This is a genomic window from Agrococcus sp. GCM10030265, assembly GCF_042666675.1.
GTDB lineage: Bacteria > Actinomycetota > Actinomycetes > Actinomycetales > Microbacteriaceae > Agrococcus.
Window position 1 is genome coordinate 1,341,186 of sequence record NZ_JBHTCZ010000002.1, and the last position, 54,779, is coordinate 1,395,964.

The 54,779-nt window shown below is 73.6% G+C and carries 56 protein-coding genes and 1 pseudogene (2 of these 57 cut by a window edge); 20 read left to right on the plus strand and 37 right to left on the minus strand.

Annotated elements, in window-relative coordinates; translation table 11 throughout:
* The 3 genes in view from ACFQPP_RS10830 to ACFQPP_RS10840 are tightly spaced (at most 29 nt apart) and all read left to right on the plus strand, a layout consistent with a single transcriptional unit that may run on beyond the window.
* Nucleotides 1-357: the 3' portion of a YajQ family cyclic di-GMP-binding protein gene (locus ACFQPP_RS10830; protein ID WP_376916595.1), read on the plus strand. It extends 132 nt beyond the left edge of the window; only the last 357 of its 489 coding nucleotides appear in the window; its start codon lies off the left edge, out of view; it ends in the stop codon at nt 355-357.
* Nucleotides 357-1,823, plus strand: coding sequence for a phospholipase D-like domain-containing protein (locus tag ACFQPP_RS10835; protein WP_376916596.1), 1,467 nt, complete (start codon nt 357-359; stop codon nt 1,821-1,823). Before ACFQPP_RS10830 ends, ACFQPP_RS10835 begins: the two co-directional genes overlap by 1 nt.
* Before the next feature lie 29 nt (nt 1,824-1,852).
* On the plus strand, nt 1,853-2,257 hold the full coding sequence (locus ACFQPP_RS10840; protein WP_376916597.1) for a DUF3151 domain-containing protein: 405 nt from the start codon (nt 1,853-1,855) through the stop codon (nt 2,255-2,257).
* 5 nt (nt 2,258-2,262) lie between these two features.
* Here the strand turns inward: ACFQPP_RS10840 and ACFQPP_RS10845 are convergent, their stop codons facing one another.
* Nucleotides 2,263-3,075, minus strand: a complete 813-nt coding sequence (locus tag ACFQPP_RS10845; RefSeq protein ID WP_376916598.1) for a DeoR/GlpR family DNA-binding transcription regulator — start codon at nt 3,073-3,075, stop codon at nt 2,263-2,265.
* A 113-nt stretch (nt 3,076-3,188) separates the two neighbouring features.
* Here ACFQPP_RS10845 and galT point away from each other — a divergent pair, with 113 nt between their 5' ends.
* The 3 genes from galT to galE are packed head-to-tail and all read left to right on the plus strand — an operon-like array spanning nt 3,189 to nt 6,413.
* Complete coding sequence (gene galT, locus ACFQPP_RS10850) at nt 3,189-4,298, plus strand: galactose-1-phosphate uridylyltransferase (RefSeq protein WP_376916599.1); 1,110 nt, start codon at nt 3,189-3,191, stop codon at nt 4,296-4,298.
* Nucleotides 4,291-5,436 carry a galactokinase gene (gene galK / locus ACFQPP_RS10855; protein WP_376916600.1) on the plus strand — a complete coding sequence of 382 codons (1,146 nt, stop codon included), beginning with the start codon at nt 4,291-4,293 and terminating at the stop codon, nt 5,434-5,436. The genes galT and galK overlap by 8 nt, the downstream gene beginning before the upstream one ends.
* Nucleotides 5,433-6,413: a UDP-glucose 4-epimerase GalE gene (gene galE / locus ACFQPP_RS10860; protein WP_376916601.1), complete on the plus strand. Its 981-nt coding sequence runs from the start codon at nt 5,433-5,435 to the stop codon at nt 6,411-6,413. The genes galK and galE overlap by 4 nt, the downstream gene beginning before the upstream one ends.
* A 243-nt stretch (nt 6,414-6,656) precedes the next feature.
* Here the strand turns inward: galE and ACFQPP_RS10865 are convergent, their stop codons facing one another.
* From ACFQPP_RS10865 to ACFQPP_RS10885, 5 genes are all read right to left on the minus strand, one after another.
* Nucleotides 6,657-10,568: an Ig-like domain-containing protein gene (locus tag ACFQPP_RS10865; RefSeq protein ID WP_376916602.1), complete on the minus strand. Its 3,912-nt coding sequence runs from the start codon at nt 10,566-10,568 to the stop codon at nt 6,657-6,659.
* A gap of 89 nt (nt 10,569-10,657) precedes the next feature.
* Nucleotides 10,658-12,682: a beta-galactosidase gene (locus ACFQPP_RS10870; RefSeq protein ID WP_376916603.1), complete on the minus strand. Its 2,025-nt coding sequence runs from the start codon at nt 12,680-12,682 to the stop codon at nt 10,658-10,660.
* Nucleotides 12,683-12,768: 86 nt separating this feature from the next.
* Nucleotides 12,769-14,070 carry an ABC transporter substrate-binding protein gene (locus tag ACFQPP_RS10875; protein WP_376916604.1) on the minus strand — a complete coding sequence of 434 codons (1,302 nt, stop codon included), beginning with the start codon at nt 14,068-14,070 and terminating at the stop codon, nt 12,769-12,771.
* 65 nt (nt 14,071-14,135) lie between these two features.
* Nucleotides 14,136-15,086 (minus strand): carbohydrate ABC transporter permease, encoded by a 951-nt coding sequence (locus ACFQPP_RS10880; protein WP_376916605.1) that lies wholly within the window; start codon nt 15,084-15,086, stop codon nt 14,136-14,138.
* Nucleotides 15,083-15,979 (minus strand): carbohydrate ABC transporter permease, encoded by an 897-nt coding sequence (locus ACFQPP_RS10885; RefSeq protein WP_376916606.1) that lies wholly within the window; start codon nt 15,977-15,979, stop codon nt 15,083-15,085. The genes ACFQPP_RS10880 and ACFQPP_RS10885 overlap by 4 nt, the downstream gene beginning before the upstream one ends.
* 164 nt (nt 15,980-16,143) lie before the next feature.
* Here ACFQPP_RS10885 and ACFQPP_RS10890 point away from each other — a divergent pair, with 164 nt between their 5' ends.
* Nucleotides 16,144-18,288: an alpha-galactosidase gene (locus tag ACFQPP_RS10890; RefSeq protein ID WP_376916607.1), complete on the plus strand. Its 2,145-nt coding sequence runs from the start codon at nt 16,144-16,146 to the stop codon at nt 18,286-18,288.
* Nucleotides 18,289-18,366: 78 nt separating this feature from the next.
* Here ACFQPP_RS10890 and ACFQPP_RS10895 read toward each other — a convergent pair whose 3' ends face one another.
* The 3 genes from ACFQPP_RS10895 to ACFQPP_RS10905 are packed head-to-tail and all read right to left on the minus strand — an operon-like array spanning nt 18,367 to nt 21,538.
* Nucleotides 18,367-19,734: an FAD-dependent oxidoreductase gene (locus tag ACFQPP_RS10895; protein WP_376916609.1), complete on the minus strand. Its 1,368-nt coding sequence runs from the start codon at nt 19,732-19,734 to the stop codon at nt 18,367-18,369.
* Nucleotides 19,735-19,775: 41 nt separating this feature from the next.
* A complete protein-coding gene (locus ACFQPP_RS10900) occupies nt 19,776-20,783 on the minus strand; it encodes a polyprenyl synthetase family protein (RefSeq protein ID WP_376916610.1) in 1,008 nt (335 codons plus the stop codon).
* Nucleotides 20,780-21,538 carry a class I SAM-dependent methyltransferase gene (locus tag ACFQPP_RS10905; RefSeq protein WP_376916790.1) on the minus strand — a complete coding sequence of 253 codons (759 nt, stop codon included), beginning with the start codon at nt 21,536-21,538 and terminating at the stop codon, nt 20,780-20,782. Before ACFQPP_RS10905 ends, ACFQPP_RS10900 begins: the two co-directional genes overlap by 4 nt.
* A 70-nt stretch (nt 21,539-21,608) precedes the next feature.
* Here ACFQPP_RS10905 and ACFQPP_RS10910 point away from each other — a divergent pair, with 70 nt between their 5' ends.
* Nucleotides 21,609-22,856 (plus strand): isochorismate synthase MenF, encoded by a 1,248-nt coding sequence (locus tag ACFQPP_RS10910; RefSeq protein ID WP_376916611.1) that lies wholly within the window; start codon nt 21,609-21,611, stop codon nt 22,854-22,856.
* A 185-nt stretch (nt 22,857-23,041) separates the two neighbouring features.
* On the opposite strand, the gene ACFQPP_RS10915 is transcribed toward ACFQPP_RS10910, so the two are convergent.
* The 5 genes and pseudogenes from ACFQPP_RS10915 to ACFQPP_RS10935 form a co-directional block, all read right to left on the minus strand.
* The gene (locus ACFQPP_RS10915) at nt 23,042-23,620 is read right to left on the minus strand and encodes a hypothetical protein (RefSeq protein WP_376916612.1); all 579 of its coding nucleotides are present in this window, start codon (nt 23,618-23,620) and stop codon (nt 23,042-23,044) included.
* Entirely contained in the window at nt 23,617-23,874 is a 258-nt protein-coding gene (locus ACFQPP_RS10920) for a DUF1272 domain-containing protein (RefSeq protein WP_376916613.1), read from the minus strand. The genes ACFQPP_RS10915 and ACFQPP_RS10920 overlap by 4 nt, the downstream gene beginning before the upstream one ends.
* Before the next feature lie 245 nt (nt 23,875-24,119).
* Nucleotides 24,120-24,950, minus strand: a pseudogene (locus ACFQPP_RS10925) (PPK2 family polyphosphate kinase); the annotation flags it as partial.
* A 42-nt stretch (nt 24,951-24,992) separates the two neighbouring features.
* On the minus strand, nt 24,993-26,612 hold the full coding sequence (gene menD / locus ACFQPP_RS10930; protein ID WP_376916614.1) for a 2-succinyl-5-enolpyruvyl-6-hydroxy-3-cyclohexene-1-carboxylic-acid synthase: 1,620 nt from the start codon (nt 26,610-26,612) through the stop codon (nt 24,993-24,995).
* Nucleotides 26,605-27,075, minus strand: a complete 471-nt coding sequence (locus tag ACFQPP_RS10935; RefSeq protein ID WP_376916615.1) for a PLD nuclease N-terminal domain-containing protein — start codon at nt 27,073-27,075, stop codon at nt 26,605-26,607. Before ACFQPP_RS10935 ends, menD begins: the two co-directional genes overlap by 8 nt.
* A 65-nt stretch (nt 27,076-27,140) precedes the next feature.
* Between ACFQPP_RS10935 and ACFQPP_RS10940 the strand changes: the two genes are divergently transcribed.
* Entirely contained in the window at nt 27,141-27,542 is a 402-nt protein-coding gene (locus ACFQPP_RS10940; protein ID WP_376916616.1) for a DUF4229 domain-containing protein, read from the plus strand.
* Between the two features lie 12 nt (nt 27,543-27,554).
* On the opposite strand, the gene ACFQPP_RS10945 is transcribed toward ACFQPP_RS10940, so the two are convergent.
* The 8 genes from ACFQPP_RS10945 to ACFQPP_RS10980 all read right to left on the minus strand — a co-directional run bounded on the left by ACFQPP_RS10945 (nt 27,555) and on the right by ACFQPP_RS10980 (nt 34,935).
* Nucleotides 27,555-28,553, minus strand: coding sequence for a 1,4-dihydroxy-2-naphthoate polyprenyltransferase (locus ACFQPP_RS10945; RefSeq protein ID WP_376916617.1), 999 nt, complete (start codon nt 28,551-28,553; stop codon nt 27,555-27,557).
* A 69-nt stretch (nt 28,554-28,622) separates the two neighbouring features.
* Nucleotides 28,623-29,651 carry an AMP-binding protein gene (locus ACFQPP_RS10950; RefSeq protein WP_376916618.1) on the minus strand — a complete coding sequence of 343 codons (1,029 nt, stop codon included), beginning with the start codon at nt 29,649-29,651 and terminating at the stop codon, nt 28,623-28,625.
* Nucleotides 29,652-29,673: 22 nt separating this feature from the next.
* Nucleotides 29,674-30,579, minus strand: a complete 906-nt coding sequence (locus ACFQPP_RS10955) for a 1,4-dihydroxy-2-naphthoyl-CoA synthase (protein WP_376916619.1) — start codon at nt 30,577-30,579, stop codon at nt 29,674-29,676.
* Nucleotides 30,580-30,625: 46 nt separating this feature from the next.
* Nucleotides 30,626-31,726, minus strand: a complete 1,101-nt coding sequence (locus tag ACFQPP_RS10960) for a hypothetical protein (protein ID WP_376916620.1) — start codon at nt 31,724-31,726, stop codon at nt 30,626-30,628.
* Nucleotides 31,723-32,892, minus strand: coding sequence for a hypothetical protein (locus tag ACFQPP_RS10965; RefSeq protein ID WP_376916621.1), 1,170 nt, complete (start codon nt 32,890-32,892; stop codon nt 31,723-31,725). Before ACFQPP_RS10965 ends, ACFQPP_RS10960 begins: the two co-directional genes overlap by 4 nt.
* Nucleotides 32,889-34,037, minus strand: coding sequence for a hypothetical protein (locus ACFQPP_RS10970; RefSeq protein WP_376916622.1), 1,149 nt, complete (start codon nt 34,035-34,037; stop codon nt 32,889-32,891). Before ACFQPP_RS10970 ends, ACFQPP_RS10965 begins: the two co-directional genes overlap by 4 nt.
* A 221-nt stretch (nt 34,038-34,258) precedes the next feature.
* Nucleotides 34,259-34,591, minus strand: a complete 333-nt coding sequence (locus ACFQPP_RS10975; RefSeq protein WP_376916623.1) for a hypothetical protein — start codon at nt 34,589-34,591, stop codon at nt 34,259-34,261.
* Nucleotides 34,588-34,935 carry a hypothetical protein gene (locus ACFQPP_RS10980; protein ID WP_376916625.1) on the minus strand — a complete coding sequence of 116 codons (348 nt, stop codon included), beginning with the start codon at nt 34,933-34,935 and terminating at the stop codon, nt 34,588-34,590. The genes ACFQPP_RS10975 and ACFQPP_RS10980 overlap by 4 nt, the downstream gene beginning before the upstream one ends.
* 122 nt (nt 34,936-35,057) lie before the next feature.
* On the opposite strand from ACFQPP_RS10980, the gene ACFQPP_RS10985 reads away from it, so the two are divergent.
* Complete coding sequence (locus ACFQPP_RS10985; RefSeq protein ID WP_376916626.1) at nt 35,058-36,041, plus strand: o-succinylbenzoate synthase; 984 nt, start codon at nt 35,058-35,060, stop codon at nt 36,039-36,041.
* Nucleotides 36,042-36,071: 30 nt separating this feature from the next.
* Here the strand turns inward: ACFQPP_RS10985 and ccsB are convergent, their stop codons facing one another.
* From ccsB to ACFQPP_RS11020, 7 genes are all read right to left on the minus strand, one after another.
* Nucleotides 36,072-37,010, minus strand: a complete 939-nt coding sequence (gene ccsB, locus ACFQPP_RS10990) for a c-type cytochrome biogenesis protein CcsB (RefSeq protein ID WP_376916628.1) — start codon at nt 37,008-37,010, stop codon at nt 36,072-36,074.
* Between the two features lie 9 nt (nt 37,011-37,019).
* The gene (locus tag ACFQPP_RS10995) at nt 37,020-38,714 is read right to left on the minus strand and encodes a cytochrome c biogenesis protein ResB (protein ID WP_376916629.1); all 1,695 of its coding nucleotides are present in this window, start codon (nt 38,712-38,714) and stop codon (nt 37,020-37,022) included.
* On the minus strand, nt 38,695-39,420 hold the full coding sequence (locus tag ACFQPP_RS11000; protein ID WP_376916630.1) for a cytochrome c biogenesis CcdA family protein: 726 nt from the start codon (nt 39,418-39,420) through the stop codon (nt 38,695-38,697). The genes ACFQPP_RS10995 and ACFQPP_RS11000 overlap by 20 nt, the downstream gene beginning before the upstream one ends.
* Nucleotides 39,417-40,007: a TlpA family protein disulfide reductase gene (locus ACFQPP_RS11005; protein ID WP_376916631.1), complete on the minus strand. Its 591-nt coding sequence runs from the start codon at nt 40,005-40,007 to the stop codon at nt 39,417-39,419. Before ACFQPP_RS11005 ends, ACFQPP_RS11000 begins: the two co-directional genes overlap by 4 nt.
* On the minus strand, nt 40,007-40,642 hold the full coding sequence (locus ACFQPP_RS11010) for a histidine phosphatase family protein (protein ID WP_376916633.1): 636 nt from the start codon (nt 40,640-40,642) through the stop codon (nt 40,007-40,009). Before ACFQPP_RS11010 ends, ACFQPP_RS11005 begins: the two co-directional genes overlap by 1 nt.
* Before the next feature lie 54 nt (nt 40,643-40,696).
* Nucleotides 40,697-41,233, minus strand: a complete 537-nt coding sequence (locus ACFQPP_RS11015; protein WP_376916634.1) for a GIY-YIG nuclease family protein — start codon at nt 41,231-41,233, stop codon at nt 40,697-40,699.
* A 113-nt stretch (nt 41,234-41,346) separates the two neighbouring features.
* On the minus strand, nt 41,347-41,673 hold the full coding sequence (locus tag ACFQPP_RS11020; RefSeq protein ID WP_376916635.1) for a biopolymer transporter Tol: 327 nt from the start codon (nt 41,671-41,673) through the stop codon (nt 41,347-41,349).
* A gap of 87 nt (nt 41,674-41,760) precedes the next feature.
* On the opposite strand from ACFQPP_RS11020, the gene aspS reads away from it, so the two are divergent.
* Both aspS and ACFQPP_RS11030 read left to right on the plus strand, forming a co-directional pair.
* Nucleotides 41,761-43,062, plus strand: a complete 1,302-nt coding sequence (gene aspS, locus ACFQPP_RS11025; RefSeq protein WP_376916636.1) for an aspartate--tRNA(Asn) ligase — start codon at nt 41,761-41,763, stop codon at nt 43,060-43,062.
* Nucleotides 43,063-43,082: 20 nt separating this feature from the next.
* On the plus strand, nt 43,083-43,574 hold the full coding sequence (locus ACFQPP_RS11030; protein ID WP_376916637.1) for a hypothetical protein: 492 nt from the start codon (nt 43,083-43,085) through the stop codon (nt 43,572-43,574).
* Nucleotides 43,575-43,598: 24 nt separating this feature from the next.
* On the opposite strand, the gene ACFQPP_RS11035 is transcribed toward ACFQPP_RS11030, so the two are convergent.
* The 3 genes from ACFQPP_RS11035 to ACFQPP_RS11045 form a co-directional block, all read right to left on the minus strand.
* Entirely contained in the window at nt 43,599-43,847 is a 249-nt protein-coding gene (locus tag ACFQPP_RS11035) for a glutaredoxin family protein (protein ID WP_376916638.1), read from the minus strand.
* Between the two features lie 85 nt (nt 43,848-43,932).
* Nucleotides 43,933-44,031, minus strand: coding sequence for a 30S ribosomal protein bS22 (locus ACFQPP_RS11040; protein ID WP_021011861.1), 99 nt, complete (start codon nt 44,029-44,031; stop codon nt 43,933-43,935).
* 163 nt (nt 44,032-44,194) lie between these two features.
* Entirely contained in the window at nt 44,195-44,791 is a 597-nt protein-coding gene (locus ACFQPP_RS11045) for an ArsR/SmtB family transcription factor (RefSeq protein WP_376916639.1), read from the minus strand.
* Nucleotides 44,792-44,937: 146 nt separating this feature from the next.
* Between ACFQPP_RS11045 and ACFQPP_RS11050 the strand changes: the two genes are divergently transcribed.
* The 3 genes from ACFQPP_RS11050 to ACFQPP_RS11060 are packed head-to-tail and all read left to right on the plus strand — an operon-like array spanning nt 44,938 to nt 47,418.
* On the plus strand, nt 44,938-46,374 hold the full coding sequence (locus tag ACFQPP_RS11050) for a TrkH family potassium uptake protein (protein WP_376916641.1): 1,437 nt from the start codon (nt 44,938-44,940) through the stop codon (nt 46,372-46,374).
* Nucleotides 46,367-47,038 carry a potassium channel family protein gene (locus ACFQPP_RS11055; protein WP_376916642.1) on the plus strand — a complete coding sequence of 224 codons (672 nt, stop codon included), beginning with the start codon at nt 46,367-46,369 and terminating at the stop codon, nt 47,036-47,038. The genes ACFQPP_RS11050 and ACFQPP_RS11055 overlap by 8 nt, the downstream gene beginning before the upstream one ends.
* Entirely contained in the window at nt 47,035-47,418 is a 384-nt protein-coding gene (locus ACFQPP_RS11060; RefSeq protein WP_376916643.1) for a YchJ family protein, read from the plus strand. The genes ACFQPP_RS11055 and ACFQPP_RS11060 overlap by 4 nt, the downstream gene beginning before the upstream one ends.
* Before the next feature lie 53 nt (nt 47,419-47,471).
* Here ACFQPP_RS11060 and proC read toward each other — a convergent pair whose 3' ends face one another.
* Nucleotides 47,472-48,314, minus strand: coding sequence for a pyrroline-5-carboxylate reductase (proC, locus tag ACFQPP_RS11065; protein ID WP_376916644.1), 843 nt, complete (start codon nt 48,312-48,314; stop codon nt 47,472-47,474).
* A 23-nt stretch (nt 48,315-48,337) separates the two neighbouring features.
* Here proC and ACFQPP_RS11070 point away from each other — a divergent pair, with 23 nt between their 5' ends.
* The 3 genes from ACFQPP_RS11070 to ACFQPP_RS11080 are packed head-to-tail and all read left to right on the plus strand — an operon-like array spanning nt 48,338 to nt 50,064.
* Nucleotides 48,338-49,300 carry a cation diffusion facilitator family transporter gene (locus tag ACFQPP_RS11070; RefSeq protein WP_376916645.1) on the plus strand — a complete coding sequence of 321 codons (963 nt, stop codon included), beginning with the start codon at nt 48,338-48,340 and terminating at the stop codon, nt 49,298-49,300.
* 9 nt (nt 49,301-49,309) lie between these two features.
* Entirely contained in the window at nt 49,310-49,750 is a 441-nt protein-coding gene (locus tag ACFQPP_RS11075) for a hypothetical protein (protein ID WP_376916646.1), read from the plus strand.
* 23 nt (nt 49,751-49,773) lie between these two features.
* Nucleotides 49,774-50,064 (plus strand): hypothetical protein, encoded by a 291-nt coding sequence (locus ACFQPP_RS11080; protein ID WP_376916648.1) that lies wholly within the window; start codon nt 49,774-49,776, stop codon nt 50,062-50,064.
* Here the strand turns inward: ACFQPP_RS11080 and ACFQPP_RS11085 are convergent.
* The gene (locus ACFQPP_RS11085) at nt 50,061-50,519 is read right to left on the minus strand and encodes a nucleoside deaminase (protein WP_376916791.1); all 459 of its coding nucleotides are present in this window, start codon (nt 50,517-50,519) and stop codon (nt 50,061-50,063) included. The genes ACFQPP_RS11080 and ACFQPP_RS11085 overlap by 4 nt on opposite strands.
* Before the next feature lie 85 nt (nt 50,520-50,604).
* Here ACFQPP_RS11085 and upp point away from each other — a divergent pair, with 85 nt between their 5' ends.
* Together upp and ACFQPP_RS11095 are read left to right on the plus strand one after the other, a co-directional pair.
* Nucleotides 50,605-51,240 carry a uracil phosphoribosyltransferase gene (upp, locus tag ACFQPP_RS11090; RefSeq protein ID WP_376916649.1) on the plus strand — a complete coding sequence of 212 codons (636 nt, stop codon included), beginning with the start codon at nt 50,605-50,607 and terminating at the stop codon, nt 51,238-51,240.
* A 423-nt stretch (nt 51,241-51,663) separates the two neighbouring features.
* Complete coding sequence (locus ACFQPP_RS11095; protein WP_376916650.1) at nt 51,664-52,383, plus strand: winged helix-turn-helix domain-containing protein; 720 nt, start codon at nt 51,664-51,666, stop codon at nt 52,381-52,383.
* Nucleotides 52,384-52,423: 40 nt separating this feature from the next.
* On the opposite strand, the gene ACFQPP_RS11100 is transcribed toward ACFQPP_RS11095, so the two are convergent.
* The 3 genes from ACFQPP_RS11100 to ACFQPP_RS11110 form a co-directional block, all read right to left on the minus strand.
* A complete protein-coding gene (locus ACFQPP_RS11100; protein ID WP_376916651.1) occupies nt 52,424-53,632 on the minus strand; it encodes a heparan-alpha-glucosaminide N-acetyltransferase domain-containing protein in 1,209 nt (402 codons plus the stop codon).
* 157 nt (nt 53,633-53,789) lie between these two features.
* The gene (locus ACFQPP_RS11105; RefSeq protein WP_376916652.1) at nt 53,790-54,023 is read right to left on the minus strand and encodes a helix-turn-helix domain-containing protein; all 234 of its coding nucleotides are present in this window, start codon (nt 54,021-54,023) and stop codon (nt 53,790-53,792) included.
* Nucleotides 54,023-54,779, minus strand: partial view of an aldose 1-epimerase family protein gene (locus ACFQPP_RS11110; RefSeq protein WP_376916653.1) — the 3' portion only. The gene runs 167 nt beyond the window's last position; the window shows 757 of its 924 coding nt (coding positions 168-924); its start codon lies beyond the right edge, outside the window; the stop codon is at nt 54,023-54,025. Before ACFQPP_RS11110 ends, ACFQPP_RS11105 begins: the two co-directional genes overlap by 1 nt.

Sequence of the window (54,779 nt, forward strand, 5' to 3'; positions counted from 1 at the left end):
GGCGAGCGCATCCTGCTCAAGGCGTCCTCGAAGGAGCGCGTGGAGGCCGTGCTCGACGTCGTGCAGTCGAAGTTCGTGAAGCGCGGCATCGAGCTGAAGCAGCTCGACGTCGGCGACGCCTACCCCTCCGGCAAGGAGCACCGCATCGAGGTCGGGCTGAAGAACGGCATCGGCACCGAGGAAGCCAAGAAGGTGCAGAAGATCATCCGCGAGCAGGCGCCCAAGACGGTGAAGAGCCAGATCCAGGGCGACGAGCTGCGCGTGAGCTCGAAGTCGCGCGACGACCTGCAGGCGACGATCCGACTCCTGAAGTCCGCCGACGTCGACATCGCGCTGCAGTTCGTGAACCTCCGCTGATGCTCGACCTCCTGCCCGACACGGGGCTCGGGCAGGGGCTCACGATCGCCTTCGTCGTCGTCGACATCCTCCTGCGCATCGCGGGCGTGCTCGTGGTGCCCTACAACCGCAGGCCCCCGGCGGCGATGGCGTGGCTGCTGCTCATCATGGTGCAGCCCATCGCGGGCTGGATCGTGTTCGCGACGCTCGGCCACAACCGGCTGCCGCGTGGTCGCAGGCGCAAGATGCGTGCGCTGCAGGGCGTCATCGGCGAGGTGACCCGCGACATCCCCGACGAGGAGGATCCGCATCGCAGCGCCCCGTGGCTGCCCGGCGTGCTGCAGCTGCTGCGCGCGCAGACGTCGCTGCCTCACCTCGGCGGCAACGCATGCGTCGTCTACGACGAGTTCGACGAGCAGGTCGCCGCGATGGCGCGCGCGATCGACGAGGCGCGCGACTACGTGCACGTCGAGTTCTACCTCACGGTGTCGAGCGAGCGCACCGAGCCGTTCTACGCGGCGCTCGAGCGCGCCCGTGGTCGCGGCGTCGAGGTGCGGGTGCTCGTCGATCACGTGACGAGCGTGCGCTACCCGCGCCGCAAGGAGACCGTCGAGCGCCTCGAGGCCATGGGCGCGCAGTGGCAGGACATGCTGCCGCTGCGACCGCTGCGCGGCCAGTGGCAGCGGCCCGACCTGCGCAACCACCGCAAGCTCGTCGTGATCGACGGCGAGATCGGCTTCACGGGATCCCTGAACCTCATCGACCCCTCGTACCTGTGGGCGAAGAACGTGCGTCGCGGCCTCGAGTGGAAGGACACCTGGCTCGAGGTGCGCGGCCCCGTCGTGCGCGAGATCGACGTGCTCTTCCTCAGCGACTGGTGGGCCGAGACCAACGAGCTCGTCGACCAGGGCCGCGGCGACCCCGAGCGTCCCGGCGAGGTCGAGGCGTCGGTCGTGCCGAGCGGTCCTGGGTTCGAGGGCGAGAACAACCTGCGCCTCTTCCTCGAGTGCATCCACACCGCCGTCGACCGCATCACGATCGTGAGCCCGTACTTCGTGCCCGACGACGCGATGTCGTACGCCATCACGTCGGCGGCGATGCGCGGCGTGCGCGTCGAGCTCTTCGCGAGCGCCATCGGCGATCAGTTCTGGACGTTCCACGCGCAGCGCTCGTACTACGAGACGCTGCTGCGCACGGGCGTGCGCATCTGGCTGTACCGCGAGCCCATCGTGCTGCACTCGAAGTTCATGGTGTTCGACGGCGAGCACTCGATCTTCGGCTCGTCGAACATCGACATGCGCTCCTTCGGCCTGAACTTCGAGATCTCGATGCTGCTCGAGGGCCCCGAGATGGCGACGCGGCTGCAGGAGATCGCCGAGCGGTATCGGCGCGAGTCGAGCGAGCTCACGCTCGAGGCATGGCTCGAGCGGCCCCGCATCGGCCAGATCTTCGACAACGTCGCGCGCCTGACGTCGGCGCTGCAGTGACGCACGGCACGGCCTCGTAGGGTCGAGGCATGCAGAACCTGCTCGACGGCCCGCCCGAGACGCTCCTCCCCGCCGACCCCGGCGCCCACGCCCTCGCGTCGGGCGCGCACGAGCGCGACGTCGCGGCCGCGCATCCCGACTCGGTGCTCGCCTGGGCGATGCTCGCCGAGGAGGCGCTCGCATCGGGCGAGACCATCGAGGGCTACGCGTTCGCCCGCACCGGCTACCACCGGTCGCTCGACGCGCTGCGGCGCGCGGGCTGGCGCGGGCAGGGCCCCGTGCCGTGGTCGCACGAGCCGAACCGCGGATTCCTGCGATCGCTCGCGGCGCTCGCGCGCGCATCCGAGGCGCTGGGCGACGCGGTCGAGGCCGACCGATGCCGCACCTTCCTGCGCGACTCGAGCGCAGAGGCCGCGGAGGCCCTCGCGGCCTGACGGCGTCAGGCCCGGCGGACGCCGGCCGTCTGCGGGTCGACGAGCAGCACGCGCTCGACGTGCTCGACGAGGCTCGCGACGTGGGCGTCGGCGAGCGCGTCATCGGTCACGAGCACGTCGATCTCGTCGAACGCGGCGAACGTCGCGAGGCCCGTGACGCCCCACTTCGTCGCGTCGGCGACGACGACGGTCGTCGCGGCCTGCCCCATGAAGGCGCGGTTCGTCTCGGCCTCGAGCATGTTGGGCGCCGTCGCACCGCGCTCGGGGTCGATGCCGTGGCAGCCGATGACGAGCGTGTGCAGGTTCAGCTGACGGATGCCGCTCGTGGCGACGGGGCCGACGAGCGCGCCCGAGATCGTGCGCACGCCGCCGATGAGCACGACCGTCACGCCTGCGGTGCCGTGGAGCACGTCGGCGACGGCGGGTGCGTTCGTGACGACCGTGAGATCGTCGAGGTCGTCGCGATCGGCGAGCACGCGGGCGAGCTCGAGCGTCGTCGTGCCCGAGCCGATGCCGATGGCGGTGCCAGGCACGACGAGCTCTGCCGCGGCCCGAGCGATCGCGTGCTTCTCCCCCTGCTGCAGCAGGGCCTTCTGGGTGGGCTCGGGCTCGGCCTGCTCATGGGTGAGCGGCAGGCGCGCGCCGCCGTGCACGCGCTCGACGACGCCCTCGGCCTCGAGCGCCTCGATGTCGCGCCGGACCGTCATCGGCGAGACGCCGAAGCCCTCGGCGAGCTCGGAGATGCGCACCGCTCGCTGACGCCGGAGGAGCTCGAGGATCTGGTCGCGCCGGTCGGTCGCGAGGGGAACGTGCACCATCGGCGCTCCTTCGAACAGATTCGCCCAAAAAGTCGCACAAAAGCGAACAGAATGTCATAGTATCGGACCGACGCACCGTGGCGCACCCCTGCGCGGCGCATCGAGGAGATCCCATGACACGAGTGACCGCCACGACGCTGGCCGACGGTCGCGAGCTGCTCTACTTCGACGAGGACGACAGCCCCGCCCGCATCCCCAGCCCCGACCTGCGCACGCTCGACGCCAGGCCGGCGACGCCCGAGCTGCGCCAGGATCCGCTCACGGGCGAATGGGTGACGTTCGCCGCCGCACGCCAGGGCCGCGTGCACCTGCCGCCCGCCGACCTCGACCCGCTCGCGCCCCAGAGCCCGACGAATCCGAGCGAGATCCCCGACGCGTACGAGGTCGCGGTCTTCGAGAACCGCTCCCCCGCCTTCGGCCCCGCGCTCGACGACGACGCGGAGGCCGGCTCGGGCGTCGAGCGCCGACGCACGTCGGTCGGCCGATGCGAGGTCGTGTGCTTCAGCCCTGCGCACACGGGCTCGTTCGCGACGCAGAGCGTCGCGCGCGCCCGCACCATCATCGACGCGTGGGCCCACCGCACCGCAGCGCTCGGCGCGATGCCGGGCGTCGAGCAGGTGTTCGTGTTCGAGAACCGCGGCGTCGAGATCGGCGTGACGCTGCATCACCCGCACGGGCAGATCTACGCCTACCCGTACGTCACGCCGCGCACGCGCCAGCTGCTCGACGCCATCGCCCGCCACGGCGGCGACCTGCAGGGCGACGTGCTCGCCGCCGAGCGCTCGGGCGACCGGCTCGTGACCGAGACGGAGCACTGGGTCGCGTACGTGCCCTTCGCAGCGCGCTGGCCGCTCGAGCTGCACGTGCAGCCTCGCAGGCACGTGCCCGACCTGGCAGCGCTCGACGAGGGCGAGCGCGACGACCTCGCGCGCCTCTCGCTGCGGCTGCTCGGCGCCGTCGACGCCATGTACCCGACGCCGACGCCCTACATCGCGGCGTGGCATCAGGCGCCCGTCGCCGAGGGCCGCGACCTCGTGCGGCTCACCTGGCAGATCACGTCGCCGCGTCGCTCGGCCGACCGCCTGAAGTTCCTCGCGGGCTCCGAGGCCGCCATGGGCGCCTGGGTGGGCGACACGACGCCCGAGGCCGGCGCGGCCCGCCTCCGCGAGGCGCTCGCGACCGTCGACGCCACGAGCCGGGAGCGGGAGGGCGCGCATGCCTGACGTCGACGCCGCGTTCACCGCCGCCTTCGACCGTGCGCCGCAGGGTCGCTGGTCGGCCCCCGGCCGCGTCAACCTCGTCGGCGAGCACACCGACTACAACGGCGGCGCGAGCCTGCCGATCGCCATCGACCGGCGCACCGTCGTCGCCGCCGCGCTGCGCGACGACGACCTCGTGCGCGTCGGCACCGCCTTCGCAGAGGGCATCGTCGAGGCACGCCTCGCCGACCTCGCGGATGCGACGGGCTGGAGCGCCTACCCGCTCGGCGTGCTCTGGGCGCTGCTCGACGCCGAGGATGCGACCGATCGCGTGCGCGGCATCGACCTGTGGATCGACTCGGACGTGCCCGTGGGCGTCGGCGTCTCGTCGTCGGCCGCGCTCGAGGCGGCCGTGTGCGTCGCCGCCGCCGAGCTCTGGGCGCTGCCCACCACGCGCGAGGCGATGGTCGGCATCTGTCAGCGCGCCGAGAACGTCGTCGCGGGCGCCCCCACCGGCACGCTCGACCAGTCGGCTGCGCTGCGCTCGACCGCCGACGCGGCCCTGCTCGTCGACTTCGGCGCCGACACGGTCGAGACCGTGCCGCTCGGGTTCGAGGCGGCCGGGCTCGCGCTGCTCGTCATCGACTCGACCGTGCGACACGACCACACGACCGGCGGGTACGGCATCCGACGGCGCGAGTGCGAGGAGGCGGCGGGGCTCCTGGGCGTCGCTCTGCTCGCCGACGTGCCCCTCGAGGGCCTCGACGACGCGCTCGCCGACCTCCCGACCGACCTCGCAGCCCGCGCACGCCATGTCGTGACCGACACGGCGCGCTGCCGAGAGGCAGCCGCCGCGGTGCGCGAGGGACGCCCGCGCGACATCGGCACCATCCTCACCACGGCCCACGCCTCGATGCGCGACGACTTCGCCGCCTCGGTGCCCGCGGTCGACGCCGCCGTCGCCGCGGCGGTCGACGCGGGCGCGCTCGGTGCGCGCATCACGGGCGGCGGGTTCGGCGGCGCGTGCATCGCGCTCGTCGACGTCGATCGCGCCGACGCCATCGCCGACGCGGTCGCCGCCGACGTCGTCGCAGCGGGTCACCCGCGACCGACGATCTTCGCCGTGCGCGCGAGCGACGGCGCCAGGCGGGACGCCCGATGAGCCGCTGGGTCGTGACGGGCGGCGCCGGCTACATCGGCGCCCACGTCGTCGAGGCGCTCCTCGAGGCCGGCCGCGACGTCGTCGTGCTCGACGACCTCTCGAGCGGGCACCGCGCGTTCGTGCCGGAGGCGGCGCGGCTCGTCGAGGGGTCGATCCTCGACCGCGACGCCCTCGCGGCGGCCCTCGACGGCGACGTCGCAGGCGTCGTGCACCTCGCGGGCTTCAAGTACGCGGGCGAGTCGGTGCGGCGCCCGCTGCACACCTACCGGCAGAACGTGTCGGGCACCGTCGAGCTGCTGAGCGCGATGCGCGAGCACGGCGTGCATCGCATCGTGTTCTCGTCGAGCGCGGGCGTGTACGGCACGCCCGACGTCGAGCGCGTGACCGAGTCGACGCCGACGGCCCCCGCCTCGCCCTACGGCGAGTCGAAGCTCGTCGGCGAGTGGCTGCTCGCCGACGAGCGCGCGGCCGCCGCGCTCGACGGCCGCCCCTTCGGCGCCGTCGCGCTGCGCTACTTCAACGTCATCGGCTCCGGCAGCGACCGCATCCGCGACACGAGCCCGCACAACCTCGTGCCGAAGGTGCTCGCGACGCTGGAGGCCGGTGGCACGCCGCAGATCAACGGCGACGACTACGCGACGCCGGACGGCACCAACGTGCGCGACTACGTGCACGTCGCCGACGTCGCGCAGGCGCACGTCGTGGCCGCCGAGCGCCTCGAGCGCGACGAGCGACTCAAGCCGGTCTACAACCTCGGCTCGGGCGACGGCGCCTCGAACCGCCGTCTCATGCGCGCGATCGCCGCCGCGACCGGCATCGACTTCGAGCCGGCGATCGCCCCGCGCCGAGCGGGCGACCCCGACGCGATCGTCGCCGATGGCACCCTCGCCGCGCGCGACCTCGACTGGCGGATGCGGCACACGATCGAGGACATGGTCGCCTCGGCCTGGAGCGCGACGCAGGCCGCACGCGCCTGAGCCCGCCTCGACGGACGCCGCCTGCCCTCGTGGCCGACGGCGTCCCGCGTCGGTGGCATCTCCCCGAGCCTGCTGTCCGTCGTACGGGGCGCAGCGCGTCTCGTCGTCCTCGGCGTGCCGACCGCGGTGCCTCTCGCCGTCCTCGTCGTGCATCGGGCGATGCGCGACGCTCGAGCTCGATGCACCGCCGAGCACGACGACGGGGCCGGATCCGCGATGGATCCGGCCCCGTCGTCGTGGAGGTCAGGCGCGTCGGCTGCGGCGCTGGCTCGACCAGAGCGCCGCGCCCACCGCGGCGAGCGCGCCGGCCAGCACGAGCAGCGCGGGCAGCACGCCCTGCTCGGCACCCGTCGTGGGCAGCGCCCCCGAGCCCGCGCCGGGCTGCGCGGGCTGACCGGGCTGGCCGGGAGCCGGCGCACCGGGCTGGCCAGGACCCGGCTGACCCGGCTGACCCGGCTCGCCGGGGTTCGGCGCCTCCGGCTCGGGCTCGACGGGTGCCGCCTGCACGATGCCGGCGTCGAGGACGCGCACGTCGCTGTCGCCGAAGCCCTCCGCGCTCGCCACGACCTCCGCGGTCAGGCGGGCGCCCACGGCATCCGCCGGCAGCACGACGGCATCCGACACGGCCGCCTGCGCGTCGCCTGCTGCCTCGATGGGCTCGCCGTCGAGCAGCCAGCGCACCGCGATCGTCGCGTCGGCCGGGTCGGTCGCCGCAGCCACCGCCACCGGGCGGCCCGCGATCGCCTCGCCGACGAGCTCGGTGCCCGTCACGACCGCGCTGCGATCGAAGGCGACGGTCGTGGTCTGCGTCGACGCGCCATCGGCCGAGGTCACGACGACCTCCGCGATGCCGCCGCGCTCGTCCGTCGCCTGCGTGACGACGACGGTCGAGGCGGCGTCGAGCGCGATGGCGTCGACGCGCGGATACGCGGATCCCTCGCTCGCGACGCGGTACTCGAGCACGTCCGGGTCGAAGCCCTCGACGGGCTCGCCATCCGTGCGCAGCGCCGCGAGCGCCGCCGTCGAGGCCGGGCCGACCTGCAGCCCGCGCACCTCGACCTCGGCGACGACCATGTGCGTGTTCGGCTGGGCGGTCATGACGACCCGCACGGCGTCGGCGCGCACGCCGTCGAGGTCGAACGACGCGGTCGGCGGGCCGGATGCGGGCACCTCGACGGGCACGGGCGCACCCACGGGGGTCCACACGCCGTCGACGCGCGCCTCGGGCTGCACCGTGCTCGCCCACGACGTGCCGTCGCGGAAGAAGTGCACGCGGCCGTCGACGAGCGTCGCGGGCTCCGCGAGCACGTACGACAGGGTGTCCGAGGGCCGCTTCGTGCCGCCCAGCCAGTTCGACCAGCCCTTGTCGGTCGCGTCGCCGTTGCGCGTCGCGTCGGCCGAGTAGCCCGGCTCCGTGAACGTGGCGGATGCGACGACGCCCGGGAGCGTCAGGAGGTTCGCGGGCACGCCCTCGGTGACGAGCACCGCGAGCTGCGCGGGCAGCTCGGCGCCGGATGCGTCGGCCGTGCCTGCGACGTCGACGACGCCCGGCGCGGCGAGCGCCGCATCCTCGATCCCTGCGAGATCCCACACGACGGGCACGTCGAACGTGCTCGCCGACGCACCGACCCTCGCGGGGACGGTGGTGGGCAGCTGCTCGGCGAGCTCGGCGACGGTCGTGCCGACGACCACCGTGAGCGACACGGGGTCGGTGCGCGTGAACGCGCCGACCTCGACGGTCGCCTCGACCGCGATCGTGCGGCCGTAGAGGTCCGTGGCCGTGCCAGGCACGACGACCGTGCCCGGCTGCGCCCAGTCGAGCCCCGCGACGTCCCACGTCACGGGCACGGGCGCACCCGCACCCCACGCGTAGATGGGCTCGACGGTCTCGGGCAGCGTCGGCGCGACGCCGACGGGCGTCTGCACGACGACGTCGGCGGCGCCGAGCGCCTCGAGCACGCGCGGCTGCCACCGCTGGTTCGCGGCGTCGCCCGTCGTCCACATGCCCACGGCGGTGCCCGGCGTGCGGCCCTGCCCGTTGACGTCGAGCACCGTGCTCGTGCCCACGTTGAGGAACGAGAACGTCTCGCCGTCGCGGGTCGTCGCGACCCACGTCGTCGAGGGCTGCGCGATCGCCTGCTCCTGCGTCGCCGCGACGAGCTGCGTGCCCGAGGGTCCTGCGGCGAGGAAGCGGCCGTCGGATGCCTGGATGGCGTAGCGCAGGTCGTTGGGCCTGCCGGGCGCCGCGGGTGCGGCGTGGAAGGTGAATGCCTGCGCGGCGGCGGCCTCGGCGGTCGTCGCCGTCGCCTGCAGCGACAGGGCGTTGCCCGAGGATGCCGGTGCCTGCGTCGACAGCGGCAGGCCGCTCTGCACGCCTGCGAGCGCGACGGCGTCGCCGTCGTCGAACGCGAGCGCGTCGTCGGCGACGCCCGAGACGCCGTCGACGACGAACGTCGTCACCGAGGCGGCGGGCACCGTGAGGGTCGCGGTCATCGACGTGGGGTCGATGGCGACGGGTGCGCCCTCCTCGAGCGCGTTCGACGACGGCGCGTCGATCGAGTCGGCCTCGGTCGTCACGACGGGCGTGACGGTCGCGCCGGGTGCGACGGCGCCGAAGCGCGACAGGTCGAGCGTCACGACCCGCTCCTCGCCGGCGTTGACGTGCACGATCGCAGCACCCTCGCCGTCGGGCGTGATGGCCGACGTCGTCTGCGCGTCGTCGGTCGCGATGATCGTCGAGCCGGGCTGGATGTAGTGCGTGAAGTTGCGCAGCGTGTCGAACTTCGAGTTCGTCACGACCTGGCAGCGCGCCGACTCGGGCAGCGCCTCCCCCTCGGTCCAGCCGGCATCCGCGAGCCTGCGCACCGAGTAGCCCTCGGTGCCGGGCTCGGCGCAGTCGAAGTCGATGAAGACCGAGCCCCAGTTGAGGCGCTCGACCTGCTCCATGTTGTAGAGGTCCTCGACCTCCTGCCACAGCACGTACGCGTCGGGCTGCAGGATGCGGAGGTCGTTCGTGATGTGCTGCGCGATGCCGAGGCCTCCCTCGATCGTCAGCGGGTCGAAGCCGGATCCGGACACCCAGTTGCCGCCGACCTCGCTCATCCACAGCGGCAGGCCCTCGGCGCGCGCGATGTCGCGCGTCAGCTCGCGGCCGTTCGTGCCGTACGTATGCACGTTGATCTGGTCGACGTCGTCGCGGGCCTCGGCGCCGTACGCGCTCCACGCCTGGTTGAAGCGACCGGGGTTCGTCTCGTCGTTGGAGGAGATGCTCGTGTCGAGGCCGGCCTCGACGAGCGCCTGCTCGACCTCGGCGAGGATCGCCTGCTGCTGGCCGGGACCGGGCCCGGGGCAGATCTGCGCGCCCTCCTGGGTGCGGCCGCCGAGGGACGGGAACTGCTGCCCTGCGGGCAGGCTCGTGCCCCAGTAGCCGTTGCACGGCTCGTTGAAGGGCGCGAGCGTCTGGAAGTCGATGCCGTGCTCGGACTCCATCTCGGCGACGACGGTCGCGAGGTAGGTCGCGAAGGCCTCGGCGACGGCGGGGTCGGCGATGACCGACTCGTCGGTCGAGCGGAAGCTGCCCGTCGCGAAGCCGCTGTTCGTCATGAAGTAGGGCGGGGAGTTCGAGAACGCCTCCCACACCATCTCGTCGCCCTGCTCGGCGTCGATGGCGTCGACCCACCAGCGCTGCGTCGCATCCGCCGAGAAGTCGTAGGAGGCGGGGTCGTTCGCATCCCACTCGGCGAGGAAGTCGGCGCGGTCGTCGTACGTCGACGTCGCGCCCGCCGCGGGGTCGAGCTGCTCGGCCCACCAGCCCTCGACGGCCGCGCCGGGGCGCAGGTAGTCGGGCACGTCGCTCGCGTTGCCACCGCCGATGTTGTAGCGCGCGACGTTGAGGTCGAGCCCCTCCTCGCCGAAGAGCCGGTCGAAGAGCTCCTGCCGCAGCTCGGGCGGGTAGTCGCCCGTGGCGTTCGCGAACCAGACGAGGGACGTGCCCCACCCCTGGAACTCGCTGAGCCGGTACCCGGGGTTGGGGGTGATGGTCACCTCGGTCGCGGCGCTCGCGTCGGGCGCGGGCGCCGCGAGCAGCACCCCTCCCGACACGGCCGTCGCGATCGCGAGCGCAGCCGCCAGGCCGCGCCGTGAGCGTGCGTGCATCGTCTCGACTCCTTCGTCGATGGTGAGCGCCCGGCGGCGGCCGGACGGTTCGGATGGTGGCGTTCGGTCGGTGGTGGGCTTCGCTCGCGTCAGTCGGCGCGCAGCACGAGCACGCCGCGGCCGGGCACGACTGCGTCGCGCGAGCCGTCGGAGGCGACGTGGACGGTGCCGAGCTCGGCGCCGTCGAGCGCGACGGGCTCCGCGCCGCGGTTGACGAGGAATCGCCAGCGGCCGGTGGTCCCGCGCTCGACGAGCTCGACGCGGCCGCGCAGGTGCTCGGGCAGCGTGCTGCGCACGCCCGCGGCGTCGAGCACGCGGGCGAGCAGCGTCGCGCGCAGCGCGGCCCCGGGCACGGTCGCCACGTACGCGGCGACACCCTGGCCCTCTCCGCCGCGACGCAGCGTCGCAGCGGGACCACCGGCGGCGGGGCCGTCGGCGAAGCGCGCGAGCACCTCGACGCCGTCCTCGACCTCGACGCGCTCGCTCCACAGGGTCGCGGGCTCGCCGTCGACGTCGATGGTCTCGAAGCCCAGCACGGGCAGGAGCTCGTCGACGCGCACCCCGAGGAGGTGCCGGAGGCGGCCGGGGTAGCCGCCGAGCGCCGTGTGGAGCCGCTCGTCGGCGATGCCGGAGTACGCCGTGACGAGCAGCGAGCCGCCTGCTGCGACGTGGGCGTCGAGACGCGCCCGAAGGGCGTCGTCGACGATGTGCAGCATCGGCACGATCACGAGGCCGCGGCCGGGCAGCGGCGCGCTCGCCGGGATGACGTCGGCGCGCACGCCCGCCTCCAGCAGCGCCGTGTACCAGTCGAGGGCCTCCTGCTTGTAGCGCAGGAGGGAGGAGGGCTGCGAGTCGAGGTCGACGGCCCACCACGACTGCCAGTCGAAGAGGATGGCGACGTCGGCCCGGTGCCGGGGCTCGCCTGCGACGTCGGCGAGCTCGTCGAGCACTGCGCCGAGCCCGACGACCTCGCGGAAGATGCGGGAGTCCCTGCCCGCGTGGGGCACCATCGACGAGTGGTGGCGCTCGGCGCCGCCCTGCGACTGGCGCCACTGGAAGTAGGCGATGGCGTCGGCGCCGTGGGCGAGGTGCGTGAGGGCGTCGCGCGCGAGCTCGCCCGCCGGCTTCGCCACGTTGACGTGCTGCCAGTTGACGGCGCTCGGCGAGTGCTCCATGAGGTACCACGGCTCGCCGCTCGCGACGCCGCTCGTGAGGTTGGCCGAGAAGCTCAGCTCGTCGAGGTCCTGCGGGCCGGGGTGCCGGTAGTGGTCGTTCGAGACGAAGTCCAGCTCGCCCGCCCAGTCGCCGTAGTCCATGGCCTTCGTCTCGCCCATGATCATGAAGTTCGTCGTGATCGGCACCTCGGGCGTGATGGCTCGCAGCACCTCGCGCTCGGCGATCAGGTAGTCCTTCAGCGCGTCCGACGAGAAGCGCGCGAAGTCGAGCTGCTGCGTGGGGTTCGCGAACGAGGTGGTCGCGCGCGGCGGCAGGATCTCGGCGAAGTCGGCGTAGCGCTGCGACCAGAACGTCGTCGACCACGCGTCGTTGAGCGTCGCGACGTCGCCGTAGCGGTCGGCGAGCCAGACCCGGAACGCGGCGGCGGCCTCGTCGGAGTAGTCGTGCACGTTGTGGCAGCCGAGCTCGTTGCTGATGTGCCATGCGGCGAGCGCCGGGTGCTCGCCGTAGCGCTCGGCCATGCGCTCGACGAGCGCGAGCGCGTGCTCGCGGAAGATGCGGGAGGTGGGCCGCCAGTGCTGGCGGGCGCCGGGCGAGAGCACGGTGCCGCGCTCGTCGACGGGCAGCACCTCGGGGTGCAGGCGCGTGAGCCACGGCGGCGGCGACGCGGTCGCGGTCGCGAGGTCGACGGCGATGCCGTGCTCGTGGAGCAGGTCCATGATCTCGTCGAGCCACGCGAAGTCGAAGCGCTCCGGCTCCGGCTGCAGCATCGCCCACGAGAAGACGCCGACGGTGACGATGCTGACGCCCGCCTCGCGCATGAGCGCGACGTCCTCTCGCCAGACCTCGCGGTCCCACTGCTCGGGGTTGTAGTCGGCGCCGTAGCCGATGCGGGCGCGGCCGTCCGGCCAGCGCACCCAGCGCTGCACGTGGGTCATGGGGGTCCTTCCGAGGGATGTGCTGGTGCGGGAGGGATGGGCCGGGGCGGGCGGCGTGGGCCGCCACCCGCCCCGGACCTCGCGGGTCACTCGATCGTGAAGCCCTGCTCCTCGCCGTACGCGTCGATCTGCTGCTGCCATGCGGCGAGCCCGTCGACGATCGTCGTGTCGCCGACGTAGGCCTGGCCGACGGTGTCGTTGAAGATCGAGTTCGCGTAGACCTGGTAGGGCAGGTAGCTCCAGCCCTCGACGACGTTCGCCGACGACTCGGCGAACACCTGGTTGGCCTGCTGGCCGCCGAAGTACTCGAACTCGACGTCGAGGAACTCGTCCGACTCGAGGTCGGCCGTCGTCGCCGGGAAGGCGCCGGCGTCGAGGCGCATCTGCACGCCGTCGCCCGTCGTCGCGTACTCGAGGAAGTCGTACGCGAGCGCCGCCTGCTCGCTGGCGGCGGTCACCGCGAGCGACGAGCCGCCGTTCTCGGCCGAGGCTGCGCCGTCGGCCTCCCACTGCGGCATGGGCGCGACGCGCCAGTCGCCAGCCGTGTCGGGCGCGCCCGACTCGAGGTTGGCCGGCATCCAGGCGCCCGTCGTGATCGACGCGATCGTGCCGTCGTTCATGCCCGCGAACCACTCGTCCGACCAGCTCGTCACCGGGGCGAAGAGGTCCTCGTCGATGAGCGGCTGCCAGATCTCGGCGTAGCGTGCGGCGTCGCCCTCGAGGTCGATGCCGACGGTGGTGCCGTCGACGGTGAACGGCTCGGCGCCCGACTGCCACATGAGGCTCGTGGCGAGGCCCGCGTCGCCCGTGTCGTTCGTGATCGACACCGACGGGTCGGCGGCGCGCAGGTCGCGAGCGGCCTGCACGTACTCGTCCCACGTGGTGGGCACGGCCACGCCGAGGCGCTCGAAGACCTCGGCGTTGTAGAACATCGCCATGGGGCCGGAGTCCATCGGCATGCCGACGATGGCGTCGCCCTGCGAGACGGCGTTCCACGGGCCCGGCGCGAAGGTGCCCTCGAGGTCGGCGGCACCGAGGTCGGAGATGTCGGCGAGCGACTCTGCGATCGCGAACTGCGGCACGGCGAAGTACTCGATCTGCGCGATGTCGGGCACGCCCGAGCCCGCCTGGATGGCGTTCTGCAGCGCCGTGTACTGGTCGTTGCCCGTGCCGGCGTTGACGAGCTCGATGTCGACGCCCTCGTTCTCGGCCTCGTACGCGTCGACGACGGCCTCGAGCGTCGGCTCCCACGCCCAGATGGTGAGCGAGCCGCCGGCCTCGGCGGCCTCGTCGGGGTCCTGCGACCCTGCCGAGCAGCCTGCGAGCGCGATGAGGCTCGCGCCGGCGATGGCTCCTGCTCGCAGTGCGGTGCGGTGATGGTGCTTCATGGCATGCCCTCGTCTCTTCATCGGGGTGGGCGCCGATCGATGCTGCGATCGGGGGTCTGTGGGGGTCATTCCTTGACGCTGCCCGCCGCGAGCCCCGACTGCCAGAACCGCTGCAGCAGCAGGAACAGGGCGATGAGCGGGATGATCGCGAGCAGGGAGCCGGTGATGACGAGGTCGAAGATCGCGTCGCCGCCTGCGGTCGTCGCCTGGTTGTTCCAGGCGTTCAGACCGATGGTGAGCGGGTACCAGTCGGGGTTCCGCAGCATGATGAGCGGCAGGAAGTAGTTGTTCCACGTCGCGACGGTCGTGAAGAGCAGCACCGTGACGATGCCCGGGCCGAGCAGCGGCAGGCACACGGATCCGAAGATGCGCAGCTCGCTCGCGCCGTCGACGCGCGCTGCCTCGATGAGCTCGTCCGGGATCGACTCGCTCGCGAAGACCCACATGAGGTAGAGCCCGAACGGCGAGATGAGCGAGGGCAGGATGACCGCCCAGGGCGTGTCGGTGATGCCGAGTCGCGCGAACATGAGGAACGTGGGCACCGCGAGCGCCGTGCCGGGGATCGCGACGGCGCCGAGCACGACGGCGATCGCCGCGGTGCGGCCGCGGAAGCGGAACTTGGCGATCGCGTAGCCGCCGAGGGTGGCGAGCAGCGTCGCGCCGCCCGCGCCGACGACGACGTAGAGCAGCGTGTTCAGCAGCCAGCGCAGGAAGATGCCGTCGCCGTAGGCGAGCACGCGGCCGATGTTGTCGAAGAGCGCGAACTCGCCGCCGAACCAGAGGCCGAACGTCGAGAAGAGGTCGGCCTGCGTCTTCGTGGCGTTGATGACGAGCCAGACGAGAGGCAGCAGCGTGTAGACCACGACGATGCCCATGCCGATCGTCAGCAGCAGGCTGCGACGCTTGCGCGGACCTCCCACGGCGCGGCGGCTGCGACGGTGCGCGCGCTCGGAGGTGGGTCGCAGCGACGACGGCCTGCGTCCGGTGGCGCTCGGCACGATGACGGGTGCGCTCATCGCTGCTCCCTCCGCATCCCGCGCAGCTGCACGAGGTAGGCGATGACGGCGGTCAGGATGCCCATGAGGATGGCGACCGCGGCGGCGAGGCCCTGCTGCTGCCCAGAGAAGGACAGCTCGTAGGCCCAGATGTTGGGCGTGAAGTAGCTCGTGATCGCGTTCGGCGCGAGGTTGCGCAGGATGCTCGGCTCGTTGAAGAGCTGGAAGCTGCCGATGATCGAGAAGATCGTGGCGATGACGAGCGCTCCGCGGATGGCGGGCAGCTTGATGGCGGTGACGACGCGCAGCTCGCCGGCGCCGTCGATCTCGGCAGCCTCGTACAGCGATGCGGGCACGGTGCGCAGCGCGGCGAAGAAGATGAGCATGTTGTAGCCGACGAACTGCCACGTGACGATGTTGCCGATGGCGGCGAGCACGGTGTCGGGCGCGAGGGGCGAGGCGACGGAGGTGCCGAGCAGCTCGTTCATCCATCGCACGAGGCCGAAGCGGTCGCCGTACATGAAGCCCCACATGAGGGTGGCGACGACGGCGGGCACCGCGTACGGCAGGAAGACCGACAGGCGCACGAACGCGGCGCCGTGGACGCGGCCGGAGTCGATCGCGAGCGCGACGAGCAGCGACAGGAACAGCATGATCGGCACCTGCACGAGCAGGAACAGCACGACGTTGCCGACGCCGGACCAGAAGCGGGCGTCGCCGAGGATGCGGGCGAAGTTGTCGAGGCCGACGAACTGCACGCCGCCGACGAGGCGGTCGGCGAAGAGGCTGAGGAAGAGCGCGTAGGCGATCGGGGCGAGGAAGACGAGCGCGAAGACGATGGCGAACGGTGCGAGGAACCCGAGCCCGGCCAGGCGAGGGGCGCCTGCGCGCCTCGTGCGCATGATGCTCGTCATCGAACCTCTCCCCGGCGCGCTGCGTCGCTGCGCCTTCCGCCCCGCGCGAGGATCGAGCGGGATCGTGCCCATCCGGGCCGTGGCGCTAACCTATCAGAACAGAACGTAAACGCACAATAGTGAAGAGAAGCGCACATCACGGCTGCGTTCGAGGAGGAACGGACATGCACGCGATCGACCACGCGCACGGCACGGTGCACCTGCGATCCGGAGGCACGAGCGTCGTGCTCGACCTCGCGGCGGGGCGGCTGCCCGCCATCGTCCACTGGGGCCCCGACCTCGGCGACGCCTCCCCCGAGGTGCTCGACGCGCTCGCCACCGCCGCGCGACCGCAGCGCATCTCCGGCGGGCTCGACCGCCCCGGCCGCCTCACGCTCATCCCCCAGGAGTCGGACGGCTGGCTCGCGACGCCCGGGCTCGCAGGGCACCGCGGCGGCCGGCACTTCAGCTCCGCCCTCGACACCCGCGCCGTGCACGTCGACGACGACGCGCGCGGCGCGACGATCGAGGCGCGCGACGACGCCGCAGGCCTCGCCGCCCGGCTGCGTCTCGAGCTCACGGAGCACGGCGTGCTGCGCACCCGCATCCTGCTGACGAACGTCGGCGACGACGCCTACGCGCTCGACGACCTGCACGTCTCGCTGCCGCTGCCCGACGACGCCGACGAGATCCTCGACACCACCGGCCACCACCTGCGCGAGCGCGCGCCCCAACGCCGCGCCCTCACCATCGGGGCCCACGTGCGCGAGAGCAGGCGCGGCCGCCCCGGCGCCGACGCGAGCCTCGTGCTCGCGGCGGGCCGCACCGGCTTCGGCTTCGAGCGCGGCCTCGTGCACGCCGTGCACGTGGCGTGGAGCGGCAACCATCGCATGGTCGCCGAGCGCACCATCACGGGCGAGGCCCTTCTCGCCGCCGGCGAGCTGCTGCTGCCCGGCGAGGTCTCGCTGGCTCCCGGCGCGTCCTACGAGACGCCGTGGGTCGTCGCGAGCTGGGGCGACGGCCTCACCGAGCTCTCCGGCCGCATCCACGACGACCTGCGCGCCCGACCCCATCACCCCGCCCGACCCCGCCCCGTGACCCTCAACACGTGGGAGGCCGTGTACTTCGACCACGACCTCGCGCGGCTCTCGGATCTCGCCGACCGCGCAGCCCGGGTCGGCGTCGAGCGCTTCGTGCTCGACGACGGCTGGTTCCTCGGCCGCCGCGACGACACGGCCGGGCTCGGGGACTGGGTCGTCGACCCCGCCGTCTGGCCGCAGGGCCTCGCTCCCCTCGTCGAGCACGTGCGCGCGCTCGGCATGGAGTTCGGACTGTGGGTCGAGCCCGAGATGGTGAACCTCGACAGCGATCTCGCGCGTGAGCACCCGGAGTGGCTGCTGCGCGGCCGCGACGAGCTGCCGGTCTCGGCGAGGCAGCAGCAGGTGCTCGACCTGTCGAACCCCGACGCGTGGCTGCACGTGCGCGACCATCTCGACGCGCTGCTGCGCGACCACGACATCGCCTACCTCAAGTGGGATCACAACCGCGACCTGCTGGAGGCCGGCGACGGCCCCGGAGGCCGCGCACGCGTGCACGAGAACGTGCTCGCCCTCTACGCCCTGCTCGACGACCTGCACGCGAGGCACCCGGGCCTCGAGATCGAGTCGTGCGCGTCCGGCGGCGCCCGCGTCGACCTCGGCATCCTCGAGCGCACGCAGCGGGTGTGGACGAGCGACACCCTCGACCCGGTCGAGCGCCTGCAGATCCAACGCCTCACGGGGCTCGTCGTGCCGCCCGAGCTGCTCGGCGCCCACCTCACGAGCCCGACGGTGCACTCCACGGGCCGCACCGTGTCGCTCGAGCTCAGCGCCGGCGTCGCGCTGCTCGGACACCTCGGCATCGAATGGGACCTCACGCGGCTCGACGAGCGCGAGCTCGAGCGCATCGCTGGCTGGGTCGCGCTGTGGAAGGAGCATCGCGCCATGCTCGCGACCGGCCGCGTCGTGCACGCCGACCTCGCCGATCCGAGCGTCGACGTGCGCGGAGTCGTCGCCGCCGACCGCTCGCAGGCGCTCGTCACGATCACCCAGGTCACGAGCAGCCGATCGCACCCCGGCGCGCGCGTGCGCATCCCGGGGCTCGACCCCGCCCGCACCTACCGGGTGCGCACGATCACGCCGGACGAGCGCACGACGACGCCCGGCCAGTCGCCGCTCGCGTGGGCGGCGGGCGTCACGCTCTCGGGCGTGGCCCTCGAGACCGTGGGCCTGCGGGCGCCCGCGCTGTTCCCGCAGCAGCTCGCGCTGCTGCACCTCCGGTCGATCGACTGAGCGCCTCGGGCGCCGTGCCGCGCGCGACGCGACGCGGCCCCGCGTGCATCGCGCACGCGGGGCCGAGCCGTCTGCCCGCTAGCGTCCGGCGTGCTCGGCGGCTCGCGAGATCGCGATCATGTCGTCGCGCGGCACGACCTTGATGCGCGCGCGCCCGTGCGGCTCGCCGAGCCCCATCTCGTGCTCGTCGAGCCGGATCCAGCCCGCGATGTCGGTCCAGTCGACGCCGCGCTCGGCGAGCAGCGCCGGGATCGCCTCGGGGCTCGCGTCCTCGGGCGTCCACCACGACAGCTCGTCGGCGAGCAGGTGCTCGACCGTCTCCTTCGCGTCCGACTTCGTGTGCCCGATGAGGCCCACGGGCCCGCGCTTGATCCAACCCGTCGCGTACACGCCCGGCAGCGGGCGGTGGCCGTCCATCACGCGGCCCGCCTCGTTCGGGATGACGCCGCGCAGCTCGTCGAACGGCACGCCGTGCAGCGGCGACGAGAAGTAGCCGACGGCGCGGTACACCGCCTGCACGGGCACGTCGCGCAGCTCGCCCGTGCCCTCGATGCCGCCCGCGCCATCCGGGCGGGTGCGCTCGATGCGCAGCGCCGTCACGCCGTCGTCGCCGACGATCTCGACCGGACGCGACCAGAAGTGCAGGTGGAGGCGACGCGACGCCGCGCCCGTCTCGCGCTGCCGCCACTGCTCGAGCACGCGCGAGATGACGAGGATCTGCTTGTTGGCCTTGCGGGCCTCCTCGTCGGGGTCGACGCCGAAGTCCTCGTCGTACAGCACCATGTCGACGTCGCGCAGCTCGCCGAGCTCGCGCAGCTCGAGCGGCGTGAACTTCACCTCGAGCGGGCCGCGGCGACCGAAGACGTGCACGTCGGTGACAGGCGACGCCTCGAGGCCCTCGACGACGTTCGCGGGCACCTCCGTGGGGAGGAGGTCCTCGGGATGCTTCGCGAGCATGCGGGCGACGTCGAGCGCGACGTTGCCGACGCCGAGCACCGCGATGCCCTCGGCCTCGAGCGGCCACGTGCGCGGCACGTCGGGGTGCCCGTCGAACCACGACACGAAGTCGGCGGCGCCGTAGGAGCCCGGCAGGTCGACGCCCGGGATGTCGAGCGGAGCGTCCTTGATGGCGCCGGTCGCGAAGATGACCGCGTGGTAGTGCCGCCTCAGGTCGTCGATCGTGACGTCCTCGCCGAAGCGCACGTTGCCGAACAGGCGCACGACGCCCGACTCGAGCACCTCGCGCAGCGCCGAGATGATGCCCTTGATGCGCGGATGATCGGGAGCGACGCCGTAGCGCACGAGCCCGTACGGGGCGGGCAGCTGCTCGAAGAGGTCGATCGCCACCTCGCCGCCGCGCTCGGCGACGGCCTTCTTCAGGATGTCGGCGGCGTAGATGCCGGCGGGGCCTGCGCCGACGACGGCGACTCTCAGTGCATCGGGCACGGTGGTCCTCTCGTGGCACGCGCCGCACGGGCGCGGCGGGTCTAGCTGGTGCGGGTGACGAGCGAGGCGGCGAACGCGTCGAGCGCGTCGCGCACGGGGCCGGCGGGCAACGCCGTGAGCGCCTCGTGGGCGCCGGAGCGCCACCGCTCGGCCTCGTCGAGCGTGTCGAGCGTCGCCGGGTGCTCGCGCAGCCGGGCGACGGCGTCGGGGAAGTCGTCGCCCTTGCGCTCGATGTCGGCGAGCAGCGCCGCGGCACCCGCATCCGACTCGGCGGCCGCGCGCAGGCGCAGCAGCGGCAGCGTGATGACGCCCGTGCGCAGGTCGGTGCCCGCGACCTTGCCGGTCTCGGGCGACGACGACAGGTCGAGCACGTCGTCGACGAGCTGGAACGCGACGCCGATGCGCTCGCCGAAGTCGCGCAGCGGCTGACGGTAGGCGGGGTCGGCGTTCGCGACGAGCGCGCCGAGCTCGGCGGCGGAGGCGATGAGCGAGCCCGTCTTGTCCGCCAGCACGCGGATGTAGTGCTCGACGGGGTCGACGCTCTGCGGCCCGATCGTCTCGTGCAGCTGGCCGAGGCACATGCGCTCGAACGTGTGCGCGTGGATCGCGGCGAACTCCGAGCCGAGGGTCGCGCCGACGGCGCCCGCGCGCGCGAACAGCAGGTCGCCGGCGAGGATCGCGACGGAGTTCGTCCACACCTCGTGCACCGCGGGCACGCCGCGGCGCATCGACGCGCGGTCCATGACGTCGTCGTGGTACAGGCTCGCGAGGTGCGTGATCTCGACGACCTCCGCCGCCGACACGACCTCGTCGGTGACGCCGTCGCCGAGCTGCGCCGTGAGCATGAGCAGCATGGGGCGCGTGCGCTTGCCGCCCGCATCCTTCAGGTACCGCGTCATCGAGTCGGCCACCGGATCGGTGAGGGCGACGTCGCGGTCGAGGGCGATCTCGACGCGGCGCAGGCCGTCCTCCAGCGCGGCGACGAGATCGCGCTGGGGACCTGCGGCCTCGTCGAGGGAGATCCCGAGCGAGGCGGCGAGACCGCTCACGCGGTCGTCTCCTCGGTCGTGGCGCGGTCGACGGTCGCCATGCGCATCGTCTGCTCCGTGGGCTTGCGGCCGCGGTGCAGAGCGACCGCGCCCATCGTGAGGTCGCGGTGCGCGACGCGCGTGAAGCCGGCGCCGCGGATCCACCGCGAGAGGGTCTGCTGGTCGGGCCACGCCTCGATCGACTCGACGAGGTAGCGGTACGAGTCGGGGTTCGAGGATGCGAGCCTGCCGATGGCGGGCACGGTGCGGATGAACGCCTTGTGGCCTGCGCGCGCGATCGCGAGCGGCGGCTTCGACGCCTCGCAGATGACGAGGCGCCCGCCGGGCTTCAGCACGCGGAAGAACTCGGTGAGCGCGGCCCGAGGATCCTGCACGTTGCGGAAGCCGAACGAGATCGTCACGGCGTCGAACGTGTCGTCGTCGAACGGCAGCTGCTGCGCGTCGCCGTAGACGAACTCGATCTCGGGGTACCGCCTGCGGCCCTCCTCGATCATGCCGCGGCTGAAGTCGAGCGCCGTGACGAGCGCGCCCGCCTTCGCCATCGGCGCCGACGACGTGCCGGTGCCCGCTGCGACGTCGAGGATGCGCTCGCCCGGCTGCGGCGCGACGGCACGCGTCATCTGCAGCCGCCAGAGCCGGTCGTTGCCGAGCGTGAACAACCCGTTCATGAGGTCGTATCGCTTCGCCGTCGCGTCGAACATCCCCGCGACCTCGCTCGGGTCCTTGCCCAGGTCCGCTGCCCCCACGCCCCCCATCCTACGGTGGCGCGCATCCCGCTCGTCCGGCCTGTCCACGCCGGGGCGCCGCGAGCGTAGGCTGGGTGCCGTGCGGACCCAGCGACGACTGCGCGTCGTGACGACGCGCGCCGCTCCCGGTCGACTCATCGCCCATGCGGACGCCGCGTCGCCGCTCGCGTTCGTGCGGTCGGGCGACGGGCTCGTCGGCGTGGGCGAGGCGGTGCGCATCATCGTGTCCGGAGCCGACCGCATCGCGGATGCCGCAGCCGCGTGGGACGCGCTCGTCGCCGACGCCGACGTCACCGACGAGGTCGGCGCGCACGGCTCGGGCCTCGTCGCCTTCGGGGCGTTCGCGTTCGCCGACGACTCCGCAGCCGAGAGCGTGCTCATCGTGCCTCGCGTCGTGCACGGGCGGCGCGGCGACGACGCGTGGACGACGCGCATCGCCGTCGACGACGAGCCGCTGCCCGAGCCGCTGCCGAAGCGCGAGGTCGACGACGTCCGCGTCACGCTGTCGCCCGGCGCCATCGGGCCCGAGCGGTACGAGGCCATCGTGGCGGCCGGCGTCGAGGCCATCCGCGCCGGCGAGCTCGAGAAGGTGGTGCTCGCTCGCGACCTCGTGGGCACCCTGCCCCAGGGCGCCGACCTGCGCAGCGCCCTGCTCGGCCTGCGTCGCCGCTACCCCGACGCGATCACGTACGCGGTCGACGGCCTGCTGGGCGCGAGCCCCGAGATGCTGGTCGCCGCCCGCGACGGCCGCTGCTTCACGCGCGTGCTCGCGGGCACCGCACCGCGCGGCGCGACGCCGGAGCTCGACGGCGAGGCGGCCGAGGCGCTCGCCGTGCACCCGAAGGACGTCGGCGAGCATCGCCTCGCCGCCGAGTCCGCGCTCGAGTCGCTGCGACCCATCAGCCACGACCTCGCCACGAGCGGGCCGTATCCCCTGCGCCTGCCGAACCTGTGGCATCTCGCGACCGACATCACCGGCACGCTCGACGGCTCGCTGCTCGACGCCCTGCGCGCCCTGCACCCCACGGCGGCCGTCGCAGGCACGCCGCGCGCCGAGGCGCTCGCCCGCATCGCGGCGCTCGAGGGCATCGATCGCGGCCGCTACGCGGGCCCCGTGGGATGGCTCGACGCGTCGGGCGGCGGCGAGTGGGCGATCGCCCTGCGCGGCGCGCAGGTCGCGGCCGACGGCTCGATCCGCGCGTTCGCGGGGGCGGGCATCGTCGCCGAGTCGGTGCCCGCCGACGAGCTCGCCGAGACGGCGATCAAGCTGCGGCCCATCGTCGACGCGTTCGGCGATCCCCTCCCCCCGCGTCCCGTGCTCGAGTAGCGCGCGGTCTGCGTCTCGCAGGCGATCCGGGGTGGCGGAGGGACGATGCATCTCCGATCCCCGCGATCGCCTGCGAGCCGGAACGACGGGTGTGCGTCTCGCAGGCGATCCGGGCACCCGAGGGAGGGAACCCCTCCGCTGCCGGGATCGCCCGCGAGACGCGGATCCGCCGCGGCGTGGGCGCGTCAGGCGCGGTGGGCCGGATGCGGGCAGACCGACGCGGGTGGGCGCTCGTACGAGACGCCGACGAACGTGTCGCCCGGACGCATCCGCGCGAGGATCGCCGGATCCGGCTCGGGCGCCCAGCGCGGCGTCGCCGGGGGCGGCGACGAGCCGGGCATGGGGCCGGTGCCGCGATGCCACTCGGAGCGGCCCACGGTCGTCGGAGCGTGCGACACCACGGCGTCGTGCAGCGTGACGAGGAAGCCGCCGAGCGCGTGGTCGAGGCAGAGGTCCCACCACCGGTCGTTCGTCGAGGCGACGGGCTCGAGCACCTCCGAGCCGCGCACGATCGAGCCGCTCGTGCGGGTGCGCCGGACGTCCTGCAGCACCGCCTCGATGCTCGCGACGCGGCCCGCGACGCCGATCGCCGGATGGCCGTACCCCCACAGCCGGTCCGGCGACATGTGGAGGTCGACGGCACGGTCGTCGAGCTGCGGCGTCGTCGCGTCGGGCGCGCAGGCGAGCCAGTCGAGGTCGTCGCCCACGGTCACGACCGCCGCCTCGTCGCCGAGCTCCCAGTCGACGACCCAGATCGTCGTCACGAGGCGGGCTCGAGGACGAGCCGATCGGCGCAGCCCGGCGCGACGATGCGCGTCGACGACGGCGGGGACGCGACGAGCAGGTGCGCGGGACGGATGGGCCGGCGCACGAGCTCGCCGCCGCAGTTCGGGCACTCGCGGGCCATGCGCTCGGCGCACGCCTCGCACCACGTGCACTCGAACGTGCAGATGAAGGCGATCGACTCGGGCGGGAGGTCGACGTCGCAGCACTCGCACCCCGGCCGCAGCTCGAGCATCAGCGCTCGGACCCGGTCGTCGCCGCGCGCTTCGAACCCTCGGGCGCCGTCGCGCCCTTCGACGCCTGCTTCGCCTTCGACCTCTTCGGACCCTGCGTCGCCTTCGACCCCTTCGACGCCTCGGACGCCTTCGACCCCTTCGACGCCTTGGACGCCTTCGACCCCTTCGAGCCCTTCGACCTCCCACCCTTCGCCGCACCCGACGCGGCGGCCGCCGCCAGCACGTCCTTCGGGATGCCGCCGAGGGCGACGAGCCGCTCGCGCTCGGCGGCGACGTCGTAGTCGGCCGCCGGCCACTGCGGGTCGATCGCCTCGAGCGCCTCGATGAGCAGCTCCTGCACCGCGAGCCGCGCGTACCACTTGCGGTCGGCGGGCACGACGTGCCACGGGGCCGCGGCGCGGGCCGTGCGGTCGATCGCGATCGCGTACGCGCGCTGGTACTCGTCCCACAGCATGCGCTCGTCGACGTCGCCCGGGTTGTACTTCCAGTGCTTGTCGGGCCGGTCGAGGCGCTCGAGCAGCCGCTCGCCCTGCTCGCCATAGGAGATGTGCGGCATGACCTTCACGAGGTGGATGCCCTGCTCGGCGAGCTGCTGCTCGAACTCCACGATGCGGCCGTAGCGGGCCTCGACGACCTCGGGCCGCGAGAGGCTGCGGACGCGGTGGATGAGCACCTCCTCGTAGTGCGAGCGGTCGAAGACGCCGATCTGGCCGGGCTGCGGCAGCGCACGCTCGATGCGCCAGAGGAAGTCGTGCCTGCGCTCGGCGGGCGTCGGCCGCTTGAACGACGTGATGCGCACGCCCTGCGGGTCGACGGCGCCCACGACGTGCCGCACGAGCCCGCCCTTGCCCGCGGTGTCCATGCCCTGCAGCAGCAGGAGCACGCTGCGCTCGTCGCCGGCGGCCGCCGACGCGTGCAGTCGCTCCTGCAGCTCCGCGAGATGCACGGCGCGCTCGGCGAGCATCGCCTCCCCGGCGGCCTTGTCGCCGTCGAACCCGGGGGTCGAGCGCGGATCGATCTCGGCGAGGCGGATCCCGCGCCTCGTGCGGCGGACGGCTGCGGGGATGTCGCTCATGGCGAGAGCCTAGTCAGGCGCTCGGCGCGTCGGCCCGTCGCGTCAGGGCGCCTCGGCCAGCCGCACCTCGATGACGCACGTCGCCGCGCCCGTGAGCGCCCGCTCGAGGCTCGCGCGGTCGTCGACGAGCACGTGCGGCCAGCCGTAGGCGGAGGCGAGCGCGCCGAGGTCGACGGTCTGCGGGGTGCGCTGCACGCGCGCGAAGTCGCTCGGCTCGGCCGTGCCCGCGACCTCGAGGTCGTCGAAGATCGTGCCGCCGCCGTCGTTGCCGACGACGAGCTGCAGGCGAGGGCGCGGCTCGTCGCCCGGCAGGTGCAGGCCGCCCGCGTCGTGCAGCAGCGTCAGGTCGCCCATGAGCGCGCGCGTGACGCCGCGCCCGCCCGCTCGGTCGTGCGCGAGCGCGACGCCGATCGCCGTCGACACCGTGCCGTCGATGCCCGCGAGGCCGCGGTTGGCGTGCACGGTTATGGGCTTGCCGCGCACGGTGCGGTCGACGACGCGGATGAGACGTGATGCCCCCAGCACCAGCCGGTCGTGCGGCCACGTGTGCTCCCAGAGCGCCGACGCGAGCATCGACCGCGTCACGGGCCGCCGAGCATCCTCCAGCACGGCCCGCGCGTAGTGGTCGCGCGCCAGCTCGGCGCCCGGGATGGGCGCCACCTGGGCGTCGAGGATGCGGCGCGACGCCTGCACCCATCGGCCGACCCATGCGCGCGCCCACTCGCCTGGCTCGCCCTCGGCGACGAGATCGCCCTCGACGACGCGGCCGCGCACGTTCTCGAGCCCTCGGCGCCCCGCGACGACCACCTCGACGTCCTGGCGGCGCACGAGCGCCGTCACGAGGCGGGTGAGCGTGGGGTGGCCGACGACGACGACGCGGCGCACGTCGTCGACGAGGTCGGCGGCGAGCACCTCCGGCATGACGAGGTTCGGCCCGAACCGCGCGTTCGACGAGGGCTCGGCGAGCAGCGGCGCCGCGAGCGCGATCGCGAGGTCGGACGCGGCGGGCCCCGCGTCGGCACCCGCCACCACGACCGTGCCGGGCTCGACGGCGATCGGATGCGTGGGCCGCTGCACCGCGACGACGGGCTCGACCGCCGTGTGCACGTGCGTGTCGCCGCCCGAGAGCGGGTCGCGCAGCGCGACGTTCAGCTGCACGGGCCCCGGCTCGCGCGCACCGTCGGCGCCGAGCGCCTCCGTCACGGCGCGCACCGCGTCGGCCTCGGGTGTCGCATCCGCATCGGCGAGGGCCTCGAGCACCACGCGGGCGGCATGGGCGAAGATGCCGGGCTGCGTCGTCGTCTGGTTCGAACGGATGCCGAGCAGCTCGGGCGGGCGGTCGGCCGTGATCGCGACGAGCGGCACGTCGGCGTGGTGCGCCTCGAGCATCGCCGGATGCAGCTCGGCGACGGCCGTGCCGCTCGTCACGACGATCGCCACCGCCGCGCGCGTCTCACGCGCGAGCCCCACGGCGAGGAACCCCGCCGTGCGCTCGTCGATGCGCACGTGCAGCACGATCCGCCCCTCGCGAGCGAGGCGGGCGGCTGCGAGCGCGAGGGCCTGCGACCGCGAGCCCGGGCACACGACGACGTCGCGCACGCCGGCATCGGCGAGCGCGGCGAGCAGTCTGTCGGCGTAGGCGGCTGCAGCGCCGTCAGCCACGGCGCGAGTCGTCGTCGTCGCGGTCGTCTGCGCTCGGCAGCGTGCGGTCGGCGGTCGGCGTCGCGTCGTCGGGCGCCTCGATCGGCTCGGCCGCGTCGGTGCCTGCGACCTCGGGCTCGCCGTGGCGGCCGCGGTCGGCGGCCTCCTCGTCGTCGAGCGCCGCGAGCTGCTGCTCGAGCTCGGCGATGCGCCGATCGGACTCGTCGGCGCTCACCCACGTGCCCATCTGGGTGCGGAACTCCTTGGCGTCCTCCGGGCCCTGCGGCGGCGCCGCCGACCTGGGCGCCTTGCCCCACAGCAGCCAGCCGAGCGGGCCCACCACCGGCACCAGCACGATGAGCACGGCCCACAGCACGCGGTTGAGCCTGCGGATGCGGCGATCGTCGGTGATCGTGAGGTCGACGATCGCATACACCGCCATCGCGACGGCCAGGATGCCGCCGATGATGTAGAAGCGCGCCATGGCCACATGCTACGCGTCGACGCCATGCGCATCGCCTGGTTCCGCCGCGCGCGTACGCTGGAGAGGTGCGCGCCATCCTCGTCTACGCCCTGCTGCGGGCGGCGCTGTTCGTCGCGCCCTTCGCGATCCTCGTCGCCGCCCAGGTCGAGTGGTACGTGGCGCTCGTCATCGCGCTGCTGTTCGCCTTCGCGGCCAGCTACGTCTTCCTGCGCAGGTTCAAGGAGTCCGCGGTCGCCGAGATCGCCAGGATGCGCGGCGAGCGCGGCGAGCGCGCCGACGAGGACGCCGAGGACGAGGCGCTCGACGGCGAGCGCGCGACCGACGATCGAGACGCCGCCGCGTCGGACGACAGCCTCGCCGACGCGAACGCCGTCGACGGCACGACGTCGACGACGCAGGTCGACCCCGACGTCGTCACCGACGCGCAGGCGGACGCCGACGCATCCCGCGACCGCGACGACCGCTGACGCCCGCGGGCCTCAGGAGGCGAAGCCCGTGATGCCGCCCCACAGGGCGACGGCGGTGCCGAGGCCGTAGAGCAGCGTCGCGAGCGACGTGAGCCCGAGGGCCGTCACGTAGTCGCGCGTCGTGCGCGCCATGGCCACGATGACGACCGCGGGCAGCGCGACGACGAGCGTCAGCAGCACGAACGGGCCGTACGCGAGCGCGAGCGCGTAGATCGCGAGGATGCCGAACGGCACGAGCATGAGGATGCCGTAGAGCACCTTCGCTGCGACGCGGCCGATCAGCGTGGGGATGGTGCGCTTGCCTGCCGCACGATCGGAGTCGACGTCGCGGAGGTTGTTGACGAGCATGAGCGCCGCGGCGAAGCAGCCCATGGCCGCGCTCAGCACGAGCGAGTCCTCGGTCCACCTGCCGATGGTCGCGACGACCGTGCCGTTGACCGCGACGACGCCGAAGATGAGGAAGGCCACGAGCTCGCCGAGGCCGTAGTAGCCGTAGGGGCGCGGGCCCCCGGTGTACAGCCACGCGAGCGCGACGCACGCCGCACCGACGAGCAGCAGCCACCACTGCTGCGACACGACCGCGAGCGCGAGGCCCGCCGCGGCGCCGAGCCCCAGCAGCACGATGGCGACCGTGCGCACGCGGCGCGGGTCGACCGACGTCGAGCTCGTGATGCGCGGCGGCCCCTGCCGCTCGCGATCGGTGCCGCGCACGCCGTCGGAGTAGTCGTTGGCGACGTTGACGCCCATCTGCAGCAGCAGCGCGACGCCGAGGCTCAGCAGCGCGATCGCCAGGTGGTAGCCCTCGGCCGCGTATGCGGCGCCGACGCCGACGGCGACGGGTGCGATGGCCATGGGCAGGGTGCGCGGGCGCGTCGCCGCGACCCAGTCGCCGAACGTCGGCGGCCGCTTCGCCTGCCGCACGCCCGTGCCTCGCCTGGCCGGGTTGCCGGAGCGCACGCGAGCGCGCTCATCCTGCCTGCGCCCGCCCGGGGCCTGCCTCGTCTTCGCCACCCGTCGAGCGTACCCGCGGCCTCCTGGCGCCCGGTCCGCACGCGTCGGCGCGGGACGCGCGGCGATGCGTCAGCGCGTCGGGCGGGGCGCCGAGGGCGTCGAGCGCCACCACGCCGTGCGGCGCTGTCGCATGCGGTTCGCGACAAGGCGCGCGAGGCGCTTGCGGTCGGGCTTGCCCGTGTGGGTCGTCGGGATGACCGACACCGTGACCACGTGGTTCGGACGTGCGGGCTTGCCGAGCGCGTGCTGCACGGCCTGCCGGATCTCGGCGAGGTCGGGGCGCAGCGTCGTCACGACGACGGGCACCTCGCCCCACTCGGCGTCGGGGCCTGCGACGACCACGGCATCCGGCGCGAAGACCTGCACGACGTGCTCGACCGCTGCGAGCGACACGTTGACGCCGCCGGAGACGATGACGTCGTCGATGCGGCCCGAGACCTGCAGCTGGCCGCCGATGAGCGAGCCCGCGTCGCCGGTGCGGAACCAGCGCGTGCCGCGTGCATCCTCGACGAAGCGCCGCGCCGTCAGCTCGGCGTCGGTGTAGCCGTCTGCCAGGTGCGGACCCGAGATCTCGATCTGGTCGGTGAGCCGCACCTTCGTGAGCCCGAGCGGCCTGCCGTCCCACACGCAGCCGCCGCACGTCTCGGTCATGCCGTAGGTGCGCGTCACCTTCCACCCGAGGCGAGCCGCGCGCTCGATGAGGCCGATGGGGGCGCGCTGCCCGCCGAGCAGGATGCGGTCGAGCCTGCGGATGGGCGCGATGAACGAGCGGTCGAGCTGCGCCGCGTCGACGAGGCGTGCGAGCTGCGTGGGCACGAGCGACGTGTAGCGGCGGTCGTGCTCGAGCGACTCGACGGCCGTGACGAACGCCTCGGCCGTGAACGACCCCTCGGTGCGCACGAGCGGCGCGCCGGAGGGCTCGTTGCGCCAGAGCACGTTGCGACCCGCGATGAACGACTCCGGCAGCGAGAGCACCCACTGCCCCGCACCGCCGAGCGCCTCGTTGGCGGCCTCGGTCGATGCCGCGATCGCCTCGTCGGAGAGCACGACCTGCTTCGGCACGCCCGAGGTGCCGCTCGTGGCGACGATCTCGGGCATCAGCTGCCCCTCGAGCGGCGCATCAGAACGCCCACGGGAAGGGCGACCAGTCGGGGTCGCGCTTCTCGAGGAAGGAGTCGCGACCCTCGACGGCCTCGTCGGTGCCGTACGCGAGACGCGTGGCCTCGCCTGCGAAGAGCTGCTGCCCGACGAGCCCGTCGTCGACCGCGTTGAAGGCGTACTTGAGCATGCGGATGGCCGTGGGGCTCTTGCCGAGGATCTCGCGAGCCCACTCGATCGCCGTCGCCTCGAGCTCGGCATGCGGCACGGACGCGTTGATCGCGCCAGCGGCGAGCGCGCGGTCGGCCGAGTACTCGCGGGCGAGGAAGAAGACCTCGCGCGCGAACTTCTGCCCCGTCTGCCGCGCCATGTACGCCGAGCCGTAGCCCGCGTCGAACGAGCCGACGTCGGCGTCGGTCTGCTTGAACCGCGCGTGCTCGGCGCTGGCGATCGTGAGGTCGCACACGACGTGCAGCGAGTGCCCGCCGCCGGCGGCCCATCCGGGCACGACGGCGATGACGACCTTCGGCATGAAGCGGATGAGGCGCTGCACCTCGAGGATGTGCAGGCGCCCGGCGCGCGCAGGATCGATCGACGCGGCGGAGTCGCCCTCGGCGTAGCGGTAGCCGTCGCGGCCGCGGATGCGCTGATCGCCGCCGGAGCAGAAGGCCCAGCCGCCGTCCTTCGGGCTCGGCCCGTTGCCCGTGAGCAGCACGACGCCCACCCTCGAGTCGACGCGAGCGGCCTCGAGCGCGCGGTAGAGCTCGTCGACCGTGGAGGGCCGGAAGGCGTTGCGCACCTCGGGCCGATCGAAGGCGATGCGTGCGATGCGGCCGTCGTGCGAGCGATGCGCGGTGATGTCGGCGAAGCCCGCGGACTCGGGCGAGACCACCCACTCGCTCGGATCGAAGAGCTCGGAGACGGTCACGCATCCACCCTACGCCGAGGGTCCGTCACGGCTCGCCGAGCGGCCCTCACATGCCGGGCTCGACGATGGCCACGAGCTCGTAGTCGTCGAGGTCGTCGTCGTACACGACGTCGACCCGCAGGCGCACGCGGTCGAAGGGGGCGCCGCCGACGCGGCGCACGTCGAGCCCGACCCCCACCGAGTCGTCCCTCGTGAAGGAGATGAAGCCGTCGTCGAGCGCCTCCCAGCGCTGGCCCTCCCCGAGCGGCTCGACGGGCGGGCAGCCGACGCCGCCCGCCGTCGCGCAGCCCTCGACGTACGCGACCCCGGCCTCGCGGATCTCGGCGCGCAGCGCGTCGTCGATCGTGACGCCGCCGATCCAGTAGGCGCCGTCCGCCCTGACGGCGAGCTCGGTGCTCGACGTCCCGAGCTGTGCGGGCAGCACGAGGTCGAGCGCGTACTGCCCCGGGTACAGCCACACGGGGTCGACGCCGAGCTCGACGTCGGGCAGCGGCGCGCCGCCGACGGCCTCGACGTCGGCGAGGCTCACGAGCAGCGGCGACGCGACGGCGAGCCCCACGTCGATGCGCCACGCGCCCTCGCGTGCGAGCTCGATGCGCATGGGGGCGCTCGAGCCGAAGGTGGGCAGCGCGACGCTGCACGTGACCGTGGCGCGGTCGTCGTCGACGCGAGGCTCCGCGCAGTCGATGGTGGGCGACGACGAGGGGTCGGCGGCGCCGAGCAGCGCGATCTCGGCGTAGCCGGGGTCGGGCCGCGCGAGCGCGGTGGCGGCCGCGAGGTCGCCCGACTCGATGGCGCCGACGTACTCGGCGACCACGCGCTCGAGCTGGGCGAGGCTGCCCGCCTCGGCCTCGCGCTGCACCGCGGGCACCACGACGAAGGCGGCGGCCACGAGGGCCGCTCCTGCGACGAAGGCCGCGACGGGATCGCGGGCGATCGCCAGGATGCGTCCGGCTGGGCCGCGGCGCGCGGCGGGGTCGTCCGCAGGCGCGTCGCGGGCTGCGCCGTGCGCGACCGCCGCATCGGCGTCGGCATCGCGCATCGCCGCACGCGCGTCGGCCTCGCGCGCCTCGTCGTCGGCGCGAGCGCGTCGGCGCTGCACCTCGTCGTCGGAGGGCATCGAGAAGTCCGGCATGCGCGCGGTCACGGCGCACCATCCTCGCGCATCGCGACCTCCGCGATCGCGCCGGCATCGGAGAAGCGCACCTCGACCTCGACGCGCGGGCGCAGCGGCGAGCCCGTGCCCTCGACGACGAGCACGACGACGAGCGAGTCGTCGTCGCTCGGCAGCACCTCGCCGGAGGGCACCGCCGACACGTCGGCGGCCGACGCAGGCGGCACGAGCGCATCGCACCGCGCGCCGGCCTCCTCGCCTGCGAGGCAGGCCTCGAGCCACGCCTCGCCGAACGCCGCGACCTCGTCGAGCAGGGCCTCGCTCGCCTGCGGCCACGCGTCGAGCCAGCCGCCGCCGCCACCGCCGACCGCGAGCACGCCCGAGCCCTCGACCTGCACGAGCTCGGGGGCCACGGTCTCGACGGCGTAGCCGCCAGGCAGCAGCCAGCAGGGCTCGTCGAGCATCGACCCGTCGACCGGCGTGCCACCGACCGTGACGACGTCGAGCAGCCACGTCCAGAGGGAGACCCGCTCGGCCAGGCCGACGTCGATGCGCCAGGAGCCCTCGACGCGCTCGAGCCGCAGCTGCTGCATCTCGTCGGCGAGCGCCACCCCCTGCACGGCGACGTCGCAGCGCGCGCTCGCCACGTCGCGATCGCGCTCGCTGATCTCGGCGGGCGCGCACACGACGACCGGAGGCGTCGTGGGCGCGACGCCCGCGTCGAGCAGCGAGCGCGACGCCGCGTCGCCGTCGGGCTCGTGCAGCGCCATGGCGCCCGCGACGTCGCCCTCCTGGACGGCGGCGACGTAGTCGTCGACGAGCCGCTGCAGCTGCTGCGTCGAGCCCGCTGCGACGGGCGAGGCGAGCGCCGGGCCCGCGACGAGCACGCCGGCGACGAGCGCCGCCCCCGCCGCGAACGCGACGAGCGGATGCCGCGTCGCCTGCGCGATGCGTCGTCGCGCGGAGTCGAGGCGCGGCGTGCGCCGCCGGGGCACGCCGCCCCGCGCGAGTCGCCGCGGCGTGCGGCGGCCACGCCTCGCGCCCGTGGCGGCGTCGCGCGCGGCGTCCGGCGCGTCGAGCCCGAGCCGCGCGCGCATCGCGGTCGTCGGATCGGCCGCGAGTGCGCGCTCCGCTGCTCGACGCTCGGCCGCGACCTCGTCGTCGGTGGGCAGCGCGAAGTCCGGCATCGGCTCGCTCACGGCTCCCCCCACCGCAGCACCGAGCGCACCACCATCTCCCACGTCGCCCCGTCGTCGGCGAGGAGCACCTCGACCTCGACGATCGGCGCATCCGCGTCGCCGAGCCCCTCGATGCGCACGGGGACGACGTAGCCTCGGTCCGACCAGCCGTACCCGGCCTCGGCGGTCGCGGTCACGGCGCCGCGACCCTCGGGCTGCTCGAGCGTGCAGCTGGCGGCCGTCGCCGCATCGACGAGGCAGGCCTCGACGAACGCGAGCGCCGTCGCCTCCGCCTCGGCACGCGCCTCGGGCGCGAGCTGCGCGTCGACCTGCAGCCAGCCGCCGCCCCGCGTGACGACGAGACCTCCCAGGTCGCCGCCCTCGAAGAGCGTCGACGGCGCCCAGTCGACGTCGTAGCCGCCCGGCATGAGCCACTGCTGAGCGTCGACGTCGTCGGCGGCGGCGCCGCCGATCTCGCGCACCACGGCGCCCGGCATCGTCACCACGGCCATCTCGGCGAGCCCGGCGACGACGCGCCACCCGTCGTCGGCGCGCTCGAGCACGATCGTCGACGAGCCGCTCGACGCGTGCTCGACCGACATCACGGCGATCTCGCACGATGCCGTCGCACGACGCTCGCCGACGAGCGGATCGTCGCACTCCACCACGGGCGGCTCGTCGGGCGTCGCGCCCGCCTCGAGCAGCTCGAGCGATGCCTGCGACCCGGTGGGCATCCATGCCGCGCGCGCCGCCTCGACGTCGCCCGAGCGCACCGCCTCGACGTAGGCGGCGAGCACCTCGTGGGCCTCGACCGACGAGCGCTCCGCGGCCGACTCGGCCACCGCCGCGGGCACGAGCGCGAGCGCGGCGGCCAGCACGCCGCCAGCCGCGAACGCGACCGTCGGGGTGCGCACGAGCGCGGATGCGCGTGCGCGCGCCGCGGCTCGTCGCGACCTCGGCGATCGCCTCGCGGTCGCAGCGGGCAGGGATGCGTCGCCGCCGGCGGCGGGCGCGCGAGCGCCGACGCCACCCGTCTCGTCCGCATCCTCGCGCGCGGCGCTGGGCGTGGCCGACGCCGCTGCCCGTGCCGCATCCTCGGCCGCTCGCCGCTCTGCCGCGAGCTCGTCGTCGGATGGCATCGCGAAGTCCGGCATGCCATCGCTCACGGCCGCACCTCGGAGGCTGCCGCCCGCGTGCTCGACGCGCCCGCGAGATCGATCGGCCGCGCGACTGCGATGCCGATCGCGCGCCTCCCCGTCCGCCCCGCGGGCCGCCGCATGCCGCGACGCCCCGGCGCCGCGAGCGGCATCGCGAGGTCGGGCATCGGCGCGCACATGCCGCGAGTGTCGCAGATGCCGCCGACGACTCGCTGGAGCCCGAGCGCCGCCTAGAAGATGGCGAGCGAGCGCCAGACGAACGCGCTCGCCACGAGGAAGAGGATGAGCGTCGCCGCGCCGAGCGACGCACCGAGCGCCCCCGTGCGCCGGCCGTCGGGCGTCGACGACGCCAGCAGGCCGCACCCCACGCCGAGCACGCCGAGCACCGTCACCGACACGAGCACGGCGATGACGCCCGGCCGCTCGCCCGCCGCCGGCGAGAAGAGGTGCGTCACCTGCTGCAGGAAGGACACGACCTGCCCCACGACGCCGATCGGCACGACGAGGAGCGACAGCCTGCCGAGGCCCCGCGCTCGACCCCTGACGGCCTGCGCGAGCCTCACGCGCCGAGCGCGAGCGCGACGACGAGGGGCAGCAGCGGGTTCGTAAGCACGACGAGCGCGAGCGAGCCCGCACCGAGGATCACGTTCACGCGACCCCGCCGCACGAGCGCGGCCACGCCGCAGCCGACGGTGCCGAGCGTGAGCACGCCCCAGATCGGCAGGCCCATGATGACGAGGCCGGCGAGCTGCGGCGTGACGATGACCATGCCCATCGACACGAGGAAGATGATGGCGCCGAGCGCGGCACCCACCGCGGCGATGACGCCGAACACGACGCTGCGCCTGCGCTGCTGTCCCGGAGCGAGCCTGGACTCGATCACCCACGGCATCTCGGTCGTCGTCATGCGACCAGTGTGCCGTACGCGTGCGCACCGAGGCTGACGTGCAGCCGCGAGCGCGGTGGACGCCGCCCGACGTGCCGATCGCCCCATCGACGCCGACGGCGCGCTGCGCCAGGATGGGGGCGATGCTCCCGCCCATCGATGCGCTCCTCGAGTCCCTGCACGTCGTCCGGCTGCCGCTCGCGACGCGGTTCCGCGGCGTCACCGAGCGCGAGGCGGCGCTCGTGCGCGGCCCGGAGGGCTGGGGCGAGTGGAGCCCCTTCCTCGAGTACGAGCCCGCCGAGGCGTCGACCTGGCTCGCGGCGGCGATCGAGGATGCCTGGATGCCGCGCCCGCCCGCCGTGCGCGACCGCATCCGGGTGAACGCGACGATGCCCGCCGTCGGCCCGCACGAGGTCGCCGGGGTGCTCGAGCGCTACGACGGCTGCCGCACCGTGAAGGTCAAGGTCGCCGAGCGCGGGCAGACGCTCGACGACGACGTCGCGCGCGTCCGCGAGGTGCGCACGCTCCTGCCCGACGCCCGCATCCGCGTCGACGCGAACGGCGGCTGGAACGTCGACGAGGCCGAGACGGCCGTGCGCGCCCTCGAGCACCTCGACCTCGAGTACGTCGAGCAGCCGTGCGCGACGGTGCCCGAGCTCGCCGAGCTGCGCGCGCGCATCCACCGCATCGGGGTGCCCGTCGCCGCCGACGAGTCGGTGCGCAAGGCCGCCGACCCGATGGCGGTCGTCGCCGCGGGCGCCGCCGACGTGCTCGTGGTGAAGGCGCAGCCGCTCGGCGGCGTGCGCCGCGCGCTCGCGATCGTCGCCGAGGCGGGCCTGCCCGCCGTCGTCTCGAGCGCCCTCGACACCTCCGTGGGGCTCTCGCAAGGCGCCGCGCTCGCCGCGGCGCTGCCGGAGCTGCCGTTCGACTGCGGCCTCGGCACCGCCGCGCTGCTCGAGGCCGACGTCGCCGGTCCGCTCGTGCCCGTCGACGGCGCCATCGCCGTGGGCAGGCTCGTCGTCGACGAGCACCGGCTCGCATGGCATGCCGCCCCCGAGGAGCGCGAGGCGTGGTGGCGCGACCGGCTCGCCGCCGCCTACGCCGTGCTCGAGGCGGCCGAGGGCTGACGCCCGGCCGTCAGCCGGCCGAAGCGCGCGTCACTCGAGGCCCGAGTAGGTGTGCAGGCCCTTGAAGAAGACGTTGACGATCGTGAAGTTGAAGAGGATCGCCGCGAAGCCGATGAGCTGCAGCCATGCCGAGCGCGTGCCGCGCCAGCCGCGCGTCGCACGCGCGTGGATGTAGCCGGCGTAGACGACCCAGATGACGAACGTCCACACCTCCTTCGTGTCCCAGCCCCAGTAGCGACCCCAGGCCGCCTCGGCCCACACGGCGCCTGCGATGAGCGTGAACGTCCAGAAGATGAAGCCGATGACGCTGATGCGGTACGAGAGGTCCTCGAGCGTCGACGCGCCGGGCAGGCGGTCGACGTAGGCGAGTCCCGAGGCGCGCGTGCGCAGCAGCTGCAGGATGCTGAGACCCGAGCCGATCGCGAAGAAGCCCGTGCCGAGGGCGGCGACGAAGACGTGGATGACGAGCCAGTACGACTGCAGGGCGGGCGGCAGCGGCGTGGGCGAGACGTAGAAGTTCACGGTCGCGACGCCGAGGAAGAGCGTGGCGAGACCCGTGATGTAGACGCCGAGGAAGCGCAGGTCGCGCCACAGCTGCGCGAACACGAAGACGCCGACGATGATGCCGATCGACGTGAGCGCGAACTCGTACATGTTGGCCCACGGCACCCGCTCGGCCGCGATGCCGCGCAGCACCGCGCCCGCGACGTGCAGCACCCAGGCGAGCACCGTCAGCGCGAAGCCGACCCTCGCGACGTTGCGGCGACCGCTCGGCGCGGCTGCCGTCGCGGGGGCCGCCGTCGATCCTGCGGAGGCGCCGCCCGCGGCGACGAGCTCGCGCTCGCGCACCTCGGCGGGCTCTCGGCGCCGCACGACGTCGAAGGCGAAGACGATGAACGCGACGGCGTAGACGGCCATCGCCGAGTAGACGGCGAGCAGGGAGTACGAGTCCCAGGTGGCGTCGGGCATGGTCCCAGTCTACGTCCGGTCGTGGTCCGACTCGGTGGCCGGCGGCCGCGGTGACCGCTCCCCCGCGCCGCCGTCGGATGCGCCGCCCGACTGCGCCTCGGACGCCGCGGCATCCGGGTCGTCGTCGCCGCGCAGGCGCCTCGCCAGGTCGGCGACGGCACCCTCGAGCCGCGGATCCTCGCCGCGCGCGAGACCCGCGACCTCGAGCCCAGCGGGCGTCGCCTTCACCCACAGGCGCCGACGCGGGATGAGCAGGCTCGCGAGCAGTCCGGCGACGAGCGCGATCGCGCCGGCGAGGACCCAGCCCTGCGTGACGTCGCGATGCACGTCGATGACGGCGTAGCGGCGCACGTCGTCGAACGTGATGGTGCCGAGGCCGTCCGGCAGGTCGACCGTCTCGCCGGGCCCGATGAGCAGCGGGGGCTCGGGGGCGTCGCGACCGGCGACCTGCGTCATCCCCTCGGTGTCGAGCTGGTAGACCGACTGCGGCACGCCCTCGTCGAGGCCGAGATCGCCCGTGTAGACCTGCAGCGACAGCAGCGGGTTCAGCAGATCGGGGTAGTAGGAGGCGTACGCGCCGGTCTCGAGCTGCGCGGCCGAGGGGTAGAAGAAGCCCTGCAGACCCACCTGCTCTGCGAGGCCGTCCGGGATCTTCACGACGCCGAGGCTCGTCATCTGGTCGTCCTGCGCGAGGAACGGCACGATCTCGTCGAAGACGACGGTGCCATCGGCAGCGGTGATCGTGACCTGGGGCGCGTAGCCGTTGGAGATGAGGTACAGGTCGCTGCCCTGCACCTGCAGCGGCTCGTTGACGCGGATGCGCCCGGGATGCGTCTCGCCGTCCTCCGTCACCTGCACGTGCGCCGTGAAGTCGAGCGGCTGGCCGATGGCGTCGACGTTCTCGGTCTCGTACACGACGTCGAGGTCGTCGAGGTGGATGCCGAAGGCCGGCAGGTCGTCGGCCGTGACCCACTGCCCCGTGTTCAGGGTGTCGAGGCTCGCCCCCGCGAGCGAGAAGCCCTCGCCCTCGACGACGAGGCGCTGGCTCTGGAAGCCGAAGCCGCTGCCTGCGACGATCGCGACGACGATGACGACGATCGAGGCGTGGAAGACGAGGTTGCCCGTCTCGCGCAGGTACCCGCGCTCGGCCGACACCGAGTCGCCGTAGCGCTCGGTGCGGTACCCGAGGCGCTTCAGGACGGCCTCGGCGCGCGCGACGTCGGCGGCGTCGCCGGGCACCGTCTGGAAGCCCACGAGCCTCGACAGCCGCGCCGGCGTCCGCGGCGGGCGCGCGCGCATCGCCGCCCAGTGGTGGCGCATGCGCGGGATGACGCAGCCGACGAGCGACACGAGGAGCAGGATCGTGATGGCCGAGAACCACGGGCTCGTGTACACGTCGTGCAGCTGCAGCGCGTCGTACAGCCACACGAGGTCGGGGTTGGCGTCGCGCACGGCGATGACGCCGTTCGGGTCGCTCGATCGCTGCGGCACGAGGCTGCCGGGCACCGCCGCGAGCGCCAGCATGAGCAGCAGCACGATCGCGGTGCGCATGCTCGTGAGCTGCCGCCACGCGAAGCGCAGCCAGCCCACGGGGCCGAGGCGCGGGCCGCCAGGGGCGTCGGTCGCCGGCGCGGCGTCGACGTGGTCGGACGGCCGCAGCGGGTCGACGCCCGCGTCGGCGCGATCAGAGGACCGTGACGACATCGCCCACCCATCCCTGGAAGAGGTCGGACACCCGGATCCACAGGCCCGAGAGCATGAGGAGGCCGAGCGCGATGAGCACCGCGCCGCCCACGAGGTTCACGGCGCGGATGTGCCTGCGCACCCATCCGACGGCTCGAGACGCCCATCCGAAGCCGAGCGTGATGACGAGGAACGGGATGCCGAGGCCCAGCGAGTAGACGAGGCCGAGCAGCGCCGCCTGCCACGCAGTGCCCGAATCGAGCGCGAGCACGCTGATGGCCGCGAACGTCGGGCCGATGCACGGCGTCCAGCCGACGGCGAACACGATGCCGACGAGGGGCGCCGCCCACATGCCGCCCGAGCGCACCTGACGCGGCTTCCACACCTTCTGCAGCACCGTCAGCTGCCCGACGAACACGAGGCCCATGACGACGAGCACGCCGCCGAGCACCCGCATGAGCACGTCGCGGTAGCGCAGCAGGAACTCGGCGGACGCACCGACGACGAACGTGCCGAGCACGAAGACGAGGGTGAAGCCCGCGACGAACAGCGCGACGCCGAGCAGCATCCGGCGGCGCGAGTCCTGACCGCCGGCGATCGACGAGACGAGACCGAGGTAGCCGGGCACGAGCGGCAGCACGCACGGTGACGCGAAGGCGATGACGCCGGCCAGCAGCGCGATGGGCAGGCCGAGCAGCAGCTGGCCCTGCAGGATCGGGTCGGTCATCCGAGCTCGTCGTCGAGGATCGTCGAGAGGATGCTCGCGTCGGGCAGCGCGCCCGTGATGCGCGCGGCGATCGTGCCGTCGGCGGCGATGACGAGCGTCGTCGGCACCGCGGTGGGCGTGATGGTGCCCGCATGCACGAACTCGTACTGCACGGTGCCGGAGTCGGCGTCGAGGATCGACTCGTACGGGATGCCGAAGCGCTCGTCGAACGCCTCCGCCTGCGCCGCGCCGTCGCGCACGTTGACGCCGATGAACGTCACGTCGCCCTCGTGCTCGGTCGCGAGGTCGGCGAGCATCGGCGCCTCGACGCGGCACGGCGGGCACGCGGCGTACCAGAAGTTCACGACCATGACCTCGCCCGCATGGTCGTCGGACGACCACTCGTCGCCGCTCGACAGCGTGCCGCCGAAGCTCGGCGCCTGCTGCCGCTCGCTCGCGGGGAACTCCTCGACGGCACCGCTGCCGGAGATGTAGCCCGTGTCGCCCTGGTTGGCGACGCCGTCGCCGGACGCGCAGCCCGCGAGCGCGACGATCGCGGCCGCGGCCATCGCGGCCATGGCGCTGCGGACGGTCGAGGACGTGCGCATCACACCGCTCCCAGGTCGATGGCGTCGATCGACGCCGCGGGGTCGGCGTAGCCGACCTCGGTCAGGCGACCGCCGACGCGCTCGAACGTCGTGATCGACGAGAGCGCGCATCGGCGGGCGCGGGGGTCGTGCCAGAGCCGCTGGCCCGCGAGGTGCCGGTGGGTGATCCAGATGGGCGCCTGGTGGCTGACGAGCACGACGTCGCCCTCGTCGCCCGACTCGGCGACCTCGTCGAGCGCATCCGTCATCGCCGCCTCGACGCGGGCGGCGATCGCCCGGTACGGCTCGCCCCACGTGGGCAGGAAGGGGTTCCACACGAGTCGCAGCATCGCGGGGTCGCGCATGGCGCGGATCGTGGCGAGCGCCTTGCCCTCGAACGCGTTCGTCGGCTCGATGATGCGGTGCTCGGTGCGCAGGTCGACGCCGGCGCGCTCGACCCACGGCGCCGCCGACTGCTGCGCGCGCTCGAGCGGACTCGCGTAGACGCGGGCGACGGGGCGGTCGAGGCTCTCGGCCGCCATCGCCGCCATGCGGTGGCCGCGCTCGGTGAGCGGGTAGCCGGGGAGGCGTCCGTAGAGGATGCGCTCGGGGTTGTCGACCTCGCCGTGGCGCACGAGATGCAGGCGAGCGGGCATGGCCGCCATGGTACCGAGCGCACCTATGCCTTCCGACCGGCGCGTGCCGCCGCGTCAGCCGCGCAGCGCGAGCGCCTCGCTGCGCCACCGCGCGTGCAGCGCCCACGGGTCGCGGCCGCCGGCGACGACGTCGACGTGGGCGCGCACGGCGTCGTCGAGGTGGAACCACTCGGTGCGGCCGATGCGGGATGCGGCGAGCTCGACGTGCCTGCGATGCTCGAGCTCGCGATCGCCGCGCTCGAGGGCCACGAGCTCCTGATGCCAGATGGCCCCGAGCCGCTGCCGCAGGTTGGCGGTCGTGCCGATCTTCACGCGGTCGTCGAAGCGCAGGTAGTAGACGACGTCGACGCGCGGTGGCGCGAGGTCGGCGTCCGGCAGCTCGCCGTGCACCCACTCGCACGCCGCGCACACGACGCCGTCGGCGAGGCGCACGCCCACGCGGGAGGCGCACACGAGGCACGGATGCGGCAGCACCGCCTCGCGCGGCGTCGAGTCGGCGGCGAGGGCGAGGTGGTGCGCGCACAGCGCGACGAGCGCCTCGGCCTCCGCGGGCTCGTCGCAGTCGGGCACGAGGCACGCGGATGCGGTCATGCTGCGACGGTAGGCGCGACCGCCGACGCGCGCGGCGAGGCGACCGGGCCCGGCCGTCGACCGTGCGTCGGGCTCGACACCCGCGTCACCGCGCGCCGGCGCGCACCGGCGCGTCAGCCGAGGCGGTCGAGCTCGCGGATGGCGTCGCGCGCCCGCGCCAGCCGGTCGGCCTCGGGCTCGTCCCACCAGCGAGGTCCGCGTTCGCCGAGGCCGTGCTTCGCGAGGTCGACGCGGCGCCTGGCCGCCGCGATCGCGCGCTCGTCGCCCGCCGCCTTCCCCGCGCGGACCGCAGACCGCCCCCTGCCGAGGTGCGAGCGCAGCGCCGCCTGCACGTCCTCGGGCAGCGCCGGGTCGGTGCGCCGCCATCGACGTCCGTCGATGACGAGCCACCGCTCGGCGTCGGTCACAGCCGAGTCGGCATCCGCATCCGCATCCGTCATGCCGTCAGCATGCGCGACGCACGTCGCGGATGCGAGGGGTGGACGCGGCAGCGACGAACCCCCTCGCCGCGCCCGTAGGCTGTACGGGTGACTGCACGTACGCTCATCGCCGACCTCTCCGCCCACGACGCCGGACCGGTCAAGGTCCAGGGATGGGTCGAGACCGTGCGCGACCAGAAGCGGGTGCAGTTCGTCATCCTCCGCGACGAGTCGGGCTCGGCCCAGCTCGTGAACCCGGTGAACGACGACACCGCCGACACCGCGGCCACCATCTCGGCCCTCATGCACGGCTCGTTCGTCACCGTCGAGGGCGAGCTCAAGCACGACGAGCGCGTCAAGCTCGGCGGCCTCGAGGTGAAGGTGGCCTCGCTCACGGTCGAGACCGTCGCGATCGACTCCCCCATCGACGCCGAGACCGGCATCGACAAGCGCCTCGACCACCGCATGCTCGACCTGCGCCGCCCCGAGGCGCAGCTGATCTTCCGCGTGCAGACCGCCATCGAGCACGCGTTCCGCACCCGCTGGATCGACGAGGGCTTCATCGAGATCCACACGCCGAAGCTCATGGCGTCGGCGTCGGAGTCGCGCGCCGAGCTCTTCGAGGTGCCCTACTTCGAGACGACGGCGTACCTCGCGCAGTCGCCGCAGTTCTTCAAGCAGATGGCGCAGGGCGCGGGCTTCGGCAGGATCTTCGAGATCGCCCCGGCCTTCCGCGCCGACCCGTCGTTCACGTCGCGGCACGCGACCGAGTTCACGTCGGTCGATGCGGAGCTGTCGTGGATCGACAGCCACGAGGACGTCATGGCGCACCACGAGGCGCTGCTGACCGACGCGATCACGGCGGTCGTCGAGCGCTACGGCGACCAGGTGCGCGAGGCGTTCGGCATCGAGCTGCAGGTGCCCACGCTGCCGTTCCCGCGCATCAGCCACGCCGAGGCGAAGGCCATCGTCGAGGCTCGCGGCCACACGATCGAGCGAGCGGACGGCGACCTCGACCCCGAGGCGGAGCGCCAGGTGAGCGCCCACGTCGCCGAGACCCTCGGCCACGACTTCGTGTTCGTCACCGACTACCCCGACACGGTGCGGCCGTTCTACCACATGCGTCACGGCGAGGGTCTGACGAACTCGTACGATCTGCTCTACAAGGGCGTCGAGATCGCGACGGGCGCGCAGCGCGAGCACCGCGTCGAGGTGCTCGAGGAGCAGGCGCGCTCGAAGGGCATGGAGCCCGCCGAGCTCGAGTCCTACCTCGACTTCTTCCGCTACGGCGTGCCCCCGCACGGCGGCTTCGGCATGGGGCTCGCGCGCGTCGTGATGCTCATGCTCGGCCTCCCGTCGATCCGCGAGACCACGTACCTGTTCCGCGGCCCGACGCGCCTCGAGCCCTGACGCGTGCCGCGCGCATCCGCATGACGACGCCAGAGCAGCACGATCGGCACGAGGTCGCGCCCGGCGCGGTCGGCGGCCCGCCGCCGCAGTCGTACCCGCGCCCCGAGACGGGTGCCATCGCGTGGTGGATCGGCTTCCTGTACCTGATCCCGGTGCCGATCGTGTCGCAGCTCGCGTCATGGATCGCGCCGGTCGTGACGCACGTGCGGATGCGCCGGCTCGGCGGCCTGCCCGCCGAGGTGTCGCGGCACGCGGCGAACTGGCAGCTGACGGTCGCGGCGATCACGATCGGCGGTCTGCTGCTGCTCGTGCTGCCCGGCGGCCTCGTGAGCGCGACGACCGGCGACCGCGAGGGCATCGTCGCGCTCGTGGCGGTCGGCGTCTGGTTCGCGCTCATCTCGGTCGCGGGCATCGCGACGGTCGTGCACATGGTGCTCGGCGGCATGAAGGCCGGCCGCGGCGAGGTGCACCGTCCGTGGGGCGCCATCGCGTTCTTCAAGCCCGTCGCCTGAGCGGTCGCGCCCTCCGGGCCGAGGTCAGCCGAGCGCGCGACCGATGCGGTCGCGCAGGCGGTCGGCGTCGACCCGCCACGATGCGTGCGGCCGGCCATCGATGAGGACGACCGGCACGTCCTCGCTCCACCGCTCGGCGAGCGCCGCATCCTGCGTCATGTCGAGCTCGACGAGCCGCGCGTCGGCGAACTCCGCGACGACGCCCTCGACGACGGGCCTCGCCACGTCGCAGAGGTGGCAGCCGGGCTTCGCGACCAACGTGACCTCGACCATGCCACCAGCGTAGGCGCGCGTGCCCGCCCCGGGAGACGACGAAGCGCTCGACACCGAGGTGTCGAGCGCTGGGTCGAAGCAGTCGCTACTTGCGGTTGCGACGCTGGTGACGCGTCTTGCGCAGGAGCTTGCGGTGCTTCTTCTTTGCCATGCGCTTGCGGCGCTTCTTGACGACCGAACCCATTCGATCCTCGCTTTCCGATGTCGTGACGTCTCTTCCGACCGCGGGGAGCGCCGGAGAACACTGCCGACCAGCCTATCGCAACCGAGGAGGCGCGACGGATGCCGCCCGCCGCGGCCGCCCGGGCGGGCGTCGTGCGCCGCGCTCCCCGCGTGCGCGCCGGGCGTCAGTCGCGTCGGCGCAGGCGGTCGCGCGCCTGCTCGATGGCGCGGGAGGCGTCGCCGCGGCGGTCGTCGATGCGGTCCTGCAGCTCGTCGAGCCACGACTGCAGCTCTGCCGCCTTCTGCCGTGCCTCGTGCGCCGCGTCGGCCACGCGACGACCGAGCGACTCGCCGACGGGTGCGGGGTTGTCGACCATGGCGTTCGCGCGATCGAGCGCCTGCTCGGCCGCGGTGCGGGCCTGCTCGGCCGCCGACTTGAACGACACGTTCGCGCCCGCCCACGCCGCGAAGGCCGCGGCGCCCAGGCCGCCCTCCTGCGCCTGGTCGTCGCCAGCGAAGACGAACGGCATGAGCCAGTCGTCGACCTCGTCGAGCGGCGCGGTGTCGATGCGGTAGAAGCGGTGCTGCCCCTCCTCGCGCACCTCGACGAGCCCCACGTCGCGCAGGGTCTTCAGATGCTTCGACACCGTCGGCTGCGCGACGCCGAGCGCCTCGACGATCTCGCTGACGCTCGCCTCGCCCGTCGTCGAGCGGCGGTCGAGCAGCACGCCGAGGATCTCGCGCCTCGTGGCGTCCGCGATCACGCTGAAGATGTCGGCCATGGCGACATATTGCCAGCGCGGAATGCGGCGCGTCCAACCCCGCGCTCCCGACGCCACCGCCCGGGGTGCGCGCACCTGGGCGCGACGGCGCCGTCGCGGGTCTACGCTCGGGTGCGCACCGACCGGTGCAGCAGATGAGGAGCGGGATGTCGCAGCCGGCCGCGCAGCGCGAGGGCGCCTCGCTGCTCGCACGCTCCCGCGACCGCGTCGAGGCCTTCGCGAGCCAGTACCCGGCCCGGTTCGCCATCGTCGTCTTCGCGGCGCTCAACATCGTGTGGACGCTGCTGTTCATGACGCCGCTCGCCACCCGCGGCGACGAGCCCCCCGCATCCTTCATCGATGCGCTCTTCACCGCCGTGAGCGTCATCTGCGTCACGGGCCTCGCGACGGTCGACATGGCGACGCACTGGAGCCCCTTCGGCAACGCGCTCGTGCTCGTGGGCGTGCAGGTGGGCGGCATCGGCGTGCTGACCCTCGCCTCGCTGCTGGGCATGACGGTCGCCCGCAGGCTCGGCCTCAAGCAGCGCCTCATGGCCGCGGGCGACACGAACCCCTCGCGCGTGCGCAGGGGCGTCGTGAAGGAGGGCCAGGCCATCCGGCTCGGCGACGTGGGAGGCCTGCTGCGCATCATCGCGCTGTCGGTGCTCACGATCGAGGCCGTGCTGATCCTGCTGCTGCTGCCGCGCATCCTGCTGCAGGGCGTGCCGTTCTGGGATGCGCTGTACCAGTCGGTCTACTACGCGTTCATGGCGTTCACGAACTCGGGGTTCATCCCGACGACCGAGGGGCTCACGCCGTACGCGACCGATCCGTGGTTCCTCGGCGTCATCATGGTCGGCGTCTTCCTCGGCGCGCTCGGGTTCCCGGTGTACTTCGTGCTGCTGCGCAACCTCAAGCACCCGCGCCTGTGGTCGCTGCACGTCAAGCTCACGCTCTTCGGCTCGCTCGGCCTCTTCGTCGCAGGCGGCCTCGCCTACCTCGTGCTCGAGTGGGGCAACCCCGACTCGTGGGGCGACGCGGACTTCGGGCAGCAGGTGCTGCAGTCGCTCTTCATGTCGACGATGTCCCGCTCCGGCGGCTTCGCGACCCAGGATCTCGGCGAGCTCAACAACTCGAGCCTGCTCGTCACCGACATGCTCATGTTCATCGGCGGCGGCTCGGCGTCGACCGCCGGCGGCGTCAAGGTGACGACGCTCATGATCCTCTTCCTCGCCGCGATCGCCGAGGCGCGCGGTCGCACGTCGATGGAGGCGTTCGGTCGCCGCATCCCCTCCGACGTGCTGCGCCTCGCCGTCTCCGTCGTCCTCTGGGGTGCGACGATCGTCGCGGTCTCGACGATCGCGCTGCTGCAGATCACGCACGAGCCGCTCGACTACGTGCTGTTCGACGTCGTGAGCGCCTTCGCGACGTGCGGCCTGTCGACGGGCTTCACGCACGGCGACCTGCCGTGGGCGGCGAAGGCCGTGCTCGCCGCCACCATGTTCGTCGGCCGCATCGGTAGTGTGACGCTCGCCGCGGCCCTCGCCGCGAGCCAGACGACGCAGCTGTTCACGCGCCCCGAGGAGAGGCCGATCGTTGGTTGAGCGCATCCCGCACGACGCTCCCGTGCTCGTCATCGGCCTCGGCCGCTTCGGCGCCGCGACCGCAGGGCAGCTCGCGCGCCTCGACCGCGAGGTGCTCGCGATCGACGACGACATCGCCCTCGTGCAGAAGTGGTCCGAGCGCCTCACCCACACGGTGCAGGCGGATGCGCGATCCATCGAGGCGCTGCGCCAGGTGGGCGCGCAGGAGTTCTCGATCGCCGTCGTCGCCGTCGGCTCGTCGATCGAGGCGTCGGTGCTCATCACCGCGAACCTCGTCGACCTGAAGATCCCGCAGATCTGGGCGAAGGCCATCAGCCAGTCGCACGGCAAGATCCTCTCCCGCATCGGCGCGAACCACATCGTCTACCCCGAGGCCGAGGCCGGCGAGCGCGTCGCGCACCTCGTCTCCGGCCGCATGCTCGACTACATCCAGTTCGACGACGACTTCGCGATCGTGAAGATGTACCCGCCGCGCCACCTGCGCGGCGTGCCGCTGTCGGAGTCGCGCATCCGCTCGAAGTACAACCTGACGGTCGTGGGCGTGAAGAGCCCGGGCGGCGCGTTCACGTACGCGACGCCCGAGACGGTCGTGTCGTCGCACGACCTCGTGATCATCTCCGGCAACCAGGCCGACATCGAGCGCTTCGCGGCGCTCGGCTCGTGACCGCCGCGCGCCGCTGCCCCTGCGGCGCGGGGCTGGCGTACGCGGAGTGCTGCGAGCCGGTGCACGACGGCGCCCGCCTCGCCCCCACCGCGGAGGCGCTCATGCGCTCGCGCTACTCGGCGTTCGCGCTGCGACGCGTCGACTGGCTGCTCGCGTCGTGGGATGCGTCGACGCGGCCGGCGTCGATCGAGCCGGGCGACGAGCGGTGGATCGGCCTCGAGATCGAGGCGACCGAGGCCGGCGGCCCGTTCGACCGGGCGGGCACCGTGACGTTCCGCGCCTCGTACGCCGAGGACGGCGAGCGGTTCGGGCTGCGCGAGCGCTCGCGCTTCGCGCGCACGGATGCGTGGCGCTACCTCGACGGCGTGCAGCTGGGCTGAGCGGCCACTCCTCGTCGCGGCCGGCGGCGGATGCCGTCCGCGCGGCGGGCCCGCTAGGACGCCGCGATCTCCGCCGCCCGGCGCGCCGCCGCCGCGGTCGCGCGATCGAACAGGGCGTCGAGGCCCGCATCCTGCAGCACGGCGATCGCCTGCTCGGTCGTGCCCTTCGGGCTCGTCACGCGACGACGCAGCTCGGCGGGCTCGATGCCCGGCTCGCGCTCCCTCGCATCCGCCAGCAGCGCGCTCGCGCCCGCGAAGGTCTCCTGCACCATCGTCGCCGCCTGCTCGGGCGCGAAGCCCATCCGCTCCGCGGCCGCCGTGAGCGCCTCCATGAGCAGGAAGACGTAGGCAGGGCCCGAGCCCGAGATCGTCGAGAGCGCGTCGATCTGCGCCTCGTCGACGACGAGCACCTCGCCGACCACCTCGAAGACGCCCGCGGCGAGCGCCACCTGCTCGCTCGTCGCGCGCGAGCCGCCCGCCACGCCCGTGACGCCGCAGCCGACGTGCGTCGGCGTGTTGGGCATCGCGCGGACGACGGCGACCGACTCGGGCAGCAGCGCCTCCATGGCGGCGCACGTCGTGCCGACCGCGAGCGACACGACGATCGTGCCGGGGCGCAGCGACGGGGCGATCTCGACGAGCAGGTCGGCCACCATGACGGGCTTCACGCCGATCACCACGACGTCGGCCTCGGCAGCGGCCTGCGCGTTGCCGCCCGGCTCGTCCTCGAGCGCGATCGACCGCACCCCGCTGGCCGCCGCGGCCTCCGCCTTCGCCCGCGTGCGGTTCGTGGCCGTGAGCGACGCCGCCGAGCCGTCGGCGACGAGGCCCGCGAGGATTGCACCCCCCATCGATCCGGCTCCGAGGATGGCGATGGATGGCAGCATGCGGGTCATCGCCCCAGCGTATGGTGGGGCGCGTGAGCGAATCGCATGGCACCAAGGCCGTGATCGCCGCGTTCCTCGCGAACACGGGGATCGGCATCACGAAGCTGATCGCATGGCTGCTGTCCGGCTCGGCGTCGATGCTCGCGGAGGCCATCCACTCCTTCGCCGACTCGATGAACCAGCTGCTGCTGCTGCTCGGTGGCCGGCTCGCGAAGCGCAAGGCCGACACCGACCATCCGTTCGGCTACGGCCGCGAGCGCTACGTGTGGGCGTTCATCGTCGCCCTCATCCTGTTCTCGGTCGGCGGCGTCTTCTCGATCGTCGAGGGCATCGACAAGCTGCAGCACCCGCACGAGCTCGAGAACGTGTGGATCCCGCTCGGGGTGCTCGCCGTCGCGATCGTGCTCGAGTCGTTCAGCCTCCGCACCGCCGTGATCGAGTCGCGGAAGGTCAAGGGCTCGGCGGGCTGGTGGCGGTTCATCCGCACGTCGCGCTCGCCCGAGCTGCCCGTCATCCTGCTCGAGGACGTCGCGGCGCTCACGGGCCTCGTGCTCGCCTTCTCGGCCGTCGGCCTCACGGCGATCACGGGCGACGCCACCTTCGACGCCCTCGGCACCCTCGCGATCGGCGTGCTGCTCGTGATCGTCGCGATCATCCTCGCCATCGAGATGAAGTCGCTGCTGATCGGCGAGGGCGCGACCGCCGACGACCACCGGCGCATCCTCGAGGCCATCAACGGCTCGGACGAGGTCGAGGCCGTCATCCACATGAAGACGCTCTACCTCGGGCCCGACGAGCTCATGGTCGCGGCGAAGGTCGCCTTCCCGCCCACGTCGACCCTCGAGGACGTCGCGCGTGCGATCGACGCGCTCGAGCGACACGTGCGCGAGGCGGTGCCGGTGGCGCGCGTCATCTACATCGAGCCCGACATCTACCTCGCGAAGCCCGACATCGCGCCGTCGACCGACCACATCGTCATCCAGAGCGGCAACTAGGGGCACGGCATGGACCTCGGCTACGACCTCCTGGTCGCCGCGCACCTCATCGGCGTCTCGCTGCTCGTCGGCACGTTCCTCGTGCAGCTGCGGGCGAGGATGGGCTTCCGGTTCTCGCTCCTGCTCCTCGGCGCGAGCATCCAGCTCGTCTCGGGCGTCGCGCTCTACGGCCTGCAGATCGCGTTCGACGAGCCGAACCACATGAAGCTCGGCATCAAGGCGCTCGTCGCGGTCGTCGTCTTCGTGGCGGCCCTCGTCGGGTTCCTGCGTCAGCGCGCGCTGCAGGCGACGCGCACGGGCCTCGTCGCGACGCCGGGAGGCGGCATCGTGCAGGCGTCCGGCGGGCCGGGCGTCGTCGGCGTCGTCGACGACTCGCGCCTGAAGCCGCTCTTCCACGTCGCGGGCGGCCTCGCGGTCGTGAACCTGCTCGTCGCGACGCTCTGGCGCTGACGCGGGTCGATCGGAGCCGGCGGATGGAGTGGCTGCCCTGGGTCGTGCTGGCCGTCGGCGTCGTCGTGATCGCGGCGCTCGTGCCGCGCCTCTACCGACGCGAGCGGTCGCGGCAGCGCGAGCGCGGCACCATCCCCGGCGGCTTCGGCGTCGTCGACGAGGCGTGGCGACCCGCCGACCACGCCGCGAGGCTCGAGCGCGAGCGGCGCGACGAGGCCGACGAGGCGTCGCAGCCGCCCCGCGAGCCCGACCGGGTGCGCGACGCGGATGCCGGCGACGGCGACGCGCCCCGCGCATCCGACCCGCGCCGCTAGGACGCGTGGGGCCGCTCGGGGCGACGCTCGCCGAAGAAGCCCGTGAGCAGCGCCGCGCACTCGGCCTCGAGCACGCCGGCGACGACCTCGGCGCGCTGCGGCAGCCGCCGCTCGCGCAGCACGTCGAGCACGCTGCCCGCGGCACCCGCCTTCTCGTCCCATGCGCCGAAGACGACGCGCGGGATGCGGGCGGCGAGGATGGCGCCTGCGCACATGGGGCACGGCTCGAGCGTGACGACGAGCGTGCAGTCGTCGAGATGCCAGTCGCCGCGCGCCGCCGCCGCGGCACGCATCGCGACGATCTCGGCGTGCGCCGTCGGGTCGTCGTGCAGCTCGCGCTCGTTGCGGCCCGTCGCGAGCACGACGCCGCCCGGGCCGACGAGCACGGCGCCGACCGGCACGTCGGGGCGCGTGGCGGCGGCCGCCGACCGCGCCTCGTCGATCGCCAGGCGCATCCACGCCTCGTGCTCGACCGCATGTCGCACGGGGACTCCTGGCTCGTGGCCCCGCGAGGGGCGCTCGGATCGGTAGCCTGAGCCTATGCGAGTGCACGTGGCCGACCATCCGCTCATCACGCACAAGCTCACGGTGCTGCGCGATCGCGAGACCCCGTCGCCCACGTTCCGCGCGCTGACGAACGAGCTCATGACGCTGCTGGCCTACGAGGCGACGCGCAACGTCCGCGTGGTCGAGAAGCGCATCGATACGCCCGTCACGTCGACGGTCGGCGTCGCGATCGCCGAGCCGCGCCCGCTCGTCGTGCCCATCCTGCGCGCGGGCCTCGGCATGCTCGACGGGCTCATGCAGCTGCTGCCGACCGCCGAGGTCGGCTTCCTCGGCATGGCGCGCAACGAGGAGACGCTGCAGCCGTACACGTACGCCGAGCGCCTGCCTGACGACCTGTCGGATCGCCAGTGCTTCGTGCTCGACCCCATGCTCGCCACCGGCGGGTCGCTCGCGGCGGCCATCCACTTCCTCTTCGAGCGCGGCGCCGTCGACGTCACGGCCATCTGCATCCTCGGCGCCCCCGAGGGCATCGAGCGCGTCGAGCGCGAGGTCGACGGTCACGACGTCACGCTCGTGCTGGGTGCGCTCGACGAGCGCCTGGACGAGCAGGGCTACATCGTGCCCGGCCTCGGCGACGCGGGCGACCGCCTCTACGGCACGGTCGACTGACGCGAGGCCTCCCGGCGCGCCGCCCGCGGGGTGCGCCTCTCGCGCGGTCCCCTCGCGACGGCGGGCGCGCCTGAGCGTGGGACGCAGCGCGACGTCACACTTCGTCACGCACGGGGCACGCCCGTGTTGACGGATTCGAGCGCAGGATGCAAGGATCGTGCGCATGACGACGACCCCCTTCCTCTCGACCACGCGTGTGGCCCGAGGAGATGCCGGCATGATGATGCCGGCCGTCGCCATGTGTCGAATGTGTGCGTGAGGCTCGTTCCGCCCCGCACCGCCGCCCGCCCGCCGCAGCACTGAGCTGCCGCCGGCGCCGAGCGCTCGCATGAGCGCTCGCCCGAGCACCCTCGGGACCGCAGCACCTCGACACCCTGCGTGCGAGACCGACGACGGTCGCACGCCCAGCCGGAAGGCATCGCGATGTCCATCGCCATCACCCACATCCAGTCCAAGCAGTCCACCCTCGCCACCGACGGCAACCTCGCGCTCGCACCCCAGCCGATCGCACCCGAGGCTCCCGCTCGTCGCTCGGCGGTGCGCGCCGTGCCCGCCGGCACCGAGGCGCGCGGCTTCGTGCTCTACGTCGGCCTCGGCGAGGATGCGTCGGAGGCCGACGGCATCGAGCTCGCGCAGCTCGTCGCCGAGCTGAGGCGCGTCACGGCCCGTCTCTCCCCCTCCGCCCAGACGCACGCGGCCGTCGCCCTCGCCCCCGCAGGCGCGGGTGGCCGCGACGTCGACGTCGTGCGGCGCGCGCTGCAGGATCCGTCGCTGCGCAAGGCGGAGACGCCCGTCGAGGAGCCCGCGCTCGACGTCACGATCGACCTGTCGCGCAAGCGCGTCGCGATCGGCGACGACATCGCACCCCTCACCTACAAGGAGTTCGAGCTGCTGCAGTTCATCGTGCTCCGCGAGGGGCGCACGGTCGAGCGCACCGAGATCATCGACGCCCTGTGGCCCGACGCCGACGACGAGGCGCGCCCCAACGAGCGCACCATCGACGTGCACGTGCGTCGTCTGCGCGCGAAGCTCGGCGACTGGGCCGACATCGTCCGCACCGTCCGCGGCGCCGGCTACCGCTTCGACCGCCACGCCGACGTCACGGTGCTCGCACCGCACGCCGCCTCGCCCGACCGCTTCTAGCCCTCCGCAGGTCGGGCGTCCGACCCGGCGACCCTGCGCGTCACGCTCGATCCGCGCTCGTCGCACCCGCCATCCATGCGGATGCACGACGCGCGAGCCGCTCGAGCGGCCCCGCGCCGAGCACGGCCATCCAGGCCGTCGTGGCGACGAGCAGCGCACCCGTGAGCAGCGGCCACATGGCTCCATCCAGGGCCGCTGCCCCCGCGAGCCCGCCGATGAGCGCGATCACGACGAGCTGCGCCGAGTAGGCGGTGAGCGGCATGCTGCCGAGCGCCGCGAGCGGCAGGAGCACCCATCGCAGCGGGCGCGCGAGCAGCAGGCACGCGCCGACGATCGCGGCGGCGAGCCCGCCCGATCCGACGATCTCGAGCGTCGCGCCCGAGTGCGGCGCCACCTCGACGAGCGACCACAGCGGTCGCAGCGGGATGCCGAGCTCGACGAGGCGGGCGAGGACGGGCGTCGCCGAGAGGTCGCCGGACGCCCATGCCTCGAGCGGCGGGATCGCGAGGGCGCCCGCGCCGTAGCCGACCGCGGTCGCGAGCGCGCCACCGGCCAGCAGCGCGACGGCCGTGCGCGCGCGCAGCAGGTCGGTGCGGCCGATCGCGAGGCCGGCGAGCAGCAGCGGCAGCCACGCCGTGATCGGGTACGGGCCGAGCACGAGCGCGATGCCCTCGCCGTACGGGTCGCCCGCGGCGAGCCGCACGAGCGCGAGCGCGAGCGGTCCGAGCAGCGCGAACGCTGCAGCGGCGATCCACAGCGACCGCCTCCGCCACCGGAGGAACGGGATGATCGCGACGAAGAGGATGCCGTAGACCGTCAGCACGACCGAGACGCCCGTGCCGAGGAGCTCGAGCGAGCAGCCGATCGCGAAGACGACCGCACCGCGGCCGACGAGGCGGAGGCGCAGCCGCGGGAGGGCGGCATCGGTGGGGCGACGCGTGCCGCCCGCGAGCAGCGCGACCGAGATGCCGGCGACGAGCGCGAAGAGCAGCGAGGAGCGGCCGTGCACCACGTCGGTCCACGTCTCGACGCGCGCCCAGTCGAACGCCTCGGTGACGCCGACGTGCGCGCCGAGCATGCCGACGACGGCGACCCCGCGTGCGACGTCGACGCCCATGACCCGCGGGGGTCGGCCGAACGACGGCAGGCGGCGCAGCGGCGTCGAGCGCACCGGGGCGGGCTGCGGCGTGCGGCGATCGCGCTGCGGCTCCGGCACGTCTGCGCCGACCGCTGCCCTCGTCTGCGTCATGCATGACCTCGCTCACCCGGGAGCGGCGTCGCCGTCGCCGCGGCGCTGCCCGGATGCCCGTCGTGCGCGCCGTCGTGCGTGCATCATCCTCCTGACCGCCGCGCCGAGGTCACGAGGCGGGGTCCGGGGTACGCCCGCGGTCCCCCGGCGGCGACCGTCAGCCGTCGCCGCGGTCGTAGCCGTTGCGGTGCTCGCGCAGGTGGTGCTTCATCTCCTGCACGACGATGATCCACGAGCCGCCGACCTTGTAGGCGGGCAGGCGGCCCGTGCGGAACGCCTCGTAGACCGTCGACAGCCGCACGTGCAGGAACGACGCGACCTGCTCCGGCGTCATGGTGTCGCCGTACTGGGCGAACACCGCGTCGAGAGCGCTCGTGCGCTCCGTCGTCATCACGGCGCTCCCTCGATCGCCGCGTAGGCCCACGACCACTCGCGGGGCTCGCCGGGCGGGAGGAGGGCGACGTCGACGCCGGTGTTGAACGCGTCGGGGCCGCACGTCATCGGCTCGACCGCGATCGCCGTGCGCTCGTGCGCGTCCGCCCAGTCCCACGTGCACAGCTGCAGCCACCGCACGTCGGGGCCGAGGCGCAACGCAGCACCGCAGCCGTCGCGACCGACGACGCGGATGGTCGTCTCGGCATCGTCCCCGGCGTGCAGCCCGGTGAACGCATGGTCGATGCGCGCGTCGCCGAGTCGCCTGGGCTCGCGGAAGTCCGCCCAGCCCGGCACGTCGACGACGGCGCCCGAGCGCATCCGCTCGCCATGCACCTCGTGCAGCGCCGTCGCCGGCGCGTGCAGCACGGCGTCGGCGAGCCCCGTCGCGATCGTGATCCACGGATGCGCTCCGGTGCCGAACGGCGCGGGCGCCTGCGACCGGTTGGTCGCGACGACCGTGGTGCGCAGGCCGTCGTCGTCGAGGCGGTAGCGGACCTCGACGTCGACGGCGAACGGATACCCGGGCTGCGGCGCGGTGCGCGTGACGAGCGTCGCCATGTCGGCGCGACGCTCGACGACGGCGAAGTCGACGTCGGCGACGAGCCCGTGCAGCGCGTGCCCGCGCTCGGGCTCGCTGAGCGGCAGGCGATGCTCGACCCCGTCGAGCATGTAGCGGCCGTCCATCACGCGGTTCGGCCACGGGGCGAGGAGC

Bases quoted from the DNA above. Each gene is read 5' to 3' on its own strand.
- ACFQPP_RS10890 (WP_376916607.1), top strand. From the start codon at position 16,144: ATGCACGCGATCGACCACGCGCACGGCACGGTGCACCTGCGATCCGGA.
- galE (WP_376916601.1), top strand. From the start codon at position 5,433: ATGAGCCGCTGGGTCGTGACGGGCGGCGCCGGCTACATCGGCGCCCAC.
- ACFQPP_RS10870 (WP_376916603.1), bottom strand. From the start codon at position 12,682: ATGACCCACGTGCAGCGCTGGGTGCGCTGGCCGGACGGCCGCGCCCGC.
- ACFQPP_RS11010 (WP_376916633.1), bottom strand. From the start codon at position 40,642: ATGCCCGCTCGCCTGCATCTCGTGCGCCACGGCGAGGTCGACAACCCC.
- galT (WP_376916599.1), top strand. From the start codon at position 3,189: ATGACACGAGTGACCGCCACGACGCTGGCCGACGGTCGCGAGCTGCTC.
- ACFQPP_RS10995 (WP_376916629.1), bottom strand. From the start codon at position 38,714: ATGTCGTCACGGTCCTCTGATCGCGCCGACGCGGGCGTCGACCCGCTG.
- ACFQPP_RS11040 (WP_021011861.1), bottom strand. From the start codon at position 44,031: ATGGGTTCGGTCGTCAAGAAGCGCCGCAAGCGCATGGCAAAGAAGAAG.
- upp (WP_376916649.1), top strand. From the start codon at position 50,605: ATGCGAGTGCACGTGGCCGACCATCCGCTCATCACGCACAAGCTCACG.
- ACFQPP_RS10840 (WP_376916597.1), top strand. From the start codon at position 1,853: ATGCAGAACCTGCTCGACGGCCCGCCCGAGACGCTCCTCCCCGCCGAC.
- ACFQPP_RS11080 (WP_376916648.1), top strand. From the start codon at position 49,774: ATGGAGTGGCTGCCCTGGGTCGTGCTGGCCGTCGGCGTCGTCGTGATC.
- ACFQPP_RS11035 (WP_376916638.1), bottom strand. From the start codon at position 43,847: ATGGTCGAGGTCACGTTGGTCGCGAAGCCCGGCTGCCACCTCTGCGAC.
- ACFQPP_RS10980 (WP_376916625.1), bottom strand. From the start codon at position 34,935: ATGACGACGACCGAGATGCCGTGGGTGATCGAGTCCAGGCTCGCTCCG.
- proC (WP_376916644.1), bottom strand. From the start codon at position 48,314: ATGACCCGCATGCTGCCATCCATCGCCATCCTCGGAGCCGGATCGATG.
- ACFQPP_RS10875 (WP_376916604.1), bottom strand. From the start codon at position 14,070: ATGAAGCACCATCACCGCACCGCACTGCGAGCAGGAGCCATCGCCGGC.
- ACFQPP_RS11050 (WP_376916641.1), top strand. From the start codon at position 44,938: ATGTCGCAGCCGGCCGCGCAGCGCGAGGGCGCCTCGCTGCTCGCACGC.
- ACFQPP_RS11030 (WP_376916637.1), top strand. From the start codon at position 43,083: ATGACGACGCCAGAGCAGCACGATCGGCACGAGGTCGCGCCCGGCGCG.
- ACFQPP_RS11095 (WP_376916650.1), top strand. From the start codon at position 51,664: ATGTCCATCGCCATCACCCACATCCAGTCCAAGCAGTCCACCCTCGCC.
- ACFQPP_RS11005 (WP_376916631.1), bottom strand. From the start codon at position 40,007: ATGCGCACGTCCTCGACCGTCCGCAGCGCCATGGCCGCGATGGCCGCG.
- ACFQPP_RS10905 (WP_376916790.1), bottom strand. From the start codon at position 21,538: ATGGGGGGCGTGGGGGCAGCGGACCTGGGCAAGGACCCGAGCGAGGTC.
- ACFQPP_RS10865 (WP_376916602.1), bottom strand. From the start codon at position 10,568: ATGCACGCACGCTCACGGCGCGGCCTGGCGGCTGCGCTCGCGATCGCG.
- ACFQPP_RS10885 (WP_376916606.1), bottom strand. From the start codon at position 15,979: ATGACGAGCATCATGCGCACGAGGCGCGCAGGCGCCCCTCGCCTGGCC.
- ACFQPP_RS11075 (WP_376916646.1), top strand. From the start codon at position 49,310: ATGGACCTCGGCTACGACCTCCTGGTCGCCGCGCACCTCATCGGCGTC.
- ACFQPP_RS11000 (WP_376916630.1), bottom strand. From the start codon at position 39,420: ATGACCGACCCGATCCTGCAGGGCCAGCTGCTGCTCGGCCTGCCCATC.
- ccsB (WP_376916628.1), bottom strand. From the start codon at position 37,010: ATGCCCGACGCCACCTGGGACTCGTACTCCCTGCTCGCCGTCTACTCG.
- galK (WP_376916600.1), top strand. From the start codon at position 4,291: ATGCCTGACGTCGACGCCGCGTTCACCGCCGCCTTCGACCGTGCGCCG.
- ACFQPP_RS10880 (WP_376916605.1), bottom strand. From the start codon at position 15,086: ATGAGCGCACCCGTCATCGTGCCGAGCGCCACCGGACGCAGGCCGTCG.
- ACFQPP_RS11045 (WP_376916639.1), bottom strand. From the start codon at position 44,791: ATGGCCGACATCTTCAGCGTGATCGCGGACGCCACGAGGCGCGAGATC.
- ACFQPP_RS10985 (WP_376916626.1), top strand. From the start codon at position 35,058: ATGCTCCCGCCCATCGATGCGCTCCTCGAGTCCCTGCACGTCGTCCGG.
- ACFQPP_RS11085 (WP_376916791.1), bottom strand. From the start codon at position 50,519: ATGCGCCTGGCGATCGACGAGGCGCGGTCGGCGGCCGCCGCCACGCGC.
- ACFQPP_RS10920 (WP_376916613.1), bottom strand. From the start codon at position 23,874: ATGCTCGAGCTGCGGCCGGGGTGCGAGTGCTGCGACGTCGACCTCCCG.
- ACFQPP_RS10950 (WP_376916618.1), bottom strand. From the start codon at position 29,651: ATGCCCGAGATCGTCGCCACGAGCGGCACCTCGGGCGTGCCGAAGCAG.
- ACFQPP_RS10935 (WP_376916615.1), bottom strand. From the start codon at position 27,075: ATGGCGCGCTTCTACATCATCGGCGGCATCCTGGCCGTCGCGATGGCG.
- ACFQPP_RS11015 (WP_376916634.1), bottom strand. From the start codon at position 41,233: ATGACCGCATCCGCGTGCCTCGTGCCCGACTGCGACGAGCCCGCGGAG.
- ACFQPP_RS10845 (WP_376916598.1), bottom strand. From the start codon at position 3,075: ATGGTGCACGTTCCCCTCGCGACCGACCGGCGCGACCAGATCCTCGAG.
- ACFQPP_RS10835 (WP_376916596.1), top strand. From the start codon at position 357: ATGCTCGACCTCCTGCCCGACACGGGGCTCGGGCAGGGGCTCACGATC.
- ACFQPP_RS11100 (WP_376916651.1), bottom strand. From the start codon at position 53,632: ATGACGCAGACGAGGGCAGCGGTCGGCGCAGACGTGCCGGAGCCGCAG.
- ACFQPP_RS11105 (WP_376916652.1), bottom strand. From the start codon at position 54,023: ATGACGACGGAGCGCACGAGCGCTCTCGACGCGGTGTTCGCCCAGTAC.
- ACFQPP_RS11020 (WP_376916635.1), bottom strand. From the start codon at position 41,673: ATGACGGATGCGGATGCGGATGCCGACTCGGCTGTGACCGACGCCGAG.